Here is a 57,339-nt window from a genome sequence, read left to right as displayed (position 1 = left end):
CTTCGCACGACATGCCCGGGGGATGACGCTCACCGAAGCGGGCCATCGCCTCCTCGCCCACGCGCGCAGACACGAAGTGGAATCGTCGACTCTGATCGCCGAAATACGCAGCGTCGACGCCACCGAACACGGCAGCGTCACCGTCGCCTGCACCGAAGGATTCTCGCAGTCCGTCGTCCCACGGGCCATGGCGTCGGTCCATCGGACTCACCCGTCGGTCACCTTCACTTTGGACGTGGTGGGACCGGACGAGGCCAGCCGACGGGTGGTCGACGCCCGCGCGGACGTCGCGGTCACCTTCTCGCTCGGTCGACGCACCGACGTGACGGTCGAACATTCCGTCACCGTGCCCATCTGCGCCGTCGTCGCGCTCGGTCACCCGCTCACCGACCGAGCCAGCGTCGATCTGGCCGATATCTGCTCCTATCCCCTCGCGCTGTCGACCACCGGATCGAGTCAACGCGAATTGTTCGACGCCGGAATCCGTCTGGAGGGACTCTCACCCCACGTCGGTCTGCAATGCGAGCGGCTGGCTCCGATACTGGAGTTCGCTCGCTCGAGCGACGGCGTCGCACTCGTCAGCGACCTGGGTGGTGACCGCAAGTCGGGCCTGACGTACATCCCCCTCGTGCATCCGGTGTTCGCCCAGCGCCGGGCCGAAATTCACACCATGCGCGGTAGGCCGCCGTCGGCCCGAATCGTGGCTCTGATCGACGCGTTGACCGACATTCTCGAGGCCGCGGGATAGTGGCGGGACCTCGAACTGGCCTATCCTCGAGGTAACCGAATCGAGTGAGGGATCGCAGTGCGAAGAGCGTCCGGACAGTTGGAGGAGTCGATCCTCGATTTGCTCGGCGAGCACACGGAACTCTCGGTGGCCCAAGCCCGCGAGCATCTGGGCTCGGATCTCGCGCACACCACCGTCATGACCGCATTGGTGCGCTTGCACGGCAAGGGGCTGGTCGATCGCGAGCGTCGAGGACGGTCGTACGTCTACACCCTCAACGCCCCGGTCGACGAGATCCCGGCGCTTCGGGCCGCGATGCGAATGCGCACCGAGCTCGGCACACGAGCCGAGCGAGCCGACGTACTGGCCAGCTTCGTTGCCGCACTCGACCCCGAGGACGAGGCGACGCTGCGAGAGTTGCTCGCCAAATCGGACGCAGCCGAGCACCATCGATGACTCTGCTCCTGATTGTCGCTGTGTTGCCGTGGGCGCTGTCGCTGCTCCTCGGATTCGGAGCCGACCGCATCGACCGTCGTCTCAACCCCTCGACCGCCGTCGTACTGCTGCCCGTTCTGTCTGTGGTCACGGCGTTCTCGGTGCTCGCGTCCCTGACTGCACTCGCCGCGGTCTTTCTGGCGACGAGTCGGGCCGTGTGGGTGACACTCGGAATTGTGATCTGCGCGTGGATGATCTGGCGGTCGGTCGAGGTGGCCCGCCATGTTCGACGCGTCGTCGCCAGTACGTCCATCGCATCCGAATTCGGTGACGAGGCGCGGGCGACGGGCGGCATCGTCGTCGTCGACTCCGACGTTCCCGACGCTTTTGCTGTCCCGTCCGGCGGAGGTGCGGTCGTGATCACCACCGGCCTCGCGGAAGCGTTGTCGAACAACGAATTACGAGCAGTGATCGAACACGAGCGCGCCCATCTGAGGCACCGTCACAGCGTGTGGATCCAGATGTGCGAAATCGCGGCCCGCGTCGATCCGGTTCTCGAACCGTTGACCGCGAAGGTACGGCACGCGGCGGAGCGTCAGGCAGACGAGAGTGCGGCAAGGCTGGGGCGGCGAGAGACGTTGTCTGCCATTGCCAGAACCTCTCTGCTTCGGAAGCATCTCGACCGTGGAACTCGCACTCTCGCCAGTACCGGCGGCGACGTCGTGCGCCGCGTGCAGGCCCTCAGCGAACCACCACGGCACCGTCACGATCGCGGAATCCTTGCGGCCGGCTTGGTTCTCGTCCTCGCCTTCACCGTCATCTCGGTGGCGTTGTTCGACGTCGTCCAAGATGTGGTGGCACCCGAAACCGGAGAAGTCGCCACTTCGATCTTCCGCTGATCTCAGATACCCGCGACGCCCGCGAGTTGGCCGATCGCGTACGTAACGGCCATCGCGATCGCACCGCCGATCACGATTCGAGTCATCGCCGGCCGACCGGGCGCACCACCGAGACGCGCGCTGATACTGCCGGTCAAGGCCAGAGCCACCAGCACCACGACGAACGTCACCGGGATGCGCAGCGACGCAGGCAACAACAGGATGGACAACAGCGGCAGCAGTGCGCCGCTGACGAACGAGACCGCCGACGATCCGGCGGCCTGCCACGGATTGGTCAACGCATCCGGGTCGATTCCCAGCTCGATGTCCACGTGGGCGGCAAACGGATCGTGTTCGGTCAGTTCGCGAGCGACGGTCTGTGCGGTGTCGGCCGACAGGCCCTTTGCCTCGTACAGTGCCGCGAGCTCCGCCAATTCCTGCTCGGGTTGCTCGTCGAGTTCTCGGCGTTCCTTGATCAACAGAGAACGCTCGGCGTCACGTTGCGTGCTCACCGAGACGTACTCCCCCAGCGCCATGGACACCGCTCCGGCGACGAGCCCCGCGACACCAGCGGTGAGCAGCGACCCCCTGTCCGTGGTGGCGGCCGCGACGCCGACGACCAGGCCGGCGGTGGAGACGATGCCATCGTTGGCACCCAACACCCCGGCCCGCAGCCAGTTCAGCCGAGCGGACAGATCACCGTGCGGTTCGTGCTCGTGCAGGCTCGGCTCGGGCTCTGTCATTCTTCCGCCGTTGCCGATACGTCGTTCCACGCGGCGCGCGCGCCGGACTCTCCGATTCTGTACACCTGGACGATTGTGGTCGCTCCGATCACCACTGCCAAGACCACCACGACAATCGACTGCCACCGCACGGGCGCGTTACCGCGACGCTCACGCAGATGCAGGAACACGAGCAGTGCAGCGACGATCACCAAGCCGACGGAGAAGTAGATCATCCAGTCACCGATCTCGGTGTGCTGTTCCACCGCCGCGGTCTCGGGTACGCGCTTCTCGAGCCACTCGCCTGCCTCGGTGGTCAGCGGAGTCAGCACCAGCGTGAACACCGCCAGGGCTGCGATGAGCCACACCAGCCGGCTGCGCACACCGGACCAGATACTGGCCGCGATGGCGAGCAGCGCGGTCAGCGGTGCCAGCACCACGATGAAGTGAACGAGCAGAATATGGGCCGGAAGGCCGTTGAAGGTGGACATGCGTTCTCCCGCTGGATTCGAAGTCGCGTGCACCTCACGCAGCGTTGATACTACACATCGTGTAGTACCTAGGTAGTCGGGTTTCGCCACGCTGAGTCCGGTTCTGCGACGCCTGCAGCCAGGATCTGCTCGAATCGCCGACCGAGCTCCATCACGGTGTTCTCGTCGAACAATGCTGTGGGATAGACGATATCGACCGTAGTCTCGATAGCCTTCCCTTCGTCGTCCCGCAGTTCGGTGACGTGAAAGTGGAGATCGCACTTGGCGATGTCGATCGGCTGCGGCGTGATCTCGACGTGCACGTCCCCCGTAGTGAGGGTCTGGGTCGCAAAGACATCCAACGACAGCGCAACCTGAAAGATGGGATGCCGCGCTTCCGACGACTCCGCAGCGAGATCGGCGACGACATCTTCGAACGGCACCGTCGCATGGTCGAAAGCCCGCAGTTCACTGGCCCGAGCCGCCTTCACGACGTCCTCGACGGTTGTCGCCGCTGCGATCTCGGTCCGGATGGCAACGGTGGTGGTGAACGTTCCGACGACCTGCTCGAGGTCCGGGTCGTCGCGACCGGCAACCGGGGTTCCGACGACGAGATCGGTGGACGCTGTCGTCTCGGCGAGCAGAATCAACAGCGCTGCACGCAGCACGGTGAATCGTCCTGTCCCGCAGCGTTGTGCGAGACCGGACATTCTCTGCGTGGCGTGTGCATCGAACCGTAGCGTTGTGCGTGCGCCGGAGAAGTCCCAGTCCTGTGCTCGCGGGCGGTCCAGTGGCAAGTCCCTCGACCTGGGTATGTCCGCCAGCTCTGCGCGCCAGAAGTCCAGATCGGCCGATACGTCTCGTGTGCAGGCCCAGACGCTGTAATCGGCGTAGTACAAGGATAATTCGGGCCACGACGGCGTGGTGCCGGTCATCCTGGCGTGATACGCGACGACGAAATCCGACGCCAACAGCCCCAGTGACCACCCGTCCGCGGCGATGTGGTGAATGGCGCACGCAAGCACGTGGCGATCGGGCGCTACTGCGAACAGGCGCGCTCGGATCGGAAACTGGGTGCGCACGTCGAAGGCTTGCTCGAGGATCTGCGTCACCGCGGCATCCTCGAAGTGGTGGACATCGAGATTCGCTGCGACGCCGGCAGAATCCGGTTCGACCACTTGAACCGGGACCCCGTCGACATCCGGGTAGCGCGTACGCAACGTGCTGTGTCGATCGATCAGGTCGGCCCAGGCCTGCGCTGCTGCTGCTGCGCGGAACTCCCCGGAAATCATGACTGTGAACGGCAGGTTGTACAGCGGAAGCCGTGCGCTTCGATCGATGTGGCGTTGCTGCGGCGCGACCGGAATTGCCGAAACCCTTTCCGACATACCGCGTTCAGGACGCGACAGCTGCTGACCGACACGTCGACGTGCGTCGATCCGTCTTGCCAAAGCCGCGACGGACGGGGCCTCGGCGAGGTCTCGCACACCGATGTCCGCCGATGTCTCGGCCCGCACCGACGCAACGACTCTGGTCGCCGCCAGCGAGTCGCCTCCGAGGTCGAAGAACGACGCGGTGCAATCGACACCGTCCCTGCCGAGTACGCGCGCGAACGCGGCCGCCACGGTCTCCTCGGTGGCACCGGACGGTTCGTTTCGGACGCCGGCTGGCGACGTGGTCGGATCCGGAGCGGGAAGCGCACCGCGATCGACCTTCCGATTGATGGTCAACGGAATCTCGTCGAGAACCGACAGGGTCGACGGCACCATGTGGGCAGGCAGTCTCTGTGCGAGATCCCGACGAATGGCCTCGGTGTCGAGCACGTGCCCGGCGCGCGCGGCCACGACGTATCCGTCGATACGCAGATCACCAGTGTGGCTGCGACGCAACGCAGACGATGCCGATACGACCTCCGGATGCGCCCGTAGCGCTGCGTCGACCTCACCCAGTTCGACGCGATTTCCCCGAATCTTGATCTGATCGTCGATGCGGCCGAGGAACTCCAGCGTGCCATCTTCGCGCCGGCGGGCCCGGTCTCCGCTGCGAAACATCCGAATCCCATTGCTACTGAACGGGTTCGCGACGAACCGCGCCGATGTGTCCCCGGTGCGACCGAGATATCCCCGCGCGATACCGGACGTCTCGATGTAGATCTCACCGACCGCACCCGATGGAACCGGCCGTAGGGTGCGATCGAGGAGGTGAATCACCGCACCCACCATGGCTCGCCCGATTCCGTCGGTGCTGCCCGGACGCAGCGGCGCGGTCATCGTCACACTGCAGGTCGTCTCGGTGGGGCCGTAGGCGTTGAGCAGTCGTCGACCCGTCGACCAGCGGTCGACCGTATCCTGCGGGGCTGCTTCACCGCCGATGATGATCGTCCCGACACCCACCAGCGCTGCGGGCTCCATCGTCGCCAGAACCGAGGGCGTGATCAAGAGATGAGTAATAGCCTGTTGGGCAACCACATCGGACAGTTCCGAGCCACCGTAACTACTTGTCGGTGCGATCACCACTGCCGCGCCTGCAGTTGCTGCGGCCAGCATTTCGACTAGGGCGGTGTCGAATCCGGGTGAGGCGAGATGACAGACCCGCGACCTGGCATCGAGGTCGTAGCTACGCCGGATCTGTTGCACCAGAGCGGAGATTCCATCGTGGGTGACGACGACACCCTTGGGCGTGCCGGTGGATCCCGAGGTGTAGATGACGTAGGCCGCCTGGTGCGGTGCGGTCGACGCCGTCCTATCGTTCGAGCTTCCCTCCGCGACAACGTTCTCGATGTTCAGCCACTCGACCTCGCCCAATTCGTTGCCGGCCGTGCACAGACCCAACACTGCTGCGCTGTCGTGCACCACGAACTGCGCCCGCTCGCGGGGGTGATTCGGGTCGACCGGAACGTACACCGCGCCCACTCGCGCGATTGCCCAGAACGCGACGACTCCCTCCACCGACCGGCCGATGCGCACCGCCACCCGGTCCTCGATGCCGATTCCTCGGGCAGTCAGAACAGATGCGAGGGCAGCAACTCTCGTGGCCAACTCTGCGTAGGTGACCGACACATGCGCATCTTGAATCGCAATTCGATTGCTGTAGTTCATGATTGCCTCGGTCAACGTCTCGTTCAGAGAACCGTGCTCGGTCACGGCCGCGCCGGCCGAAGCGGGCACCGCACCACGCTCGTCGGGAAGGAACAGGTCGAGGTCGGCCACTGCCGTGTCGCCGTAGCCGGATGCGGCGAATCGGTCGAGGAAGTGCAGGAACCGTTCGTGGTAGCGAGCGAGGTCGCTCGGGGTGTACGCGGCAGGGTTGGCCTCGAAGTCGATGCGCGGACGAGATCCGCCTCGACCGGGATAGATGTTGACCGCAAGGTCCGGCACCGGACCCGTGGCCAGAATGTTGATCTCGCCGTCGACATCGCCGAGGGACACCGTGTTCGCGAACATCATCACGTTGATCGTCGGCCCGAAACGGCCGGCGCGCAGGGCACGTCCACTCTCCGACGCCGGGGGCCTGCTGCGTTGATGTCGCAGCACGGCTGCGATTGCGACCTCGGTCGATTTGACCACGCTGTTCACTGTCGCCGACCCGATGCCCGGCAGCCGCAACGGAACCACATTCGACAACGACGATCCGGCTCGGCGCAGAAGTGCTGTGGGCCGTGCAGATACGGGCAAGGACAGATCGACGTCGTCGGTGTCGTTCATGCGCGCGAGATAGGCGGCGAATGCTGCGATGACCACCGTCGACGTGGGTTGACCGCAGTCGGCCCGAGAAATGGTTCGATCTTCGCCCACGACGATGGGCACGAATGCAGGCGTGGCGGCCGGGCTTAGGGGCGCGGTGTACCCCATCTCGGTGGATTCCCAGTACTCCCGATCCCGCCGAGCGCGAGTGGATGCGTGATAGCGCTCGTCCTCGGTGAGAAGTGCCGCAGGAGTCGTCGGCTCGATCAGCGGTGGCTCCACTCCGTCCTGTACTGCGGCATATAGAGCCGCCGCCCGCTCGAGAACCTTCATCGAGGCATAGCCGTCGAGCGCGATGTGGTGGGCTCTGGTGTACCAGAACACGCGATCGTCCCCGACGCGGAGGACACGCAACCGTACGAGCTGACCGTCCGTCGACAGCGGTGTTCGACAATCGTCGTTCATCCACTGTCGGGCCGCGTCTGCCGGAGAGTCGTGCTCACGGAAGTCGAGGATCTGCACTGCGTCGGTCTCCGCCGCCTCGAACCGCTGCGTCGGGAGGCCGTCGATCTCGACGATGCGCATCGTCGACGACGAGTACTCTCGATGCGCCGCGCTACCGCTGTTAACCAGGGTATCCAGGTCCACAGCACCGACGAGATCGACGTAGTACGCGATGGCGAAGGGCGCGTCCGGCATGAATTGCTGAGCCATCCAGATATCGGCCTGCGCCGAAGTCAGAGGCAAGGCGTCGAACATTGTGGTCCCCCCACGGCGGTTCCAGCTACTACATGATCTGTAGTAACAATGTACGCCGCTGCCAGAGTCGAACACTGGCGAGATCTCGACAGCCGTGCTGGCCTGGGGTGTCGTATGGTCGGTGCGTGCCACCGAACAACCACTATCACCACTTGATGTTCGGCCCTGCCGCGATTGCGCGGCAGCAGGTCGACGGCAGTTACACCGCTTACGGCTCGCAGACCGAGCGACCCGACGACGGCCCGATGCCGCTCGACGATCGCGAGAAGGCGATGATCCGAGCCCTGGATCAGTTCCAGATCGCCACCGTCACCGAGTCCGGGTGGCCCTACATTCAGTACCGCAGTGGGCCGAAGGGGTTCCTGCAGGTCCTCGACGATCACACACTGGGTTTCGCCGATTTCGCCGGCAACCATCAGTACGTGACGGCAGCCAATCTCGACCATGACGATCGCGTCGCGATCTTCCTCGTGAATTATCCTCTGCGGCAACGACTCAAGCTCTACGGACGGGCACGTACGATCGAGGTCGCGGACGATCCCGAACTACTGGACAGACTGAGGAAGATCGGCGACCTGACCGTCGCCGCCACCTGCGAACGCAGCGTCGTCATCGATGTCGAGGCATTCGACTGGAACTGCACGCGCAGCATCATCCCGCGCTACGACGCGGCATACCTCGCGGACCTGTCCGAGGTGTACCAGCGCAAAGCTGCCGAGCGGGAAACCGAACTACTGCAGCGCATTTCGGAGCTGGAGGATCAGCTCAGGCAGTCTTCGACGCATAGAACCGGCCCAGATACTCCGTCTTGAACTCGGTGAATCGCTGCCGCTCGATCGAAGCACGGATGTCGTCGACCAGCTTGACCGTGAATCGCTCGTTATGAATCGTGCACAGCGTCGAGGCGAGCATCTCCTTGGCCTTGAACAGGTGATGGATGTAGGCCTTGGTGTAGTGCGCGCAGGTGTAGCAGTCGCAGTTCTCGTCGATCGGGGTGAAGTCGCGTCGATGCTTCGCGGTGTTGATGTTGAAGCGGCCCGTGGGCACGTAGATCGCCGCATTGCGCGCCACCCGTGAAGGATTGACGCAGTCGAAGGTGTCGGCACCGTTCTCGATTGCGACGAAGAAGTCGTCCGGCTCGCTGATCCCGAGCATGTGGCGCGGCTTGTGTTCGGGCAGTTCCTCGTTCACCCACCGAGTGATGGTGCCGAGGTTCTGCTTCTCGAGTGCGCCGCCAATTCCGTAGCCGTCGAACCCACGGCCCGTGTCCCCCGTGATGGTCTCGAGGTCGTGCGCGGCCTTGCGTCGCAGGTCTTCGTACTGCGCTCCCTGCACCACTCCGAACAGCGCCTGGTACGGCTTGTCGGCGCGCTCGACGGTGAGGCGTTCGTGTTCGAGGACGCATCGCTCCGCCCATGCCTGGGTGCGGTCGACCGACTTCTCCTGATACCCGCGGGTATTCATCAGCGTGGTCAGCTCGTCGAACGCGAACATGATGTCGGCGCCGAGCCGATGCTGAATCTGCATCGACACCTCGGGAGTGAATCGATGCTTCGAGCCGTCGAGATGGGACTTGAATGTGACTCCGTCGTCGTCGACGTGGGCCAATCGTTCCTTGCCCTCGGCGATGACGTCGTCGGACTCCACCCGTGAGGCGTCCATCGAGATGACCTTCTTGAACCCGACACCGAGGGACATCACCTGGAAGCCGCCGCTGTCGGTGAACGTGGGCCCGTCCCAGTTCATAAATTTGCCCAGGCCGCCGGCCTCGTCGACGATGTCCGAGCCCGGCTGCAGGTACAGGTGATACGCGTTGGCGAGTACCGCCTGAGCGCCGAGTTCCTTCATCGCCTCCGGCAGCACTGCTTTGACGGTCGCCTTCGTCCCCACCGCAATGAACGCCGGGGTGGCGATGTCGCCGTGCGGGGTGTGGATGGTCCCGGTGCGGCCGAGCTCACCGTCGAGCCGGGTGCCGATATCGAAGCCGAAATTGGAAGAACTCACCGCGTCAGTATGCGGCTTCGCCGCCTAACTGCTGTAGAGCCGGTAATACGCACCCTTGGCCTCGAGCAATTCCTCGTGATTGCCCTGCTCGACGATGCTGCCGTTTTCCATCACGACGATGGTGTCGGCGTCACGGATGGTCGAGAGACGATGCGCGATAACAAAACTGGTGCGGTCGTTACGCAGCGCTGCCGTGGCCTTCTGCACCAGCAGTTCGGTGCGGGTGTCCACCGAGCTGGTGGCCTCGTCGAGGATCAGGATCAGCGGCTTGGCCAGGAAGGCACGGGCGATGGTGATGAGCTGCTTCTCACCGGCGCTGACGTTGTTGCCCTCCTCGTCGATGATCGTGTCGTATCCGTCGGGCAGCGAATGCACGAACTTGTCGACGTAGCTCACCCGAGCCGCCTCGAGGATCTCTTCCTCGCTGGCGGTCGGGTCACCGTAGGCGATGTTGTCGCGGATGGTGCCGCCGAACAACCAGGTGTCCTGCAACACCATGCCGGTTCGTGAACGCAACTCGTCGCGCGTCATCTTGCGGGTGTCGACGCCATCGAGTGTGATTCGGCCGGAATCGATCTCGTAGAACCGCATGATCAGGTTGACCAGTGTGGTCTTGCCGGCACCCGTGGGTCCGACGATCGCCACGAGATGTCCCGGATCCGCTGTGAGCGAGAGGTTCTGGATGAGCGGCTGCTCCGGCGAGTAGCTGAACGAGACGTCGTCGAACACGACGCGTCCGCGGCGCTCCGTGGGGCTGGACGCAGGCACGACGTCGGGGTCTTCCTCGTCGGCGTCGAGCACCTCGAAGATGCGTTCGGCGGACGCGACTCCGGACTGGATCAGGTTGATCATCGCGCCGACCTGCGACAGCGGCTGAGTGAACTGCCGCGAATACTGAATGAACGCCTGCACTTCGCCCAGGCTCAGTGTTCCCGACGCCACACGAAGGCCGCCCACGACGGCGACGACGACGTAGTTGATGTTTCCGAGGAACATGATGATCGGCATGATCAGACCGGAGATGAATTGCGCTCGGAAGCCTGCTTGGAAGAGCTTCTCGTTGCGGTCACCGAACTCGCGTTCCACCTCCGCCTGGCGACCGAACGCCTTGACGATCTCGTGGCCGGTGTAGGTCTCTTCGATCTGCGCGTTGAGCTTGCCGGTGTGCTTCCACTGCGCCACGAAGTGCGGCTGCGACCTCTTGGCGATCAGCGCGGTCACCAGGAACGAGGCCGGGATCGTCAGCAGCGCAACCAGAGCGAGCAACGGCGAGATCCAGATCATCACGCCGAGGATGCCGAGCACGGTCAGGATGCCGGTGATGAGCTGGCTCAGTGTCTGCTGCAGGCTGGTCGAGACGTTGTCGATGTCGTTGGTGACGCGGCTGAGCGTCTCGCCTCGGGCATTGTTGTCGAAGTACTGCAGCGGCAGGCGATGCACCTTGGCCTCGACGCTGCCGCGCAGCAACAGAATTCGACGCTGCAGCGCGATGTTGAGGATGTAGCCCTGAGCCCATGCCAGCAGTGCAGACACTACGTACAGTGCGAGAACCCAGAGCAATACCGTTCCGACGGCACCGAAATCGATTCCCGCACCGGGCGTCACGTCCATGCCCGAGACGAGGTCGGCGACGGTGTCGTTACCGGCGGCCCGAAGGCCGTCGACCGCTTGCTCTTTCGTCTGCCCCGGTTCGAGATCTCCGCCGACGACTCCGTTGAAGATGAGGTTGGTGGCGTGCCCGAGGACGGTCGGCGCAGCCACGCTGAGCACCACGCTGACGATTCCCAGCACGAGCATCAGGCTCAGCAGGAATCGTTCCGGAGCAAGCAAACCGATGACGCGTTTGAACGAGCCCTTGAAGTTCTTGGCTTTCGTGGCCGGCAGTGCCTTCGCGACGCGACTGCCCTTCTTCTTCTCCAAAGAGGGCTTGGCTGCGGAATCCTTGGTGGTGTCGGTGTCGGTCACAGTGCACCTGCAACTTGCCGCTGCGAGTCGACGATCTCGGCGTAGGTGGGGCAGGTGGCCATCAGTTGCTCGTGGTTACCCACGCCCACCGGCTTTCCGTCGTCGAGCACGAGTATCTGGTCGGCGTCGACGATGGTCGACACCCGTTGAGCCACAACGATCATGCATGCATCTCGCGTCACCGGCCGCAGCGCCGCACGCAGTTTCGCGTCGGTGGTGAGGTCGAGAGCGGAGAACGAGTCGTCGAACAGGTAGATCTTGGGCTTGCGTACCAGCGCCCGGGCAATGGCCAGTCGTTGACGCTGACCTCCCGACACCGTGGTGCCGCCCTGCGCGACGGCGGTTTCCAGGCCGCCGGGCATAGCGCGCACGAAGTCGGCTCCCTGGGCGATCTCGAGCGCCTCCCACAGTTCCGCGTCGGTGGCGTCGGCCTTGCCGTACCGCAGATTGCTGGCGATGGTGCCGGAGAACAGGTACGGCTTCTGCGGCACGAATCCGATCTCGGATCGCAGCAGGTCCAGATCGAGTTCGCGAATGTCGACACCGCCGACCCGCACCTGGCCGCCGGTGACGTCCATCAGCCGTGGAATCAGATTGACGAGAGTCGATTTACCCGATCCGGTACCACCGATGATGGCGGTGACCTTGCCTGCCTCGGCAGTCAGATTCACCCCGCACAGCACCGGGTATTCGGCTCCGGGATAGGAGAATTCGGCCCCGACGAGCTCGACCGTGCCCGGTGAGGACACGAACGTCCGGGGATTCTCGGGCAGCACCACCGAAGATTCGGTGGCCAGAACCTCGCTGATGCGATCGGCGCACACCGATGCGCGCGGCACCATCATCGCGATGAACGACGCCATCATCACCGACATCAGGATGAGCATGATGTAGCTCAGAAGCGCAGTGAGCGAACCGATCTGCATCGTGCCGTTGTCGATGGCGTGACCGCCGAACCAGATGACGGCGACACTGGTGACGTTGCTGATGAGCATGACGGTCGGAAACATCAGGGCCATCAGCCGGCCGACCTTGAGTGCCGTCTCGGTCAACGAGGTGTTGGCTGCGCCGAAACGGTCGACCTCGAACTGTTCGCGAACGAACGCCCGCACGACGCGAATACCGGTGATCTGTTCGCGTAGTACGCGATTGACCGCGTCGATGCGCTTCTGCATGGAGCGAAAGGCCGGCACCATACGAACGATGATCAGGCCCATCGCGAGCGCGAGGCCGGGCACGGCGATGAGCAGAATCCACGACAGGCCGATGTCCTCGCGTAGCGACATCACGATTCCGCCGATGCACATGATGGGAGCCATCACCACGATGGTGAATCCCATGATGATCACCAACTGCACCTGCTGCACGTCGTTGGTGTTGCGGGTGATCAGTGACGGAGCACCGAATTTTCCGACCTCGCGGGCGGAGAACGTGCCGACGCGTTCGAGGATTGCTCCGCGAAGGTCGCGTCCGACACTCATGGCCGTGCGTGCACCGAGGAACACCGCTGCGGCAGAGCTGATGATCTGTACTGCCGAGATCAACAGCATGACGCCGCCGGCGGACAGGATGTAGCCGGTGTCGCCGACGGTCACACCGTTGTCGATGATGTCCGCGTTGAGGCTCGGGAGGAACAACGCGGCGAGGGTGGCGATCAGCTGCAGCAGCACCAAGCAGAGAATCGGCAGCTTGTACGGGGCGAGAAACCTACGCAGAAGGGGGATCAGCATGATGACCGAAGATTACTCGTACACATGGATAACAGTCTCTCCGTTTCGAGTATTACGAGCAATCTTCGGCCACTCAGCTGCGACGCGAGTACTACGCGCGCTTCTCCGGGGCCGTCTTCAGCTTGGCCCCTTCGATGTCGACGTTGGGCAGGATCTTGTCCAGCCACTTCGGCAACCACCAGGCTTTGTCGCCCAGTAGCGCCATCACCGACGGAATCAGCACCATACGGACGACGAACGCGTCGAAGAAGACGGCGGCGGCCAATGCGAAGCCGATGGACTTGATGAACGAGTCCGGCTCGGCGATGAAGGCGGCGAACACCGAGATCATGATGACCGCTGCCGAGGTGACCACGCGTGCGCCGTACTTGAAGCCGTTGACGACGGCGTCCTTGGCGGCCGCGCCGTGCACGAACTCCTCACGCATGCGCGAGACGAGGAACACCTGGTAGTCCATCGCGAGGCCGAACACCACACCGATGAGGAAGATCGGCATGAAGCTGACGATCGGCTGCGGGTTGGAAATGATGCCGAGCCCACCCTCTTGGAAGATGAACACCGTCGCGCCGAAGGTGGCGAGCACACTGAGCAGGAACCCGACCGTTGCCGTCAGCGGCACCAGAATCGAGCGGAACACCAGCATCAGCAGCACGAACGCCAGTCCGACGACCACGGCCAGGTACGGAATCAGCGCGCTCTGCAGCCGCTCCGAGATGTCGATCCCGATCGCGGTTTCGCCCGTCACTCCGTAGGAGACGCCCGAGCTTTCCTGCAATCCGCTCTCGGCATCGCGCAGGTTGGTCACGAGCGCCTTCGTCTGGTCACTGTTGGGTGTGCTCGACGGGGTGACGAGTATCTGCGCGGTGTCACCCGCCGGATTGACGGCGACGATCTGTGCGTTCGTGACGTCCGATTGCGCGGTGATCGTCTCGATGACCTTGCCGAAGGACGCGGTGCGGTCTGCCTCGGCGACATCGGACGCGTCGGCGATGACGAGCAGCGGGCCGTTACGTCCCGGCCCGAATGCCTCTTCGGTGATGTCGTAGGCCTGACGGGCAGGAGTCGACGGGTCCGAGGTGGCGATCGACGGGAGAGCCAGCGACAACCCGGTGGTCGGGCCCGCGATGACGCCGAGGAGCACGATGCCTCCGACGAGGCCGAGGATCGGCTTCTTGACCAGGAACCGTGCCCACCGAAGACCGTTGGTGGGGGTTGCGTTCGGGTCCTCCGGGTCGGTGGTGTTGACGAACTTGAGCTTGCCCGCGAAGGCCTTGCCCTTGTAGACGCCCAGCATGGCGGGCAGGAACGTCAGGGCGATGAGTACCGCGACGAACACTGCGAAGCCTGCTGCCAGACCCATCTGCGACAGGAACGGGATGCCGACGACGCGCAGGGCGACGAGGGCGATGAGCACGGTCGCGCCGGCGAACACGACGGCTGATCCGGCGGTACCGACCGCTCGACCGACTGCTTCTTCGCGGTTGTCGGTGAGCGTGAGCTCGTGCCGGTACCGCGCGAGGATGAAGAGCGAGTAGTCGATCGCGACGGCAAGACCGATCATGATCGCGAGAATCGGCGTGAACGAGGACAGGCTCGCGAACCCGGAGGCCGTCGTGATGGCCAGACTCGAAATACCGATACCGACGATCGCGGTGATCAGCGGCAGGCTGGCAGCGGCGGCCGAGCCGAACATGATGAGAAGGACGATGGCGGCGACGGCCAGACCGACGATCTCCGAACTTCCGCCGGGCGACGGGTTCTCTTGGGCGACGGTGCCACCGAGGATGACGGTCAGTCCTGCGTCACGCGCGGGTTGCGCCGCGGCATCGAGATCGCTGCGAATCGCGTCGGTGACGTCGGCCAGCTCGACGTTGATCGGAACCGTGACGGTGCCGACGTTGCCGTTGGGGCTCAACGGCGACGTGGCTGCCGCGTCGGCTGCCACCTTGTCGGCCGGCGTTCCTGCCTCGGTGGCTGCGTCGGTGTACTGCTGCACGATGGCCTTGTTGGCCTCGACCGGATCGGCAAGCGGCGGAGCGCCTTCCGCCGGCTTGGCCGCATCGACCTTCTCGATCTCGGCGATCGTGGCGTCGATGGCCGAGGTGTACTGCGGGGTATCGAGCGACTGACCGTCGGGTGCCTGGAACACGTACTCGGCGTTGACGGCCTGAAGGGGATCCTCGGCTCCGCCGAATCGTTCCTTCTGCAGATCCAAAGCGGCCTGAGCAGGCGTTCCGGGGATGCTGAACGAGTTGACGGTAGGCGCGGACAGCGTGGCTGCGCCCACTCCGGCCAGGATCAGAATGACGAGCCAGAGGCCGAGGACGACCCCCTTGCGGCGGTAGGCGAATCTGCCGATTCGGTACAGATAGGTGGCCACTGTCAGGCTCCTCGGTTGTTATCGGATACGTGCTGGCGAGATTCGGGCTCGGGAGTGGAGCCTGCGGAATGACCCACAGGCTCGGGGATTCCGGCGCGGAGTTGTTGGAATGCGTTCTCCACGAGTGCTTTCGGAGTGTTCTCTCCGCCGGGGTCGTTGATCCATAGGTTCAGTGCGGCGGTCACGGCGCCGCCGACTGCCATTTGCAGCAGGTTGGGGTAGAGGTCGGAATCGATGTCGGTTCCGGTGCGCTCAGCGATTGCCTCGCCGAGTTTGCGGGTGAGCGAGTGGTGCATTTCGAGCTTGCGTGCCATCAGCGCCGGGTTGGCCTCGATGAGTCGTGCTGCGGCGAATGTGTCGTCGAGGTCGCGGCCGGGGTCGGCGACCAGGTTGACGGCGATGTGCTGCAACGAATCCCAGATGGGTTCGGCCTCGGGTCTGGCGCGAAGCAGCTCGAACCATTCCAGAGCCGAGGCCTCGATGTTGTGGAGTACCGCTTCTTCCTTGTTGGAGAAGTAGTTGTGGAACGTTCGGGTCGACACGCCGGCTTCGTGTGCGATGGCGTCGGCCGTCACGGCATCGAGTCCGTGCTCTTTTCCCAGACGGACTGCGGCGATGCCGAGGGCGTCGCGGGTGGCTGCCTTCTTCTGATCGCGAAGGCCGGTCGGGGTGGTCACCCTGTCCAACATACGGAAGTTGCACAGCTCGGCAAGTTTGCAGAGCTGTGCAATATTGACGACCGCGCCACATCGGCGTCCGACTGTGACTCAGGTCATCGACGGGACCATGCGGTCGGCTCGCTGATCAGCTCTCTGACAAAATCCGGGAGGTCGTCGTCGACGATGTCGGCCAGCGATACCGATTCGAGAACCGCACGCAGATTGACGCGGACGGCCAGCCACACCCGCGTCAACGGCTCGGCGGGACCGGCATACTGCGCATCCTCGGGCCGTTGCCCGCGCACCGATGCGAGCGGTCCCTCGACGGCACGCATCACGTCCGCGACGGAAATGTTCGACGCCTCCCGCGCGAGCCAGTATCCGCCGTCGGGTCCCCTTCTACTTCGCACCAACTCGGCGCGACGCAGGTCGGAGAGCACCGACTCGAGAAATTTGTGCGGTATCCCTTGAGCGGCGGCAAGCGCCTCGGCCTTGGCGGGTGCTCGGCCGCCGACCGCGGCGAGCTCGACGAGAGTCCGCACCGCGTAGTCCGCTTTCGCCGTGATGTGCACGATTCAATTCCTATCATTTCGATAGGAAATTAGCGACCGGGTACGTACCGATGTTGGACGGCTCTGCGCCCGTCGGGCAACACCCAGTCCGCGGGCGCGGTACCGGTCCGGATCCAACCTGACTTCTCGTAGAACGCAATCGCCGCAGCCGAGCCCAGCTCCACGTGCAGTTCGATAGCAACGGACCGTTCTGCCGCATACGCCACTGCGGCGTCCAACAAGGCCGCGGCTGCGCCCGTGCCCCGGCACTCGGGACGAACGAACAATCGCGAGACCATCAGCCCGTCGTCGACCAGGTCGAGTGCCAGGTGGCCGACGATCCGGTCATTCGACTCCGCTACCCATGCGGCGACCTGCGTTGCCGAGTGCAACCAGGCGGCCGGATCCTCGGGCCACAGTGCGGGATACCCGTCGGCCTCGTGCACCGTCGCCAGCGCGGTCACACAGAACGCCATATCCCCGGAACGGCGGCTACGAATTTTCACGCGTCGAGACTACGATCACCATACTGTCGTTACACTTCGAACAGCAGTGTCACGCACGGGAGGGCCGTACACATGAGGGACCAACTCGCATCGGCGTGGAACGCGCTACCCGAACCGCTGCGGGATCCGGTCGCCCTGGCCGTCCCCGCGTTCGCGCTGCTGCTGGCGATCGAGTGGATCGCGGCGAAGAAACTCGAAGACGGAACCCCCGGCGCGTATTCGGCCCGGGACGCACGGGCGAGCCTGAGCATGGGTTTGGTTTCGATCGCAACCACGACGGTGTGGAAAGCGCTGGCCCTGATCGGCTACACGGCCATCTACGTCTACATCGCGCCGTGGCATCTACCCGCCGAAGCCTGGTACACGTGGGTCATCCTGATTCTGGGCGTCGATCTGCTGTTCTACGGCTACCACCGCATCGCGCACCGAACCCGACTGATCTGGGCGACCCATCAGGCTCACCATTCGAGCGAGTACTTCAACTTCGCCGCGGCGCTGCGGCAGAAGTGGAACAACAGCGGCGAGATCATCATGTGGCTGCCCCTGCCGCTGCTGGGGATGCCGCCGTGGATGGTGTTCGTGGGCTTTTCGATCAATCTCGTCTACCAGTTCTGGGTACACACCGAGCGGATCGACAAGTTGCCGCGACCGTTCGAGTTCGTCTTCAACACGCCTTCTCACCACCGCGTTCATCACGGTCGCGATCCGCAGTACCTCGACAAGAACTACGGCGGCATCCTCATCGTCTGGGACCGCCTGTTCGGCAGCTACGCCGACGAAGTGCAGCGACCGAATTACGGACTGACCAAGCCCGTCGACACGTTCAACATCTGGACGCTCCAAACACACGAATACCGCAACATCGCACGGGATGTCGCGGCATCGAGGTCATGGAAGGAACGCGTCGGATACGTCGTCGGACCGCCGGGATGGACACCGGCGGCCCCACGAGAACGGGCTACTGCCGACTCAGATTGATCAGGAAGTCGACGGTTCCCGAGCCCTCGACGGTCACGAAACCGAGCGACGGCGGCTCGATGCCGTAGTCCGACCACGTCGTCGGAATTGCACCCGACGCGATGAGCGTGTCACCGGACTGCAGCACCTCCATCTCGACCGACACCGGACGCGTCTGATCCTTGAGCGTCAATGTGCCTTCCGCCGTGACGGTTTGGGTGGTGCCGTCCTTGGGCAACGACGAGAGGTCGACGGGCTGGTCGATGGTGAACGTCGCCGTCGGATATGTCGCGGTGTCGAAGATGTTGCCGCGGAACTGACCGTCTCGACGGTCACTGTCGGTGGTGATCGAATTGGTCTGCACCACAACCTCACCGGCGGTCAACGAATTATCCGCCACGGTCACCGAGCCGCTGACCTCGGGCGTCGACCCGACGACGGTCACGTCCGATCCGTTGAGCACCTCGTCGACGGTGTAGCCGGCCGCGGTCTTGTTCGACGCATCGCCTGCCGTCACCGTCCAGGTGCCGTTCAGATCGTCGGTGGTGGCGGCCTGCGCACCGGAGGTGTCGACGGTCGCCGCCGGAGCGTCGTCCTCCTGGAAGGACGCGTAGATCTTGGGGCCGAAATACAGCCCGAGGGCCACGAGCACTACGACAACGACGCCGACTGTCCACCATTTCTTGGTCATGACCGACGATGATAGTTGCAGCTTCAAGCCCATGGGGAGTGAGCGACCTGGCAACTCCCTGAGAATTTTGTCCGATTACCCCGTGCGCAGGTGTCGGTGGTGCCAGGCACAATGGAACCCATGGATCCGGTGGAGGCACTTCGTGAGATCGGCTTCTGGCTCGAGCGTTCGCGCTCGGACACCCATCGCGTCAAGGCCTACCGCCGAGCCGCGGATGTCGTCGAATCACTCTCTCCTGCACAACGATCCGAGCACGAGAAGGCGGACAGCTGGTCGTCGTTGGCCGGAATCGGTGCCAAGACCTCGCTGATCATCCGGCAGGCGCTGACCCAGGACGTTCCGGACTACCTGGCCGAACAACGCGACGCCGCAGAACCCATCGGCAACAACGCACTACGGGCCGCACTCAAAGGCGACCTGCACACCCACTCCAATTGGTCCGACGGCGGCAGCCCCATCGACGAGATGATGCGCACCGCCAAGAACCTTGGGCACGAGTACTGCGCGCTGACCGATCATTCACCGCGACTCAAGGTCGCCAACGGACTCAGCGCCGAACGTCTACGAAAACAACTCGACATCATCGCCGAGCTCAACGAGCAACTCGCGCCGTTCCGCATCCTCACCGGAATCGAAGTGGACATCCTCGACGACGGTTCGCTGGATCAGGACGAGGGATTGCTCGCCGAACTCGACGTGGTGGTGGCCAGCGTGCACTCGAACCTGCGGGCCGATTCTGTGGCGATGACGAAACGCATGGTCACCGCCATCGCGAATCCGCACGTCGACGTACTCGGTCACTGCACCGGCCGACTGGTCGAGGGCGGCCGGGGAAAGCGGCCCGAGTCGACGTTCGACGCCCCGGTGGTATTCGAGGGATGCCGACAGTTCGGCACCGCGGTGGAGATCAACGCCAGGCCCGAACGCCAGGACCCGCCCGAGCGCCTGATCGACATCGCCCTCGAACGCGACTGCCTCTTCTCCATCGATACCGACGCACACGCACCGGGCCAGCTCGACTGGCAGGGCTACGGCTGTGTCCGCGCCGAAGCCCAGGGCGTTCCCGCCGATCGCGTCATCAACACCTGGTCGCTGTCCGAGCTGCTCGATTGGACGGCTCAGGGCACGTGAATCGTCGCCACTTCCTGTCCGGCCTGCTCGCTGTCACGCTGGTCGGCTGCAGTTCCACGGACACCGCATCCTCACCGAGCACAGCAGAGACGTATTCGGCTGCACTGCAACCTGTTTCGGGACCGACCGGAGATCCGATCCGGCTGAAGTACGGGTACCAACCCGACAACATCGGAGACCTGTATCTCCCTGCCAACACGGCGACGTCACTGCCTGTGGTGGTGATGATCCACGGCGGTGGATGGCAGGAGAACCTCGATCTGTCGTACTTCCAGCAGATGTCCAAAGCCATCGCAGACCAGGGCATCGCCGTGTGGAACGTCGAGTATCGGCGCGGACCGAACAATTGGGCCAACACCCTCACCGACGTCGACGACGCCACCGAGGCACTGGCAACCGTCGTACAGAACGCCGCCGACGGGCGGCTCGACCTCGATCGAGTGCACGTCGCCGGACATTCGGCCGGCGGACAGCTGGCCGCGTGGGTCGCTGCGCGTCATCTGATGCCGATCGACGCACCGGGAGCGGACCCCAGAATCCGACCGCGCAGTGCCACCATCATGGCCGGGGTGTTCGACATGAAACGAGCGGCGAACATCGGCAACGACAAGTTCGTGCCCGCATTCCTCGGCGGCATGCCCAACGACGTTCCCGGTCGATACAAGATCGCCTCCCCCATCGAATACCTCCCGCTCGACGTCCCGTTGACCGCGCTGCACGGTGATGCGGACCAGACCGTGTCGGTGAACCAGAGCCGCGTGTACGTCGACGCCGCGACCCGCGCAGGTAGCACGGACCCCGAGCTGGTCGTACTGCCCGGAGCCGGACACGGAGCGTTCCTGGACCCCAAGCACATCGCATGGTCCACCGCACTGAGCACCATCACCGGGCGCGCGCAGACACTGCTCTGAGCCGCAGGTGGTACACAGTGGCGATGAAACGAAAGATCGCGACCGGATTGCTCGGGCTGATCGTGGCCACCTCGGTAGCCGGATGCGGCGACGACGCGTCGACCGAGAACGCGTCGACCACGTCCGTTCAGGCCAGCACGACGACGTCTGCCGCGGCTTCCACAACAGTCCCCGCCAGCACCACACTCGACGCACCGGCACCCGCTCCTGCCGACACTCCGATCCCCGAGGCTCCGCCTGCCGCTGAACCCGATGCCCCAACCTCGGGCGTCACCGGCGAAGCGCTGTACCAGCAGACCTGCACCCAGTTTCTGCCGTCCATCGATGCACTCGAACAAACCGGGATCTCCGATCGCGCGAAGTCGGTCGAGGGTCTGCGCAGCGAAATGACCACCGCGCCGAGTTGGTCCACGGTGCCCGAGGCCGATCAAGGCGAAATTCTGCGGGGACTCGACGCCGCGGGCGCGGGGCAATGCTGAGCGTCTGAGCCCTGGGGATTCGATGCCCGGGCCCTGGTGATCTCGCCCGAGCCCTGCTGATGTTGGGCCCTGGTGATCCCGCAAACGCGCGCGCGTTTGCTAGGTGCGCGCGAAATAGACCCCGAATCGGTGGCGAATCTGAACGCGTCTGACGAATGCGCGCGCGTTTGCCGAGCAACACCCAGCCACCCCACCCCGCCCGGGCCCTGGTGATCCCGCAAACGCGCGCGCGTTTTCCAGGTGCGCGCGAAATAGACCCCGAATCGGTGGCGAATGTGAACGCATCTGACGAATGCGCGCGCGTTTGCCGGGCAACACCCAGCCACCCCACCCCGCGCACAAAAAACTCCCCACCCGACGGATCGGGTGGGGAGTTCTTGGCGGTGGCGGAGGGATTTGAACCCTCGGAGGGGGTGAACCCTCACACGCTTTCGAGGCGTGCTCCTTAGGCCGCTCGGACACGCCACCGCAGAAGACTGTACCGGAATGAGCGCCTGAGGCTAAATCGCCTGCTCAGAGCGCAAAGTTACTTACCGGTGAGCTTGTCCTTGATGTTCGAGGCCGCGTCCTTGACCTTCTCGGCACCGTCTTTGAATGCGGCGGAGGTCTGATCGCCCTTGCCCTCTGCTTCGAGGTCCCTGTCTCCGGTTGCCGAACCTGCGGCTTCTTTTGCCTTGCCGCCGAGGTCTTCGGTCTTGTTCGAGATCTTGTCGTCGAGTCCCATGAGTGTCTCCTTCGCAAGTTCGGAGCGCAGCGTTGCGCCCTGCCCTCCACCCTCCCCAATGTTGGACATTCCGGCCACCCCGTGACGAGATCGTTATCTCTGGCGGGCGAAGAACTGCGTCAGCACTTCGGCGCATTCGGCTTCCAACACTCCCCCGCGCACCTGTGGGCGGTGGGTGAGTCGACGGTCTCGGACGACGTCCCACAGCGAGCCGACGGCCCCGGTTTTCGGTTCCCAGGCTCCGAACACCACGGTGCCGACGCGGGCCGCAACGAGGGCACCGGCGCACATCGTGCAGGGTTCCAAAGTGACTGCCACAGTGCAGTTTTCGAGTCGCCAACCATCTCCGTGAACGGCGGCTGCTCGACGTAATGCGAGCACTTCGGCGTGCGCAGTGGGGTCGCCCGACGCCTCCCGCGCATTGCAGGCTCGCGCGATCTCACGTCCCGACGCGTCGTACACGACGGCTCCGACGGGGACGTCGGCGTCCGAGGCCTCGGCTGCGGCCGACAGCGCTGCGCGGATCATGTCCGCGTCGGGCAGCGGCATCGGTTACCGCCGCAGCTTGTTCACCGCTGCGGCGAATTCGTCCTCGAAGCCCAGCCGCTCGGCGATCGATTGCAGTTGTTCGTCCGGGTAGTCGTCGGTCTCGGCGACGATGATGCCCAGGACTGCCTCGGGCAGGCCCAGGTCGGCGAGGAGAGCGAGGTCGCCTTCCTCGTAGGGTTCGATGTCGTCGAGTTCGTCGGGGTCGACGTCGGGGATCTCGATGTTGAGTGCGTCGAGGACATCGGCGGCGATTTCGTAGTCGACGGCGGCGACCGCGTCGGACAGCAGTAGGCGGGTGCCGTTGGGTGCGGGACGCAGGATGACGAAGAATTCCTCGTCCACGTCGAGCAGTCCGAACACCGCTCCCGAGCTGCGTAGTTCACGCAATTCGGTCTCTGCTGCCGACAGGCTGGTCAGTGCGTCGTCGGACAGTGGCGTCACGGTCCACTTGCCGTCCTCTCGGACAACTGCAACGCCGAATCCTTCGAGGTCGTCGTACTCCGATGCGGAGGCACGGTTGTTGTTCGCGCGCTGTGCGGCCATGTGCGCAACGGTAGTCCGGTAGGTGCCGGTATTCGAAGTCCACCTCCCTTGGAAGTCACCCACCTGTGCCAATCTGATCGGGTGACTTCTTCTTCGGTGTGCGTTCTCGGTCTGGGACTGATCGGTGGGTCGATTCTGCGGGCGGCGCACGACGCCGGTCGCCGGGTGTGGGGCTGGAACCGATCAGCCGACGCGATCGCCGGGGCTGCGGACGATGGCTATGACGTCCGCACCGATCTGACAGCTGCTCTGACCAGGGCTGCAGAAGAGGATGCGCTGATCGTCATCGCCGTTCCGATGCCTGCCGTCGACTCCGTTCTGCAGGCCATCGCCGAGCACGCACCCGCCGCCCCGATCACCGACGTGGTGAGCGTCAAGGCCGAGGTTGCCGCGGCCGTCGCTGCTCGCGGACTACAGGCCCGCTATGTCGGCGGCCATCCGATGGCGGGTACCAATCATTCGGGCTGGTCGGCGACGGACCCGGCACTGTTCATCGATGCGGTGTGGGTGGTGTCCACGGACCCCGGTGTCGATGCGGACGTGTGGGTGCGGGTGGCTCAGCTGGCCCTGGACTGCGGTTCGGTGGTCGTTCCGGCCGGCAGCGTCGAGCACGACAGCGCCGTCGCCCGCATCTCGCACCTACCGCATCTGCTGGCCGAGGCGTTGGCGATCGTGGGGGCCGCGGGTGGGCCGTTGGCGCTCGGGCTCGCCGCGGGGTCGTTTCGCGACGGCACCCGGGTGGCGTCCTCGGCCCCGACTCTCGTCCGTGCGATGACCGAGGGCAACGCGACCGCGCTACGAAACGCGCTCGACGAGGCGCTGCGTGCGCTCACCACAGCGCGCGAAAAATTGAACGAGAACTCGACCGAAACGCTGGTCGACGCTGGACACGCGGCGCGACTGCAGTACGAGCAGCATCAGCGATTCGACATCACCGACGTCACCCCGGGCGAGCCGGGGTGGCGAGAGAACCTGCAGGACGCGGGGCGACGCGGCGGCGTCGTGCGTCAGATCCGCTCGGCGAGTCCCGGGTAGTCGACGACGAACCCGTCGGCGTCGACCGTCACCGACGATGTCGAGACCGGCGAGATGACGTGGATGCCGTGCGCGCCGCTGCTGTAGGTCAGCGTCGCTTCCTGGATGCTCAGGTCGAGAAGGTTGACGTAGACCGTCGGCACCTCGAGGTCCTGGACCTGGGTGTGCAGACCGAATCGTCGGATCGGCAGGGTGTTGAAGAACGGGCTGAGCACCATGTCGACGTCGAGGGCACCGCTGTAGGTCGAGCGCTGGTGGTTGGCGGAGTTCTCCACCATCCAGTAGCCCTCGTCGTCGCGGCTGACCGAGGCCTGCCGGTCGCCCGACGCGAGCGAGGTGCGCACCGAGAGCCTCTTGGTGACGCCGTATTCGTCGGTCACCAGGTCGTACGACGCACTGAACGCGGGATGATCACTGCAGGCGGCACCGATGATGCGTCCGGCAGCTTTGATGCGGTTGCCGGAAAGCTGGACGCGCACGGACTCCATGCGGGGAACGTCGTGCGCTCGCCACGTCAGGATCGAGGGCCAGGATTTCGCGTCGGTGGTGGCGGTTGCGGGAACGGAGACGTGCTCTGCACCCGATGCTTGAGTGATCACAAGTCCTACGGTATGCGACAGGGCCCCCTGTAGAACAAGCGGACGCGACTTTTCTTTGCACCGACCCGGCCGTTCATGCTGCGCTCGACCCCGGCCGACCCCCGTCGACGTCGACTTCTGGCCCGCTACCGTGTGCGACGCCTTACAGCGGCCGGGCCCTGTCGATTTCGCTCACGATTACTAAGGTGATGGCCGTGACGACAGGGAACCCAGGCGGCGGCCAGTTCGATTTCGCGCATTCCGAGCAGGCCGCGAAGAGCCGACAGGACAAGGCGACCGCTCTGGCGCGCTACGTCTGGGAGCGCGGCATCAGCGGCGCGGAACTGCTCGATCTTCCCGACGCCACCCGTCGAAAACTGGCCCGCACAGCGGACCTGCATCCACCGAGCACGATGGAAACGTGGACCATCGTGGCCGAGTTGCTCGACCGCAAATCCGCCTGGGCGGCCGAGCACCCGGGTCACGACGGGGCGACGCCCCAGCACGCCGACGAGAAGATCATGTGGGTCAAGCCGCCGATCACCCCCTGGACCTAGACGAGCGAGTCCTCCCACGCCTCGTGCAGGTGTGCGAAGCGGCCCTCTCCCGCAATGAGGTCCGCCGGGGTTCCGTCCTCGACGATGTTGCCGTCCGCCATGACGAGGACGCGGTCCGCGATGGCCACCGTCGACAAGCGGTGCGCGATGATCAACGCCGTCCGGCCCTGCAGAATCGTTTCGAGTGCGCGCTGCACCAACCGCTCGCTCGGGATGTCGAGACTCGACGTCGCCTCGTCGAGCACGATCACCGACGGCGCAGCGAGGAACACCCTCGCAAAGGCCACCAATTGCCTTTGGCCCGAGGACAATCGGCCTCCGCGCTTACGCACGTCGGTATCGATCCCTTCGGGGAGCGAGGCGATGAACTCGGTCAGTCCGACGGCCTCGGCGGCAGCGCGGACATCGGCGTCCGTCGCGTCGGGACGTCCGAGGCGGATGTTGTCGGCCACCGAGCCGGAGAACAGGAACGATTCCTGTGTCACCATGACGACGTTGCGGCGCAGGTCCTCGTCGGAGATGTCGCGCATGTCGATGCCGTCGAGTCGCACGGATCCGGCGGTCGGATCGTAGAAGCGCGCCAACAGCTTTGCCAACGTCGACTTTCCGGCTCCGGTCGCACCGACCATGGCAACCACCTGACCCGCCGGCACGTGCAGCGAGAACTCCGGCAGCACGACGCGCTCGGTGCCGTAGGAGAAGTGCACGTCGTCGAACGTGATGTCTCCCTTCACCGTTCCGATCGACACCGGGTTCTTCGGGGCAACCACCGACGGCTCTTCCTCGAGTACGCCGGAGATCTTCTCCAGCGCAGCCGCGGCCGACTGGTAGGCGTTGAACACCATCGCCAGCTCGTCGAGTGGGCCGTAGAACCGGCGAAGGTACAGCACGTACGCGGCGAGCACGCCGACGTCCATGTGGCCGTTGATCACTCGCCAGCTACCGAACACCAGGATGATCGCCAGAGTGACGTTGCCGATCCACCGGACGATTCCGGTGTAGCTCGCCATGCCGCGCAGGGCCGCGGTGGTGGCGTCTCGGTACTCCGAGTCCTCGGTCTCGAGGATCGCGTCGTTGCGACCTTCACGCCGAAAGACCTGTACGGCACGGATTCCGCCCATCGACTCCACGAAATGAACCACCACACGTGCGATCGCCACCCGTGTTCGACGGTATCCCTGGCGTTGGCGTCGTTGTGACCACCGGGTGACGAGCACCAGCGGTACGAAGCCGGCGAGCACGATCATCGCCATCGGAACATCGAGATACACGAGGATGACGGCGATCGAGACCATCGACAGGATGGCCGTCAACGCGTCGTTGAGCGCACTTTCGAGCAGTGTCTGCAACGACTCCACGTCACTGGTCAACCGCGAGATCAACCGTCCCGACGTGTATTTCTCGTGGAACGACAGACTGAGTTTCTGCGCGTGGTCGAACACGCGTCCACGCAGGTCGTAAAGAATGTTCTGACTGAGTCGGCCCGAGACGGTGAGAAACGCGTAGGTGGTGAACATTCCGAGCAGGCCGAAGCCGGTGTATCCGCCCACGGCCCACAGCAGCGGACCCCAATCACCTTGTCCGGCAGCACCGACGCCGTTGTCGAGGGCGTAGGCGACGAACAGCGGGCCGGCCACATAGGTGATGTTGTCGATCAGGATGATGACGAAAGACAGCAGGGCCTGCTTCTTGTACGGGCGCACCAGCGAGGCGAGCAACCGCCGAGAACGTCCGGCCAACACCAGGTTTCCGGTGGCGTCCACCTCCGAGTCCTCGCCGCCCACTCCCCGCCAGTCCGCGGTTGCGGTCTGCTCAGCCATGGATCGACCCCATCACGTCGCGGTACCGCGGCGACGACGCCAGCAGTCCCTCGTGCGTTCCCTGCTCCACAATTCTTCCGTTCTCCAGATACAGCACCCGGTCGGCCAACGCCGCCGTCGACGGCCGGTGTGCCACCAGCAACGTCGTCGAATGGGCCAGCACGCGCCGCAATTCCTTCTGCACCTTCGCTTCGGTGTCCACGTCGAGTGCCGAGAGCGGGTCGTCGAGCACCAGCACCCGGGGCTTGCCCAGCACTGCACGGGCCAGTGCGAGTCGCTGCCGCTGCCCGCCCGACAAACTCATGCCCTGCTCACCGATGCGCGTGGCCAGGCCCCACGGCAGCCGGTCGACGAATTCCGTTGCGTGAGCAATCTCCAACGCCTCGGTGATCTCGGCATCGGACGCGCCAGGAGAGCCGAGCGCGATGTTCTCCCGCGCACTGGCCGAGAACAGCACCGGGTCCTCGAACGCTACCGACACGATCGAGCGCAGATCGGCCAGCCGCATCGACGCCACGTCGATACCGTCGATCGAAATGGTGCCCTCGGTAGCGTCGAACAAACGAGGAACGAGGTTCGTCAGTGCCGTCTTTCCGCTGCCGGTGTTGCCGACGAGCGCAACGGTCTCCCCCGGCTCGACGACGAAACTGACATCGGTGAGCAGCGGCGAGGACGCGTCCGGAAAGGTGAATCCGACGCGGTCGAACTGCACTCGGCCACGGATCGTGTCGGGCAATTCGACGGGGTTGTCCGGATCCGTCACGGTCTCCGGGGTGTCGATGATCTCCCAGTAACGATCCGCCGCAGTCCGCGCATTGTTCAACTCCGCCAGCAGGTATCCGAAGGATTCGATCGGCCACAGCAGGAACGTGACGATGGCGATGGCAGCGACGAGCGTGCCGACCGTCATCGTGCCCTGCACGATCGAGTAGGTTCCCACGGCCAGAATCGCGCCGATGGTGATCGGCTGCAGTCCGACGATCACCGCCCAGATGATCGCGAGATAGCGCACCTTCTTCAGCTCGGTGCCGCGAAGAGTGTAGGCCTGACGCAGAAACTGCTTGCCCAGGTGCGCACTTCGCCCGAACGCCTTCAGAACACGGATGCCCTGAATGGACTCCTCGACCGTTGTCGTCACATCACCGGCTTGGTCTTGAGCATCACGCGCGACGACGCGGTACAGCGTCTCGAACCTGGTGCAGGCGATCACCAGCGGAACCGATGTCACCAGCATGATCAGACCCAATTGCCATGCCTGAACGAGCAATACACCGATACCCACGACGAGCGTGACGGCGTTGATGATGATGAACGGGCCGATGAACGCCATGAACCGGCGCAGCGACCCGAGATCGGCGATGGCACGGGAGAGCAGCTGACCCGATTCCCAGCTCTCGTGCGCCGCGACCGACAGCCGTTGCAGCTTGTCGAATACCGTTGCCCGAGCGCTGATCTCGAACTGGCTCGACGGTCGTGACACCAGGTATCGACGCACCCAGATGCCGGCCGCGTCGATGGTGCCGAGCAGCAGGATCAGCGCCGCGGGCCACCACACCGCGGAAAAGTTGCGGTCGGCGATGGGCCCGTCGATGACGCGTTGCATCACCAGCGGAATGACGAGGCCGGTGAGGGTCGCGATGAGCGAGACCACGATGGAGCCGATGTAGAACCACTTGTACGGGGCCAGGAACGGCGCGAAACGCTGCAGCGACGTGGGTGTCCGCGAAGCATTCGGGTTCGACTCAACGACGGTTGGGGCTTCGGGGTCGAGCACACCCGTGGACACGTGTTGTTCTCCTTATTGCGGTGCCCGAATGATTTCATTGCTCAGGCTCAGTTTCCAACCGATTTTCGGCGGCCTGCATTCCAGTGTGGAACCTCGAGCACGGTCGAGGTCAAGTTCGACCGACGCTCAGCACACCGAGTCTCGAGTAACGTGAACCCGTCGGGCGAGAGAAGGGCACACGTGAGCACACGGTCGATGGTCGGGTTGTTCGCCGGTATCGGCGGGCTCGAGCTGGGGTTGGCCGAGGCAGGGTGGACGACGCAGCTGTTGTGCGAGATCGATCCGGGTGCCGGCGCGGTGCTGTCGGCGCGCATGCCGAACGTTCCGCTGCACACCGACGTCACCACGCTGCGCAGCCTGCCCACCGGCACCGAGCTCGTTGCTGCCGGCTTCCCCTGCCAGGACCTCTCCCAGGCCGGACGGACCGCAGGCATCACCGGGGCTCGCTCCGGGCTGGTCGACGAGGTGTTCCGGCTGGTCTCACGTCGCCGCGGCCCGCGGTGGCTGTTGATGGAGAACGTGCCGTTCATGCTGCAACTCGGACGTGGCGCAGCGATGCGACACATCACCGACGCGCTAGAGGACCTCGGCTACATGTGGGCCTACCGCGTCGTCGACGCCCGTGCGTTCGGGTTGCCGCAGCGTCGACAGCGCGTGGTGATGCTGGCCTCGCGCACCGACGATCCGCGTGAGGTGCTGTTCTCGCAGGATGCCGGGCCGTTGCCCGACGGCGATCCGAGTACTGCGCCCTGCGGCTTCTACTGGACCGAGGGCACCCGCGGACTGGGCTGGGCCGTCAACGCCGTCCCCACCCTCAAGGGCGGTTCCTCCCTCGGCATCGCCAGTCCGCCGGCCGTGCGGTTGCCGTCCGGGGAGATCGTCACGCCCGGCATCATCGGGGCCGAGCGGCTGCAGGGGTTCGATCCGGACTGGACGCTGCCTGCGGTCGAGCGCGCCGGAGTGCGTACCGGGCATCGTTGGAAGCTCGTCGGCAATGCCGTCAGTGTGCGGATGGCGTCGTGGGTCGCCGCCGCACTCGACGACCCGAAGCCCTACGACGTCGCAGGCGACACCGCGTTGCTGCCCGGTCAGGCCTGGCCGACGGCCGCGTGGGGCCGAGACCGCGCGAGCTTCAAGGTGACCGTGTCGACCATGCCGGTGCACGAACCGCCCGAGGACCTGATCGACTTTCTGGACGACTCCACCCTGCTGTCGGCGCGAGCCACGGCCGGGTTCCTCAAGCGCGCACGAGCCGGCAACCTCCGCTTCGCCGACGGCTTTCTCGACGACCTCGACGCCCACCTCGAGCGCATGGGTGGGTACGCGAAACGAGTGTCGGTGTGAGCGTGACACGCCCCGTCACCGACGCGAAAACCAGTGCACGGCTCAGTAAGCAGCGTCGCCGCGACACCAAACCGGAAGTGGCGCTGCGGCGAGAGTTGCACCGACGAGGACTGCGCTACTTCGTCGACCGCGCTCCGCTGAAGGGCATGCGGCGTCGAGCAGATCTGGTGTTTCCCCGTCGCAAGGTGGCGGTCTACGTCGACGGCTGCTTCTGGCACAGTTGCCCCGTCCACGCGACGAAACCCCGCAACAACGCCCAGTGGTGGGCCGACAAGCTGGCTGCCAACGTGGCCCGCGACCGCGACACCGACACCCGCCTGATCGAGGAAGGCTGGCGCGTCGTGCGGATCTGGGAACACGAGGACCCGGTCGTCGCCGCCCAACGCGTCGTCGGTGATCTTGCTGCAGATCCGATAGTGACCGACTGAAACCCACAGCACTCCCCGCGCGTCCAACCTGATGATCGGTCGATTCGAGTCGGGGGATGAGGACAGTGCGTAAAAGTTGGGTGCTTGCGGCGATGGCAGCGGCGATGTCGGTATCGACCAGTGGATGCGCGGTGGTGTTGCTCGGCAGCGCATTCCCCGCCGGCAGTGCGTCGCCTGCGGGGCAGAACCGGTACGGATTCGAGATGTCGGAGGCAGACCGCTATCTGGCCGACTCGGCGGCCTTCGTCCGCAGCCTCGATCCCTGCGGCTTCCTCACCGAGGACGACCTCACCGCCCTCGGTACCGTGGTGCAGCTCCGACCGGACGGCGAACTGAGTAGCTGCTCGGCAGAAGTCAACCCTGGGCGATCGGACGTCACGGACTCCGTGTCGATCAAGCTGAACGGATACCAGCCGACGCCGGCCGACCCGAACTTCGAGCAAGTCACGATCGACGGCGAACAGGTGTACCTCGACGACGCCTCCCGAGGGACGTGTCGCGTCAGCTTCCCGCTTCGCGACGAGTTCGACGGCACCACCTCCGGGCCCATGGACGATGTTCTCACCGAATCCGGTCGTAGTTTCGCCACGATCGACGTCTATCTTGCTGACGGGGACGCCTGCAGTGCAGCGAAATCCGTTACCGAGACCGCACTCGGCCTCGTGAGCGATCCCCCACTACGTGCCGATTCCAGGTACAACCTTCCGTTGGCCACGAAGGATCCGTGCAGCGTTCTGGAGCATCTGCCCGAGACCTGGACGGTCGACCGGTGGAACCCTGCCGCGGATCCGTACGGCTGCCACTTCGAGGCGTCGTCTGCGACGTTCGAGGACAACCTGGTACTGCTCGACGTCGCGCTCACCTACGACGACAGCGACTTGCGTTCGACAGATCGCGAGAAGATCCGGCAGGGCGGTTACACCGTCGAGACTCGCGACTCGGATTCGGTGTGTTCGGCCGACATCGTGTTGGGCAACCCCGTTCTCGGCCTGCCCGGTAACGACGACTCAGCCGCGCGTTACGCCCGCACGGTTCCCGAGCTGTCCGTCATGGCGGACGACTGCGACTCCGCCGTCGCGCTGGCGGTGGCAGCTGCCGACGAGCTCACTGGTTAGCCTTGGTCGGTGCGCTCGAAAACCGAAGGTGTGGATATCCGCCGAGTAATCGCGGTGGTGTTTCTGATCCTCGCCGGGTTGCTGTACTCCGCGTGGGTGGCCGAATTCTTCCTCGATACCGGGCTCGACCCGGCTCGATCCTTCCTCAGCGAACTCGATGCCCGCGATCAGCCGTACCGCGAATTCTTCTCCACTGCAGACGTGGTCACGGGTTCGCTGATGATCCTCGCCGCCGTGCTCGGTTTCCTCGTCAGCCCTCGCCGACGGCTCGTCGTCACCGGCTGGGTGGCGTCGGGCATCTTCGGTATCGCCACCATCGCCGACGCGAAACTGCCACTCGAGTGTGTGGCCGCCGACGATCCGAGCTGTCCGATCGAGCCCAGCGGGTTGTTCCCCCAGCTTCATCATCTTCATGCCCTGACGAGCACCATCGCGGTGTTCGCGATTTTCACGTTCATGATCGCGTTCACGCTCGCCGCACTCCGTTATGGGGCCTATCCCCTGCTTCGGACGCTCGGTGTCGCGGTACTGGCCATCACGGCCCTGGCCACGGCGTGGCTGTTGATCGCCGACAACCTTCCCGGCGATCACGGCCTCGGTATCGCTCAGCGGGTGCAGGTGGGTGGGATGTCGGCGTATCTGGTGGTGCTGGGGTGTGCGCTTAGACTCGGCGCATGTCCTTCACCGCGACAGCACTGAACGGGTCCAAGGTCGAGCAGTACCAGCAGCTCGCCGAGCAGGCCAGGGGCCTCGTCTACGAGGAATCCAACCTGATCGCCAACGCCGCCAATCTTTCTGCGTTGGTCTATCACGCTCTGCCCGAGGTCAATTGGGTCGGCTTCTACCTGTTCGACGGCACCGAACTGGTGGTCGGCCCGTTCCAGGGCCAGCCTGCCTGCGTTCGCATCGCGCTGAGCAAAGGGGTCTGCGGCGCTGCCGCGACCACCCGCGAGACACAGCGAGTGGCCGACGTTCATGCCTTCCCCGGCCACATCGCGTGCGATGCCAACACTCGCTCCGAGGTCGTCGTTCCGCTGTACCAGGGCGAGAAACTGATCGGTGTATTCGATCTGGACAGCCCGATACCCGATCGCTTCGACGCCGACGATCAGGCCGGCCTCGAAGCGATCGCGGCGGTGTTCCTCAGCTCGCTGGAGTAGAGCCTGCGGAACGACCCGGGTTTGCTGGAGTAGAGCCTGCTGCCGCCTCGAAGAACCAGGCCATGACCAACGCACCGGGGTCGACGACGCCTCGCGCGGCCTCACCGACATAGCTGGCGCGGCCGCGGTTGGCGGTGATGTCCTTGGTCGATTCGGCTCCGGTCTTCGCGGCGTCGGCGGCATCCTGCAGGGTGCCGCTGTCTTTCTCGAGCGCGTCGACAGCCGGGGCAATGGCGTCGATCATCGTCTTGTCGCCCACGCGGGCTCCACCGAGTTCGGTGATGCTGTCCAGTCCGGCCCGCGCGGCCGCTGCGACAGCCGCGGCAGATGGCTCGGATTCGAGCATCGTTCGGTAGAACTGGCGGAACCAGATGCCGAACAGTGCACCGGACGTACCGCCTGCATGGCCGAGGTAGGCCTCGCTCACGGCTTCGAATACCGTTGCTGCCGAATAGGTTTCCTTGATCGCGTCGAGGTCGAGTTGTTCCAGTGCGGCCACCATGTTGGTACCGAAGTCGCCGTCGCCCGCCTTACGATCCAATTCGGTCAGAGCGGGCTCCTCGTCGAGTACCCGCTGGGCCCACGACCCGATCCACTCCGAGACGAATGCCGACTTCTCTCCGGTGTCGGACGGCGAGAACGTCGGCCCGAATGCGCCGCGCTCGCCCACCGGTTTCGCACCTTGGCTCTGCGCGTTGGGCCAACCGGGCGCATCGGTGGGGGCGTCCCAGAGTTCGAGCATCTCGTCGTCGGCGCGCACCAGAGTGATGGACGCTCCGCCCATGTTGAGCGCGGTGACAAAACTTCCGACGAGTGAGCGGGTTATCTCGATGCCCTTACCCGCGAGGTACTCCGAGAGTTCCCCGAACAGCAGATGCAGTTCGAGCGGGTGCGTTGCGCCGAGCCCGTTGACGATGGCGATCACCGATTCGCCCGAGTTCAATCCGAGCGAGCTCACGATGGGCTCGGTCAGCTTCTCGACGACCGCCTGAGCAGGCAGCCGGGACACCCGGTCGGTGCCGCGCTCACCGTGGATACCGATGCCGAGTTCGATTTCCTCCTTGGGCAGTTCGAACGACGGCCCGTCGGCACCCGGTAGCGTCGGCGGGTTCAATGCGACCGCCATACTGCGCGCGTTCTCCGCTGTTCGACGCCCCAGCGCGACCACCGCCTGCAGGCTGTCGCCACGTTCTGCCGCTGCGCCGCACACCTTTTCGACGACGATGGTCGCGGCAGTGCCACGGCGACCCGGGCCGTCCTCGCTCTCGCTGGCCACGTCGTCGTCGACGAGAACGACATCGGCCGCAATACCGTCTTCCTGCAACAACTCTCGGGCGATCTTGAAGTTCATCACGTCGCCGGTGTAGTTCTTCACGATGTGCACCACTCCGCCGCCGGAGTCCACGGCCTTGGATGCCTCGTGTACTTGGAGGGCGTTCGGTGACGTGAACACCAGGCCGGGGCACGCGCCGGTGAGCATGCCGCGACCGATGAATCCGGCATGCATCGGCTCGTGGCCCGATCCGCCACCGGACAGCAGCGCGACTTGACCGTCGGAGATGCGATAGCGACGGGTGAGAAATCCGGGATCGGCGTGCCAGGTGACGTCGTCGGTGGCGGCCACGAAGCCGCGGAGGGCGTCGGCGACGAATGTTCGAGGAGAATTGGAGAACATTCCTTCACACTAAGCCTCCATTGTCGGCTTCGGTGAGCTGCCGGGCCGCCGCGCGTCTACAGTCGCGAAGATGACCACCGAGACCTGGGCTTTCGACGCATCGGACGGCGGGCAGCTGGCTGTTCGGACGGATGTCACCGGGAGGGCATCCAAGATGGGGCATCGACTCACGATTGCGGTGACCTCCTGGACCGCGACGGTCGAGTGGTCCGGGGACGCCCCCACCGCGGTGTCACTGACCGCCGAGGTCGGCTCACTCGAGGTGATCCACGGCGAGGGCGGACTGACACCGCTGGTCGGGCCGGAGAGGATCGTCGCAAAAGCCAACGCACTCAAGACCTTCGATGCCAACCGGTACCCGACAATTCGATTTCGTTCGGAGGAGATCACTGCCATTGCCTCCGGATTTCGCTTGGCGGGTACCGCCGAGATACACGGGGTCTCGAAGGAGATCACCGTGGACGTGGACGTCACCGACTCCGGCGACAGATGGCAGATCGGTTCCGAAACTACTGTGCGTCAAACGGATTACAAGATCACGCCGTATTCGCAGATGTTCGGAGCCATGAAGGTGGCAGACGAAGTGACCGTGACATTCAACGCCGAGTATCTCAAGCCCTGAGCCTTCCCAATTCACCTGCAATGGTGGACACTACGGCGGTGAACCGAAATCGATGGACGATCGGATCGTGCGCATCGGCCCTGGTGTTGGCCGTGGCCCTGACCGCGGGCTGCAGCAGTCCGGCGACCACGTCCCCGGACGGACCTCCCGGAGTGAACGTCAACGGAGTGGGCGAAGTCCAGGGCGCACCGGACACGTTGACGACTCAGATCGGCGTTCAGGCCACAGCCGAGGACGTCACTGCCGCCATCGAACAGGCCAATGCTGCGGTTACCGAGGTGACCGACGCAGTGATTGCTGCCGGCGTCGCGCGCGAGGACATTCAGACGCAGCAGGTGTCGATCGATCCGCAGTACTCCGGAGCACTGCCGGGCGGCACCTCGGCCATCTCCGGATATCAGGCCACCAACACCTTGCAGGTCACGGTGCGCGACCTGTCGAAGGCGTCTGCAGTCCTGGGCGACGCCACCTCCGCCGGTGGCAACGCGACCCGAATCTCCGGGGTCTCGTTCAAGATCGACGACGATTCCGAGCTGATCACCGATGCCCGGTCCAGGGCGTTCGCCGACGCCCGCGATCGCGCCGAGCAGTATGCGTCGCTCGCAGGCGGCGAACTCGGTGACGTTCTGTCGATCACCGAGTCGATCACCGGTCAGGAGCAGCCGACGAGCTTTCGCGACTCCGCTTCGTTCGACACGGCAGTGCCCATCGAACCGGGACAGCAAACCGTCAGCGTGTCCGTGTCGGTGAAGTGGGCGCTGAACTAGCGCAGCGAGTTACTGCCGCTGCAACTATTGCTCCACTGAAGAGGTTGCATACCGGGGATTCGCCGACTCGAGCCCGGGAGTGGAGCACAAGTTGCAGGACCACCACGCGCGGGCTCAGCCGGCCGGCGGAGGTGGCAGCCGGTAGTTCACCGGGGTCGCCGAGAAATCCACCGGATTTCGGACGCCCTCGGCCACTGCCCCTGGAACCCCGATGCGTGGTTCGAGACCCAACGATTCCGCGAACGCGAATGCCTCCTCGATGGAATTGACCGGCCCGGCGGGAACGTGCCGCGCCATCAGTTCTCGATACCAGTCGTCCGCAGTACGCGTCTGCAACGCCGTGTTGAGCAGGTCGACCAACTGATCTCGATGTTCGACGCGAGCAGAATTGGACGAGAAGCGTTGATCCGCAGCCAGATCCGGGGTACCCAGCACGTCGACCAGCGCCTGAAATTGCCGATCGTTGCCCACGGCCAACGCGAGCGGTCGATCGGCGGTCTCGAACACCTCGTACGGCACCAACGACGGATGCTTGTTGCCCATGGGAACCGGTACGACCCCGGCCCCGAGGTATGCCGCCGACTGGTTGCTGAGTGCGGACAGTACCGACGCCATCAGCGAGGTGTGCACCCGCTGACCCGCACCGGTGTTCGATCGATGATGCAGTGCGGCAAGGATTCCGCTCAGCGCGTGCAGACCGGTGACGATATCGACCATCGCCACGCCCACTTTCGTCGGCGTGGATGCGTCGGGGCCGGTGACGCTCATCAGCCCGCCGACGGCTTGGACCACCAGATCGTATCCAGGAAGAGCAGCACCGCCGCCGGTACCGAAACCGGTGATCGAGCAGTAGATCAGGCCAGGGTTCGTCTGCGCGACAGCCGAATAGCCGAGACCGAGCCGGTCCATCGTTCCGGCGCGGAAGTTCTCGATCACGATGTCTGCGCCCGCGACGATCTCACGGGCCTCGGCCACACCGCTCTCGGACTGCAGGTCGATGAACCGAGACGTCTTGTTCCGATTGACCGAGTTGAAATACGTTGCGGTACCGGCAGAATCGTACGGCGGACCCCACAATCGGGTGTCGTCGCCGCTGCCGGGCCGCTCGATCTTGATCACGTCTGCGCCCATGTCGCCGAGCATCATCGTCGCGTACGGTCCGGCGAGCACACGAGAGAAGTCCGCGACCACGAGGCCTGCGAGCGGACCGGTGGCGTCTGTCATCGGTCCACTGTATTGCGCGGCCGGCTGCAGTTCAGTTCAGGTCCGGAACGAACGCTGCCAGGACGGCAACCATCGTGTCCACGATCTGCTCGATAGGTGGACGAGGCGGAGCAGTGCGGGACCAGTCGGAGACGATCTCGGTGAGCGCACCGAGGAATGCCGTTGCGGCCAAGCGGTATCCACCCGGGGGAACGAAATCGGAACCGACTTCCGAGCGCAGGGTGTTCTCGAAGAACTCCACCCACTGCGCACGACGGCGCGTCCGATGCTGTTCGACGGCATCGCTGACACCCAGCATCTCCAGATAAGAGATGCGCGCCCGACGTGGGTCACCACCGATCGATCCGACCAGGGCCGTCATCGCTGCGACGACCAGAGAGCGACGGTCGCGGTCGACCTGCTCGTCGAGTGCGGCGACGACGGCGGCCAGCGCGTCGTCTTGGATCAGGTCGTAGACGTCCACGAGCAGCGCCTCACGGTTGGCGAACTCACTGTAGAACTGACTGCGCGCGAGGCCGGCCGCGGCGCAGATGTCCGCCACCGAGGTGGCGGCGTACCCGCGTCCCCCGATGACCTCGATAGCCGCGTGCAAGAACCGAGCTCGTCGATCGGCTTTCCGAACAGCGGAGGATCGTCCGGCGTAGATGCGGCCCTGATCATCGGCGACAGTCACCGAGGGAGTCTACAGGCGACGCACCGCTCGCAGCCCCGCTGATCGGTTCCATCACGACCCGATCGGCTTCCCGAACAATCCGGCGATTATCTCGCCGACGGCCGCGACGAACGTCGGGTGTGCACGCGTGTCGAGCGCCATCGAGCCGACATCGTTCGTCCGGCAACCCGGTTCCACCGGAACACCGGCAAATCGGTCGCGCATCCACAACACCGCACTCGGAAAAGCGATCAGCTCCAAGCTGATGTGCTCACTGAAATGATCGCGGGTGTACGTGACGTCGGCACCCAGACGGCTGCAGTACGACTCGACCATCGCGTTGACCGGCCCGATCGGCACCAGCCAGTCCGGGTTGGAATGGTAGACGTAGAGCGGCATGTTCGGAGTGGTGCGGCCGAGCTGCATCGCGGACAGGGCCTTCTTCACCACCGGTTGCTGGATCGGGTCGCCGTCGGTGTGCAGCAAGCCTTTCAGGTTGACGAACGGCAGCAGCGCCGACGAGTAGCCGACACAAAGGTTGTCCTTGGCCGCGAACAACGTTCTACCGAACGGGTCGACGTGTTCGTCGATGAAGGCGGCCAACTCGGGACTCTCGCGGCTGGCACCGATGATGCCGGCGGCGACGATGCCCGATCCCAGGGTGTTGTTCGCGTTGTCGACCAATGCCCCGAGTTCGGCCGGGGTGCCGCCCTCGGTGACTCCGACGATATCGAGCTCAGGGGCGTAGTTTTCGGCCAGTTCTGCTGCATGCCCGGTGGCGATCGCGCCACCGGAGTAGCCGCTCATCCCCACCTTGGTGGCCTCCCCGGCCAACTGCATCGGCGCGAAATTCTCGGCAGCTCGGATGCCGTCGAGTGTGATCCGACCGGCGACCGGCCCGGCGGCGAACGAATTGTTCGGGCCTTGATGATCGGGTACCGACACCGCCCATCCTTGCGCCAACGCCGCCTGCACTTCGAGGAATTGAGCGCCCGACGTCACCGCGCCGGTCACCGGCCAGGGGATGGCACCCGCTCGCATCGCGTACGACGGAGCGCAGTAGGCCGCGAGAGAATCCTCGGCTACCTGGATGGAGATCAACGGACGCGGTGCCGCAGGCACTCCCCGCGGCTTGATGACCGTGGTCACGGCGGCAATCGGCTCGTCGCGCCCGTTGTTGGACCGGAACGACAATTGCCAGGCGTCGACCTGCGTGGGAATCACGTTGAGAGTAGCCAGCTCGACGGGCCGTGCGGCGATGATCTGGCCCGGCGCGGCCGCTGCCACCACGTCGGCGGAAGGAAGGTAGAAGTCGGTGTCGAACTCGGGAATCTTCGGCCACGTGAGCGGCGGCAGAGGCGGCTGAACCTCCACACCGGCCGGACCGCTGGAATCGGGTGCAGCGGAAGCGGGGCTGGTCGTAGCGGCAACGGCGGCGGCTACGGTCGCCACACCGATCGCTACCCGCAGCGTCCAAGATCGGGCAGAAGACACGGCTGTACTCCTTCGCGCCGGACAACGGGGTCCACAGGACGCGCGCCCGGCGACATTTCGTACAGCGCATCCGACAATCTTGGACACCGATGTCCGAGATGGTGCTCAGAACTGTAGAGCGAAGTGGCGTGGATAACAATCCCCGAACCGAAAAAGATTCAGAACTGAATCGAGCCCAATTGCACGGAGTAGTTCCCGTTCGTCACGCGACGGCGAAAGATCGCTTCGCCAAACCGAACTGGAAGCCGGTGATGGCCGTCGTCACCGGAGCTTCCGGATTCTCGGCGGCACCGAGGGTGACGAACAACGGCGTGAAATGTTCGACAGTGGGGTGCGCGTACGGCATTCCCGGTGCGGCACTGCGGAAGTCGGCGAGAGTCCCGACGTCACCGCGAGACAAGGCGTCGGCAGCCCAGAGGTCGAAGTCCTCGGACCACGTCGGCACGGTGTTCGTAGCGAAATTCTCCCGGGACAGGAACGGCAGTCCGTGGGTCATGAACCCGGAACCGATGACCAACACACCCTCGGCCCGAAGTTCCTTCAGCGCAGCGCCTATCGCCATCAGCCGATCGGGGGCGTGCGTCGGCAGGCTCAATTGCAGAACCGGGACATCGGCGTAGGGATACATGACCTTCAGCGGCACCCAGGCACCGTGATCGAGTCCGCGCGCGGTGTGCCGATGCAGGTTCTCCGACGCCGGAATGGCCGCGGCCACCCGTGCAGCCAGCGCCTGAGCGTCGGGAGTCCGGTATTCCATCGAGTAGTAACGCTGGGCAAATCCACCGAAGTCGTAGACGAGTGGTGTCGCCGCAGCCGTCGCGGACAGGCTCAACGGGGCCTCTTCCCAGTGTGCGCTGACGATCAGGATCGCCTTCGGCTTGGGCATCGACTGCGACCAGGTGAAGAGTTCGTTCATCCAGAGCGCGTCGTCGAACACCGGGGGTGCACCGTGGCTGATGTAGAGGGCAGGCATCGGACCGTCGTTCGGGGTCCACATCTGCTGGGATCGGCTCGCGGGTGCGGTATCGGCGAGAAATGCGTCGAACGCTGCGCCCGCGATCGGCGGGTTGACGACAGATGTCATGATCGGTCCTTCGAGTGCTCAAGTTGAACCTTCAACTTACCACTCGAGTCCAATCACGACAACATCGGACCAGCCGGTCTGGACCGAACCACACTGTGGGTGACCTCAGCGCCCACTATTAGTGCTGAAATACCTTTTCCCGTTTGTGAGAGCGAATTGTGGACGCTCACGTCAGTGCTCCACGCCGAGGACACGGCTACTCCACGACGACGCGGCCACCACCGGGAAGGTTGGGCGTGTCCGTCGTGATCGTGAGATCGACACGGCCCGCACCGGTAGCGAGAGTGATCGGCTCGGTCGATATCCCACCCGCCGAACCGGATCGGCCGTTGTCGATGTTCGTCCACACCACGGCCACCGGAACCGGCAGCAGGCCGACCGCTGACGAGCCCATGTCACCCGCACCAGAAATCTTGCTCACTGTCGTCACCGTGACCTCCCCTGCCTCGATCACCGTCGCCGTTGCCTCGACCGGCCCCGACCCGAAACTGACGCCGTGTTGCAAGAAGACGAATGCCTGTACCGGCCTGAGCTCCGTGGTGGTTGCGGCCGACGCGATGCCCGCCGACCCCAGCGTCAGGGCTCCCGCCACCAATGGTGCCGCCACGAGGCGAAGGACTCTATTTCTCGAAAACGCGATGCTCCCCATTTCGTCGAATTCGTCCGCTGTTCGAGAACATCCTGCAACGGACCAAGCGGTATGTAGACCCCTCGGGTCCTAGGCTCGGCTGTATGCCGGATGTCTACCGCGCCCCGATGCCGAATGGCGTCGAGCGTGCCCTCACCTACGGACTCTGCGGCATGTCGGCCGACGACGAACGCTCGCTACGACGGGTCGAGCGTTTCGAGCAGGTCGCGGACGGATCTTTCGTCTGGACGCGAACCGAGCACGGCGAGTACTTCCTCGGCCGAATCTCCGGCCCACTGCGGGAAGATCACAGCGCCGACGCGGTGGCGTCGAACATGACCTTCGTGCGGGACTGCGCGTGGATCGGCGAGCCCGTTCCAGAACTCGAGGTACCCGCCGCGACGCTACGCACATTCGCCCGCGGAGGGCGAAACTTTCAGCAGACACACGACCCTCGGGTCGCCGCGGAGTCGGCTAGCGTGTGGCGAGCGCGAGGTCGCTGACCTGCGGATCGACCTGCACGACGGAGTAGCCCTGGATCTCGAACTTGTTCTCGCCCTCGGGCGGTCCGAGCACGGCGCGCACGATCAGTGTCGCGGCGGCAGCGACGAGTGCGATCACGATGACCACTGCTGCCACGATCAGCAGGGTGCGAGGGCCACCGAACAGGTTCTTCGAGCTCATGAGTCCATCATGGCCCCTCCTCGGTGGGACACGAATCTCGCTGCGTGAGTAGTAAAGGTGTTGATCAGATGAGTTCGTGGCTACAGTGAATCCGTGACCGACGCACCCGAGCCCGATTTCTGGTCGTTCATCGACACCGCCAACACCACACTGGCCCGGGAGTACGGGTTCGAGCATCAGCTGGCCACCGAGGTTCTGCTGACACTGAACCGAGCGTCGAACATTGTCACGTACGACCTCGAGTCGACGGTTCATCGCCCGCGAGGCTGGTCGTGGTCGTCGTTTCGGCTGATGTTCGTCACGTGGCTCGCCGGCCCGATCGAGCCGCGACGAGCAGCCGAATTGACCGGCATGAGCCGCGCCGCCGTGTCGAACCTGTCCAAGACACTCATCTCCGGCGGCCTGCTCGCCAGCACGCCCGACGAGAAGGACGGACGTTCGGTGCGCCTCGCCCTGACCGCGCTGGGGCACGACGAGATGGTCGCGGCGTTCGCCGAACAGAACGAACGGGAGAACGCATGGGCCAGCGCGCTCACCGAACCCGAACAGCGAATCCTGGTGATGCTGTTGACCAAACTGATCACCAACCGCAGCCAGTTCGACGTACGGGGGCGCAACTGAAGGTTGCGTAGATCACGTGAAAGTAGTTAATGTCTTTACTACAAGCGGTGACAGAACTCAGGAGAGAGCACGTGGCCTACTACCGGCAGCTCGGATCGGTTCCGCCGAAGCGGCACACCCAGCACCGAACTCCCGACGGCAACCTCTATTACGAGGAGCTGATGGGCGAAGAGGGCTTCTCCTCGGACTCGTCTCTGCTGTACCACCGCCACATACCGTCGGCCATCGTCGATGCCACGGTGTGGGACCTGCCCGATCAATCGACGACGCCCAACCATCCGCTCGTGCCGCGGCACCTGAAGTTGCACGAGCTGTTTCCCGAATCCACGATGGCGGACACCGACGTGGTCACCGGACGACGCCTCGTTCTGGGCAACGCCGACGTCAGACTGTCCTACGTCGTCGCATCGAAAACTTCACCGCTGTATCGCAATTCGATCGGTGACGAGATGGTCTACGTCGAATCCGGTTCTGCCACCGTCGAAACGGTGTTCGGTACTCTCCAGGCGCAGCAGGGTGACTACGTGCTCATTCCGCGTGCGACGACGCACCGTTGGATTCCCGACGGCCCCCTGCGCGCCTACGCCATCGAGGCCAACAGTCACATCGCTCCACCGAAGCGGTTCCTGTCGAAGTACGGCCAGTTGCTCGAGAACGCTCCCTACTGCGAACGCGATCTGCACGGCCCCACCGAGCCTCTACTCGCCGACGGCGAAGACATCGAAGTACTTGTCAAGCACCGTGGTTCGACGGGCATCGTCGGAACCCGCTACGTCTACCCGCAACACCCGTTCGACGTGGTGGGGTGGGACGGCTGCCTGTATCCGTACACGTTCAACATCTCCGACTACGAACCGATCACCGGCCGTGTGCATCAACCGCCGCCTGCGCATCAGGCATTCGAGGGGGCCAACTTCGTGATCTGTAATTTCGTTCCGCGCAAGGTCGACTACCACCCGCTCGCAATTCCGGTGCCGTACTACCACTCCAACGTCGACTCCGACGAGATCATGTTCTACGTCGGCGGCGACTACGAGGCCCGCAAGGGTTCCGGAATCGGCCAGGGATCGATCTCGGTGCATCCGGGCGGTCATGCTCACGGTCCGCAACCCGGTGCATACGAACGCAGTATCGGCGCCGAGTTCTTCGACGAACTGGCCGTCATGGTCGATACTTTCCGCCCCCTCGAACTCGGTGAAGGAGCGCTCGCGTGCGAGGACACCGGGTATGCGTGGACGTGGGCAGGCCGGGGGCCGAACCGATGATCCCGAAGTTCTTCCACCGCCTGTGCGACGACGCCGCTGCCTTCCCTCCCGGCAATGCACCACTCGATGTTGCTGCAGCACAACATCTCGAGTACCGGGCGAGTTCTTTCGCAGACCTCGTCGGCCCGTTGGTCGTTCCGATGGACCGGGTGCACGAACTCGTCCTGGGCGCCCGGATGGAGGTCGCGTTGACCGCACCTGCCGGTCCGGGCAGCGTGGAGGCAGGCCTACGCGCCGCCGACCGGACCGCCGGCGTGACGGTCGTTGCCGTCGAAGTGGCCGTACCCGACGGCACGAACATCGACGCCTTGCGCAACATCACTCAGGACATCGACATCTATGTCGAAATCCCCCGAGACTCCCGACGAGACGACATCTTCGACGCAGTCGACGAGTTCGGGTATCGCGCCAAATTCAGGACCGGCGGCGTCACGGCCGACGAGTACCCGGACGAGCGAGAGCTTGCCGGGTCCATCTACGAGGCGGCACAGCGCGAGGTCCACTTCAAAGCCACCGCGGGTCTGCACCACGCCGCCCGTAACACCGATCCCCACAACGGTTTCGAACAACACGGTTTCCTCAACGTGATCCTCGCGGCGCAGGCCGCACACAGCGGCGCACGCGTCGGCGAGCTCGAGAAGATCCTGGCGATCCGGGACGCCGACGTCCTCGCCGGTCTCGTCGCCGGGATCGAGGGTCAACGCGCCTTCGCCTCGTTCGGCACCTGCAGCATCCGCGAACCGCTGGACGACCTGGTCCGCCTCGGACTCGTCCCACCTCAGTGAACCAAGGAGCGCGCCGTTCATGACGCACATCGACATCCCCGCCGACTCCGAGTTCGGAATCGACAACCTTCCTTACGGCATTTTCAGTACTCCTGGTTCGGACGCTCGGGTCGGAGTCCGCTACGGCGACAATGTAATCGATCTGTTTGTCGCTCTGAACGATTCGGATCTCGCCTCGCCCAGCCTCAATGCTTTCATGGCGCGCGGCCGCAGTCGGTGGGTCGAGGTTCGCGAGTCCGTCACCGCCATGATCGTCAGTGGCACGACCCCCACGGAAGCGATCGTCTCGGTTTCCGATGTCACGATGCATCTGCCGTTCGAAGTTGCGGACTACGTGGACTTCTACGCGTCCGAGCACCACGCGTCCAATCTCGGCCGACTCTTTCGTCCCGATGCCGAACCGCTGCTACCGAATTGGAAGCACCTGCCCGTGGCGTATCACGGCCGGGCAGGGACGGTTGTCGTGTCCGGTACAGATGTCAAGCGTCCGAACGGTCAACGCAAGGCACCCGACGAGGCGTCACCCACGTTCGGCCCATCTCGTCGACTGGACATCGAGGCAGAGATGGGCTTCGTCGTCGGCGTTCCGGCGGATGGCCCCATCTCGCCGGATCAGTTCTCCGAGCACGTGTTCGGTGCCGTCATCGTCAACGACTGGTCTGCTCGCGACATCCAAGCCTGGGAGTACGTGCCGCTGGGGCCGAACCTCGGCAAGAGTTTCGCGACGTCCATCTCGCCCTGGGTGGTCCCCTTGCTCGCGTTGGATCAGGCGCGGGTGTCGACACCGGCGCAGGAGCCCGCGCCGCTCGAACACCTCCGCGAATCCCGTTCCTGGGCAATCGATATCGATCTGTCCGTCACGTGGAACGGCCACGTCGTCTCCCGTCCGCCGTACAGTTCGATGTATTGGTCGCCGGCCCAGATGCTGGCTCACGAGACCAGCAACGGCGCGACATCCCGAACCGGTGACCTGTTCGCGTCGGGCACCATCTCGGGACCCGAGAAGAATCAGCGCGGCGCATTCATCGAACTCACCTGGGGCGGAACGGAACCGATGTCACTCGGCGCGGAGACCCGGACGTTCCTCGAAGACGGCGACGAGGTCGTCATCGCCGCCAGCGCCCCGGGACCGAACGGATCGCGCATCGGGTTCGGCGACGTCCATGGCCGGATCGTTCCGGCCTGAGGCCCATCACTCGCGCGTCCGTCGGTATGCGGGGGCTCTGGGGGTTCGATCGGACTCGGCGCTGTTGAGCAACGGCAGTGCCCGGAACTCGACCAATTGCGAGAGTACGACAACACTGGTCGACCGCGCGATCGTGCGAGATTGATTGAGCGCGATCAACGTCCGCTGCAGATCGTCATGAGACGCCGCGGCGACCCGGCACAACACATCGCCGACACCGGTTGTCGCGAATGCCTCCAACACTCCGGGTATCTGCTCCAGGACGGCGACGACGTCACCGAGCGCACCCTGGGCAATCTCCAATGTGACGAACGCCTGCACGCCGTAACCGGCTGCTGCCAAACCGATTCGAGGCTGATAGCCGGTGATGACACCGCTGTCCTCCAATCGCTGCAGGCGGGCCGACACAGTCGCACGTGCAACACCGAGCGTTCGCGACAGCTCGAGCACGCCGATCCGCGAATTGTCATGCAGCGCAGCGAGCATCGCGCGGTCCAATTCGTCCAACGTCGATTCCATGACGCACCTCCACTTTGCTATGCGAATCGTATAGCAAACTGCGGAAGAAGCTGCCCTATCTGCACAGCACGAACAGCTATTCAGGCGTCGATTGACTCCCCTGCACCGCGATGTTGGGCTGGGCGGAACAGTGTGCCTCACTCGGACCAACCAGGAGCTTTCATGAGCCTCGACAACATCCTCAACGACGACGAGAAGCTCGCCGATCTCGACGCCGATCAGCTGCGGCAGCTAGTCGGACTCGTGGAGTACGACGACAAGCGCGACCCCTTCCCGGTCAGTGGCTGGGACGCGATCGTGTGGGTGGTCGGGAATGCGACGCAGACCGCACACTTCTTCCAGTCCGCGTTCGGCATGGAGCTCGTTGCCTACTCGGGCCCGACGACCGGCCAACGCGACCACCACGCGTACGTGCTCAAGTCCGGCGCAGTGCGTTTCGTCATCAAGGGAGCCGTCGACCCCGACAGCGAACTGGTGGCACACCACACGCGCCACGGCGACGGCGTCATCGACATCGCGCTGGCCGTACCCGATGTCGACCGATGCATCGAGCATGCGCGAGCCCAGGGCGCGCGCGTACTACAAGAGCCGACCGACATGTCCGACGAGCACGGCACGGTCCGCACCGCGGCCATCGCGACCTACGGCGACACCCGACACACGTTGGTCGACCGCTCCCGCTATACCGGCACCTACCTACCCGGTTATGTACCGCGGACGTCGACGTTGCAGCGACCGGAAGGCGCTCCCAAGCGCATCTTCCAGGCTCTCGATCACGTGGTCGGCAATGTCGAGCTCGGCAAGATGGATGAATGGGTCGACTTCTACCACCGCGTCATGGGCTTCACGAACATGGCCGAGTTCGTCGGGGCCGACATCGCCACCGATTACTCGGCCTTGATGAGCAAGGTCGTCTCCAACGGCAACCACCGAGTGAAGTTCCCGCTGAACGAGCCGGCCATCGCGAAGAAGCGCTCACAGATCGACGAGTACCTGGATTTCTACCGCGGCCCGGGCGCACAGCATCTGGCGCTGGCGACCAACGACATCCTGTCTTCGGTCGATGCGCTCCGCGCGGCGGGCGTCGAATTTCTCGCCACTCCTGATTCGTACTACGAGGATCCCGCACTGCGAGCCCGTATCGGTAAGGTCCGAGTGCCGATCGAAGAGTTGCAGAAGCGCGGAATTCTCGTCGACCGAGACGAGGACGGGTACCTACTGCAGATCTTCACCAAGCCGCTGGTCGATCGCCCGACGGTGTTCTTCGAGATGATCGAACGCCACGGCTCGCTCGGCTTCGGCATCGGCAACTTCAAGGCACTGTTCGAGGCCATCGAACGTGAGCAGGACGCTCGCGGCAACTTCTGACCCGTACCCCGAACGACGCCGCCCACTGTCAGCGTTCGGTGGGCGGCGCAGTTCGTCCCAGACCACCTCGGTCCTCGTCGAAGATCAACCACGTGCGCGTCGCCCGGACGCCGTCGAGCGATTGCAGGCCCTCCAGCACGACTTGCCGCAGACTCTCGTTGTCGGGAGTCCTGATGAGTACCAGCACGTCGAAATCCCCTCCGAGCAAACTGAAGTGGTCGACGAATTCCATGGACCGCAACCCCTCGGACACGGTCCGCCACGAATCCTGACGGATGGACAGCGCAATGAACGCCGATGTCCCGAGTCCGGATGCTGCGTGGTCGACCTGCACGGTGAACCGTTCGATGACACCCGCATCCTTCAACCGGTCGACGCGCGTATAGGTATGTGCACGAGAGAGATTCAAACGATCGGCCAGCACCCGCATGGACACGCGGCCGTCGGCAGTCAGCTCGGCGAGGATGCGACGATCCGTGTCGTCCAATTCCACACGTCTCGAGACGCCGTCCATTCGTCCGCTCCTACCTGGTGGTTCGCTACGCCGATCCGACAGATAGTCAGTTCGTACCTGAAATGTCGGCAATATGTCTGCAATCCTACGACCATAGGACTTCTTCCTCACCGATTCGGCCAGAATCACCGTACAAGCCGATCTCAGGAGAATGCCCCATGACGACCGTCGAGAAGGTTCCGGCAACGTCCTACCAACAGTTCATGCCTGCCGACCGTCCCGTGCAGTACCTCGCACCCGATGGGACGGGCGTCGACAGCGCCGCCCGCTACGCACACCCGTCGAACGACCGCCTGCTCGAGATGTACCGCTCGATGGTGCACGGCCGCCGATTCGACCAGCAGGCAACAGCATTGACAAAACAGGGTCGGCTTGCGGTCTACCCGTCCTCCCGCGGCCAGGAGGCCTGCCAGATCGCCGCGGCACTCTGCCTGGGTGAGCAGGACTGGATGTTTCCGACGTACCGAGACTCGATGGCTCTCGCGGCGCGAGGCGTCGACCAGGTGGAGCTGCTCGGCATGCTCGCCGGCTACTGGCACTGCGGCTACGACCCGACCGCCTACAAGGTCGCCCCCCAATGCACACCTCTGGCAACACAATTGCTGCACGCCACCGGTTTCGCCTACGCCGAGGCCAAGCAGGGGCGAGACACCATCGCTCTCGCGTTCTGCGGTGACGGCGCGACCAGTGAAGGCGACTTCCACGAGGCCCTCAACTTCGCCGCGGTGTTCCGCGCACCGGTGATTTTCTTGGTGCAGAACAACGGATTCGCCATCAGCGTTCCCCTCGCGCGTCAGACTGCAGCTCCGTCGTTGTCGCACAAGGGCGTCGGCTACGGCATCGGCAGCGAGCAGGTCGACGGCAACGACCCGATCGCGATGATGGCCGTGATGGACGAGGCCGTGAAGTACGTCCGAGCAGGCAAGGGACCGGTGGTCGTCGAGGCGCACACCTACCGCATGGACGCACACACGAACGCCGACGACGCCACTCGCTACCGCAAGGCAGACGAGGTGCAAGGGTGGTTGGCCCGAGATCCGCTCTCGCGCCTCGATTCCTACCTCGAAGCCCAGGGTCTGCTCACCGACGAGCTGCGCGAACAGATGACGGTATCCGCCGACGCCGATGCCGCGGCACTTCGCGCGGGCATGAACGTCGAGCAGGACGTCGACCCCGAGGATCTGTTCCGGTTCGTCTACTCCTCCCCCACCCCCGGCCTGATCGAACAGCGAAATCAGGTCGCCGCCGAGATCGCAGCAGGAGAACTGTCATGACCACGATGACCATGGCCGGAGCCCTCAACGCCGCCCTGCGCGACGCGTTGACCGAGGACGAGAAGGTCGTTGTCTTCGGCGAGGATGTCGGCACGCTCGGCGGAGTCTTTCGCGTCACCGACGGACTGACCCGAGACTTCGGTGACGATCGTTGCTTCGACACCCCGCTCGCGGAGTCCGGCATCGTCGGATTCGCGATCGGCATGGCGATGTCGGGCTACAAGCCCGTCGTCGAGATGCAGTTCGACGCCTTTGCCTACCCGGCTTTCGAGCAGATCGTGTCCCATGTTGCAAAGCTGCGCAACAGAACTCGCGGATCACTCACCGCGCCGATGGTCATCCGCATTCCATTCGCGGGCGGCATCGGCGGCGTCGAACATCACTGCGACTCGTCCGAGGCCTACTACGCGCACACCCCGGGCCTGAAAGTCGTCTCCCCGTCCACCGTCGCCGACGCGTACTCGCTGATGCGTGACGCCATCGCAGATCCCGATCCGGTGATCTTCCTCGAACCGAAGCGGCTGTACTTCTCCAAGGACGACATCGAGCTGGCGAAGACCGAGCCGATCGGCACCGCCGTCGTGCGTCGTGCCGGTACCGACGTCACTCTGCTCGCGTACGGCCCCACCGTCTCGGTTGCCATGCAGGCAGCAGAGTTCGCGTCCGAGGACGGCCGGAGCGTCGAGGTGATCGATCTGCGGTCGATCAATCCGTTCGACGACGAAAGCGTCGCAGCCTCGGTACGGAAGACCGGACGCTGCATCGTGATTCAGGAAGCGCAGGGCTTCTCCGGCGTCGCGGCGGAGATCGCCTCGCGCGTCTCCGAGCGCTGCTTCCACCACCTGCACGCGCCGGTGCTGCGGGTGACCGGACTCGACATTCCCTACCCGGCACCGAAACTCGAACACTTCCACCTACCGTCCGCCGACCGTGTGCTCGATGCCATCGACCGACTGCAGTGGAACGACGCGCCCGACCTCAGCAAGGCGGTCACGGTATGAGCATGCAGGTCTTCCTGCTCCCCGATCTCGGTGAAGGACTGACCGAGGCCGAGATCGTCGAGTGGAAGGTCAAGCCCGGCGACACCGTCACCATCGATCAGGTCGTCGTCGAAGTGGAAACCGCGAAAGCCTCCGTCGAGGTGCCCTGCCCATTCGAGGGTGTTGTCGGCGAGCTGCATGCGGCCGAGGGCACCTCACTCGCCGTCGGCGCTCCCCTGATCAGCATCACCGGCGGTGCCGTCGCCGATACGCCTGCAGCCCACGAGCGATACCGCGAAGAAGAACGCGCCGGCTCAGGAAATGTGCTGATCGGCTATGGCACGGGACACGGCCCCACCGGCCGCCGAAAAAGAGCTTCGCATGTGAGTGGAAACTCGACCCAGGCTACGAATTTCCACTCACATGCACCGAAGGTGCTCTCCCCCATTGTTCGGAGCATGGCACTGCAGGGTGGGTTGGATCTGGCGTCTATCGAGACAGCCGGCGGCCACGGCGTGATCACCCGCGCGGACGTGGAACGCGCCTTGGCCGGTTCGGCCGATGCTTCCTCGCCGGAGGGCGTCACGCGAATTCCCATCACCGGGATTCGTAAGACCATCGCCGACAAACTCTCTCGCAGTCGTACGGAGATTCCCGAGGCGACCGTCTGGGTCGACGTCGACGCGACGGCTGTGCTGCAAGCCCGACGTGACCTCGACGCCTCCGTCGACGGCGTGAAGGTGACGCTGCTAGCGGTGCTGGCAAAGCTGACGATGATCGCGCTGTCCAAGTTCCCCGAGCTCAACAGCACGGTCGATACTGCGGCGGGCGAGATCCTGCGGTACGAGAACGTCGGACTCGGCATTGCCGCGCAGACCGATCGTGGACTCATGGTTCCCGTTGTGCCGCAGGCAGACAAGGCCGACCTGAAGGAACTCTCCGAGCGGCTGGCCGAGCTGACCGAACTCGCGCGAACCGGCTCCCTCCCCGCAGCTCGACTGAGCGGCGGAACGTTCACCCTCAACAACTACGGAGTTTTCGGGGTCGACGGCTCGGCCGCGATCATCAACCATCCCGAAGCCGCGATCCTGGGCATCGGACGCATCATCGACCGCCCGTGGGTGGTCGACGGCCAATTGGCCGTCCGCAAGGTTGCGCAGCTGTCATTGGCGTTCGATCACCGCGTGTGCGACGGCGGAGTGGCCGGCGGTTTCTTGCGCACCGTGGCTGATTTCGTCGAGAACCCCGTCGTGGCATTGGGATCCGTCCGATGAGTGACGTCGACGTTCTCATCCTCGGTGGCGGATCAGGTGGGTACTCCTGCGCCCTGCGCGCCGAGCAACTCGGCCTGACGGTCGCATTGGTCGAGGAGGACAAGCTCGGCGGCACCTGCCTGCATCGCGGATGCATCCCCACCAAGGCGCTGCTGCACACCGCCGAGGTCGCCGACGCGGTGCGCGGTTCGGCGCATGTCGGCGTCACCGCATCGTTTGCTGGCGTGGATATGCCTGCGGCACTGGGCTATCAGCGCAGTGTGGTCGCAGGCTTGTATTCCGGACTGCAAGGCTTGTTGAAACGTCCGGGAATCGAGATCGTCTCGGGCCGTGGTCAGGTGGTCGGTCCTCGCACCGTCGAAGTCGATGGGCGACGCATCACCGGGGCTTCACTGGTTCTCGCCACCGGGTCGTATTCGCGCACCATCCCCGGTATGGAACTGGGCCCACGTGTGCTCACCAGTGACAGCGCACTGTCGCTCGACCGTATCCCCGAGCCTGTCGTCGTGCTCGGCGGCGGTGTCATCGGTATCGAATTCGCCAGTATCTGGGCCTCTTTCGGTGCCAAGGTCACCGTCGTCGAGGCCCTCGATCGCATCGTTCCGGGTGAGGACGAATGGTCCTCGAAGCAGCTGACCAAGGCATTGCGCAAACGCGGCATCGACATTCGTACCGGCACCAAGGTCGAGACCGTGACCGAATCTTCCGACGACGTCGCAGTGGCACTGTCCTCCGGAGACACCCTCGCCGCAGATCTTGTGCTCGTGTCCGTCGGTCGTGGACCCCGTACCGATGGCCTTGGTCTGGCCGAGCAGGGCATTGTCACCGAACGGGGCTTCGTCACTGTCGACGACGATCTGCTCACCACCGCGGACGGCGTCTATGCCGTCGGCGACATCGTGGCGGGGTATCAGTTGGCTCATCGCGGTTTTCAGCACGGCATGTTCGTCGCCGAGCACATCGCCGGCCTCGCACCGGCACGCATCGACGGTGATCTCGTTCCGCGCGTGACCTATTCGCATCCGGAGGTCGCATCGGTCGGACTCACCGAGAAGGCCGCGGAGCAGAAGTACGGCACCGTGACCTCGGTAGTCTACGACCTCGGCGGCAACGGCAAGAGCCGCATCCTCGCCACCGCGGGCGGAGTCAAGGTTATTCGCGCACGTGAGGACGGCCCCGTCGTCGGGGTTCACCTCGTCGGTGACCGCGTGGGCGAGCTGATCGGCGAGGCGCAACTCGCGGTGGCATGGGAAGCACTGCCATCGGAGGTCGGTAGCTTCGTGCACGCCCACCCCACTCAGAACGAAGCATTCGGTGAGGCAATGATGGCGCTCTCGGGTAGGCCGTTGCACGCGCATAGCTGAGCATTGGTGGTCGATGTCTTTCCATCCGGCGGACGAGCAGGACACAATGGATACTGATCGGTAGGTTCTATGAACGCGGGGTCCGAGCAGGGGGCGATTTCGACATGGAGATCAAGCAGCTCAGATACTTTCTAGTGGTCGCCGAGGAACTGCATTTCGCCCGTTCGGCGGAACGATTGCACGTGGTCCAGGCCGTGGTCAGTCAACAGATTCGAAGACTCGAACACGAGCTGGGTCAGCCGTTGTTCGACCGGTCCAAACGTCAGGTGACACTCACCCCCGCCGGGTGCAGGCTGGTCCCGGAGGCTCATGCAGTGCTCGACGCGGTGGCACACGCCGCGGCGACTGTGCAATCTCGCTCCGATGAGCCGGACGGGCCACCACACCTGCGACTGGGGATAGCTGGAGGCTCGGGCACTCGCGTCGATCTGGTGCTGGACCACCTTGGAACTCAGTTTCCCGATCTGCTCGTCACACTGGAAATCGGGCAGGTGTGGGAGCAACTCGACGCTGTTCGTTCGGGAGCACTCGACGCCGCACTTGTTCGCCTGCCCAGGAACGATCACGATCTGGAGATGACTCCGGCGTGGTTCGACCGGATCGTCGTTGCGATTCCCACGCGCCACCCACTGGCTTCCAAACCCGATCTCACGCTATCTGATCTGGCGGACCTTCCGCTGCGTCTGATTCCGTCCGAGCAGAACCCCGCCTTCGCCGCCACCGTGCTCCGTGCTTGTGCGGACGCCGGGTTCGAGCCGGCCACGGGAGTTCCATTCCGAGATCTACAAGCGACAGTGCTCGAACTCGGCTCGGGACCACCATCGTGGACAGCGATGTACGAGGGCTCAGCACAAGCGCTGTCGACCGAACGCGTCACCTTCCGGCCCGTGACCGATCCTGGCATGGCCGTGCAGATGTGGTTGGCGGTACGAGAACGGACCACACTCGTCGACGCCCTGGCCGAAGCGTGCGCCCGCATCTGACCTCCGATTGTTTTTCGTGAACGCTGAGTGCACGAATTGATTCTGGTTCACACCGACGGATCGGCGTTGACTCGTCGTCGTACAGATTCACACCCTCGCGGTGTGACCACACGACGAGATCGGATACGCCGATGTACACGACGATCAACACCCCTGACTCTGATACTCCCATCCAACGCCTCGAAGCCGAAGATCCGAAGCCGGCCGCCGATGAGGCTCTCGTGCAGATCCATTCGTTCTCTGTCAACCGCGGGGAACTCTCCCTCATGGCCGCGAGGGGCCACGGCTGGCGACCCGGCCAGGACATCAGTGGCGTCGTGATCGATGCGGCCGCAGACGGGAGCGGACCCAAAGCAGGCACACCCATTGTCGGAATGGTCGACGGAGCCGGATGGTCCGAACTCGCAGCCGTGCGCACCGACCGAATGGCAGTCCTCCCGGATACGTTGGGCACCAACATCGCTGCCGCTCTACCAATGGCGGGGCTGACCGCGCTACGCACTGTGCGTATGGGTGGCGACCTCCTGGGACGCAAGGTCCTGATCACCGGCGCCAACGGCGGCGTGGGTCGATTTCAGATCCAATTGGCAAGTGCCGCAGGTGCGTCGGTCACAGCGACCACGACAGCCGGCGAGAACGAAGCCAGCGAACTGATCGAACTCGGAGCAACCGAGGTCACTACTACACCGTCGGATGCATCAGGTCCCTTCGATCTGATTATCGAATCAGTTGGCGGCGCAGTACTCGAAGCGGCACTGTCCGTGCTGGCACCCCGTGGCACGCTGGTAATGATCGGCAACAGTTCTGGTAGCAAGGCCGAGCTCGATGTGTTCTCGTTCATGGGTCACGAGGGCGCAACGATCACCAACTACATGTCGTATGCAGTCGCGTACCCCGAACGCGAGGACCTCGAATTGCTCGTGGGCTTGGCCGCCGACGGCCGCCTCGATCCGACACCCGGGTACTGCGTCGACTGGTCGGAACTCATTCATGTCATCGAACTGATGAAACGACGCGAATTGCCCGGCGGAAAAGCTGTACTCACGATCTCCCACTGACCTGCACCACTCGGTACTGACGAACAGGAACGGTGCGCGATGCGGAAACGACCGACAGATAGCGACAGCAATGTCGAGGGCGGCATAGCCATCGTAGGTATGGCGTGCAGGGCACCCGGAGTTCACGGAGTGGACGAGTACTGGAACCTTCTGGTGGAAGGCGTCGACGCGATCTGCGACGTTCCTGCCAACAGGTTTCGGGTCGATGAGACCGACGACCCGCGGATGCGTCGCGGTGGATTCGTCGACAATGTTGCTGGTTTCGACGCTGAGTTCTTTTCCATTTCACCCCGGGAAGCCGAGTCGATGGACCCGCAGCAACGTCTTCTTCTCGAATGTGTGTGGGAGGCGTTCGAGGACGCGGGCCACCCACGACAGAAGTGGCAGGGAACCAATACCGGGGTATTCGTCGGTACCGACACCTCGAACTACTGGGAGCGCCGACACCGCTCCGATCCCAACGTGTACGGCGTTATGGGCGGCGGCGCACGTTCGTCCATGGCAGGTCGCGTGTCGTACGTCTTCGACCTCAATGGCCCTGCACTGTCCATAGATTCGGCATGCGCTTCGTCGCTCAGCGCGGTCCACCTGGCCAGTCGCAGCCTCAGGGACGGCGAGTGTACCGCCGCGATCGCGGCCGGTGTGCACCTGATACTCGGGCCATGGGAGAGCCGGGCGTTCTCCGACGCGGGCATGCTCTCCCCCGACAACCGCTGCAAGTTCGGTGACGCCGACGCTGACGGATTTGTCCGAAGCGAAGGGATCGGTGTCCTGCTTCTGCGGCCTCTTGCCGACGCTCTCGCAGACGGCGACCCGATCCATGCCGTGATCGCAGGCAGTGGAAGCAGCAACGACGGATCGGGCAGTGACCTGTTCATGGCACCGGCTCGCTCGGGCCAACGACTGATGCTCGAACGTGCCTACGCCGATGCCCGGATCGACCCACGCACCGTCGCCTTCGTCGAGGCCCACGGAACTGGGACCCAAGCCGGGGACCCGGTCGAACTCGGTGCCCTCCACGACGTGCTGGGCCGCGACAGGTCGAAGTCGAACCCGCTCTACGTCGGATCCGTCAAGACGAACATCGGACACGCCGAAGCAGCCGCTGGAATCCTGGGAACGATCAAAGCGGTGCTGGCGAGCAAGCACCGAGTCATCCCCGCCAACCTCAATTTCGTCCAGCCCAATCCCGAGATCGATTGGGACGCAATGTCGATACGAATTCCAACGGAAGCCACGCCACTCGGCGACCACGAGGTCGTCGGCGTCAACGCATTTGGCGTCTCGGGCACCAACGTCCACGTCGTCCTCGCCCCAGCACCGGCACCGGCACCGAACCCGACGCCTCGCACCGACGCTTCACGCATCGAGTCCGGCAACGCCCACTTGCTGACCCTGTCCGCCGGCACCGAAGAAGCACTGCGCGACACCATTCGCTTCCACCTCGCCTACTTCGGTGCGGGTGGCTCGGGTGCCGATGTCGCCCTGGCAGATATCTGCCACACGGCGGCCATGCGCCGCACACATCACGTTGCGCGCGCCGCGGTAGTGGGCGAGACCCACGGCGAGATCAGCGAGGCGTTGCGCGCAATCCTGCACGATCCACCGGAACGGCTCCCACGCATTCCGCGTCGAGTTGTCTTCGTCTTCCCCGGGCAGGGATCTCAATGGTTCGGTATGGGGAGAGATCTCCTGGCGACCTCGCCTGCGTTCCGATCTGCCGTACTCGAATGCGAGCAAGCGATCTTCGACGCCGCCGGGTGGTCCTTGATCGACGCGTTGACCGACGATACGCAGCAGTGGGACCGTATCGACGTCGTGCAACCGAGCCTGTGGGCAATGCAGGTGGCGCTTGCGCGAACCTGGCAGCGTTTCGGGGTCGATCCAAGCATCGTCGTCGGCCACAGTATGGGAGAAGTTGCGGCAGCATGTATTTCGGGCGCTCTGAGCGTCGCTGACGGCGCACGTATCATGTGTCTTCGATCGTCCGCGATGAGCACGGTGTCCGGTGAAGGAGCAATGCTCGTGGTCGGTGCTCCGG

Annotated in this window: 56 protein-coding genes and 1 tRNA gene (2 of these 57 running past the window's edge); 30 read left to right on the top strand and 27 right to left on the bottom strand. The window is 64.4% G+C overall.

Going from position 1 to position 57,339, the window contains the following annotated elements; all coding sequences use genetic code 11:
* The 3 genes in view from CH285_RS11880 to CH285_RS11870 are tightly spaced (at most 57 nt apart) and all read left to right on the top strand, a layout consistent with a single transcriptional unit that may run on beyond the window.
* Positions 1-748: the 3' portion of a LysR family transcriptional regulator gene (locus tag CH285_RS11880; protein ID WP_217900692.1), read on the top strand. It extends 152 nt beyond the left edge of the window; 748 of the gene's 900 nt are visible here — the last part of the coding sequence; its start codon lies beyond the left edge, outside the window; its stop codon occupies positions 746-748.
* A 57-nt stretch (positions 749-805) separates the two neighbouring features.
* Positions 806-1,183, top strand: a complete 378-nt coding sequence (locus CH285_RS11875) for a BlaI/MecI/CopY family transcriptional regulator (RefSeq protein ID WP_032367790.1) — start codon at positions 806-808, stop codon at positions 1,181-1,183.
* Positions 1,180-2,061: a M56 family metallopeptidase gene (locus CH285_RS11870; RefSeq protein ID WP_027494594.1), complete on the top strand. Its 882-nt coding sequence runs from the start codon at positions 1,180-1,182 to the stop codon at positions 2,059-2,061. The genes CH285_RS11875 and CH285_RS11870 overlap by 4 nt, the downstream gene beginning before the upstream one ends.
* A 2-nt stretch (positions 2,062-2,063) precedes the next feature.
* Here CH285_RS11870 and CH285_RS11865 read toward each other — a convergent pair whose 3' ends face one another.
* From CH285_RS11865 to CH285_RS11855, 3 genes are all read right to left on the bottom strand, one after another.
* A complete protein-coding gene (locus CH285_RS11865; protein ID WP_027494595.1) occupies positions 2,064-2,783 on the bottom strand; it encodes a VIT1/CCC1 transporter family protein in 720 nt (239 codons plus the stop codon).
* The gene (locus CH285_RS11860; protein WP_027494596.1) at positions 2,780-3,253 is read right to left on the bottom strand and encodes a DUF2231 domain-containing protein; all 474 of its coding nucleotides are present in this window, start codon (positions 3,251-3,253) and stop codon (positions 2,780-2,782) included. The genes CH285_RS11865 and CH285_RS11860 overlap by 4 nt, the downstream gene beginning before the upstream one ends.
* Before the next feature lie 68 nt (positions 3,254-3,321).
* Positions 3,322-7,662 carry an amino acid adenylation domain-containing protein gene (locus CH285_RS11855; RefSeq protein ID WP_255165052.1) on the bottom strand — a complete coding sequence of 1,447 codons (4,341 nt, stop codon included), beginning with the start codon at positions 7,660-7,662 and terminating at the stop codon, positions 3,322-3,324.
* 167 nt (positions 7,663-7,829) lie between these two features.
* Here CH285_RS11855 and CH285_RS11850 point away from each other — a divergent pair, with 167 nt between their 5' ends.
* The gene (locus CH285_RS11850; RefSeq protein WP_373454730.1) at positions 7,830-8,486 is read left to right on the top strand and encodes a pyridoxamine 5'-phosphate oxidase family protein; all 657 of its coding nucleotides are present in this window, start codon (positions 7,830-7,832) and stop codon (positions 8,484-8,486) included.
* Here CH285_RS11850 and tgt read toward each other — a convergent pair.
* The 7 genes from tgt to CH285_RS11815 all read right to left on the bottom strand — a co-directional run bounded on the left by tgt (position 8,440) and on the right by CH285_RS11815 (position 17,469).
* Positions 8,440-9,678 carry a tRNA guanosine(34) transglycosylase Tgt gene (tgt, locus tag CH285_RS11845; RefSeq protein ID WP_094644203.1) on the bottom strand — a complete coding sequence of 413 codons (1,239 nt, stop codon included), beginning with the start codon at positions 9,676-9,678 and terminating at the stop codon, positions 8,440-8,442. The genes CH285_RS11850 and tgt overlap by 47 nt on opposite strands.
* Positions 9,679-9,702: 24 nt before the next feature.
* Positions 9,703-11,598 carry an ABC transporter ATP-binding protein gene (locus tag CH285_RS11840; RefSeq protein WP_032368030.1) on the bottom strand — a complete coding sequence of 632 codons (1,896 nt, stop codon included), beginning with the start codon at positions 11,596-11,598 and terminating at the stop codon, positions 9,703-9,705.
* A 41-nt stretch (positions 11,599-11,639) separates the two neighbouring features.
* Positions 11,640-13,373 (bottom strand): ABC transporter ATP-binding protein, encoded by a 1,734-nt coding sequence (locus tag CH285_RS11835; protein WP_094644202.1) that lies wholly within the window; start codon positions 13,371-13,373, stop codon positions 11,640-11,642.
* Positions 13,374-13,464: 91 nt separating this feature from the next.
* The gene (locus CH285_RS11830) at positions 13,465-15,753 is read right to left on the bottom strand and encodes an MMPL family transporter (protein WP_094644201.1); all 2,289 of its coding nucleotides are present in this window, start codon (positions 15,751-15,753) and stop codon (positions 13,465-13,467) included.
* Between the two features lie 2 nt (positions 15,754-15,755).
* Complete coding sequence (locus CH285_RS11825; protein WP_032384132.1) at positions 15,756-16,442, bottom strand: TetR/AcrR family transcriptional regulator; 687 nt, start codon at positions 16,440-16,442, stop codon at positions 15,756-15,758.
* 83 nt (positions 16,443-16,525) lie between these two features.
* Positions 16,526-16,984, bottom strand: coding sequence for an RrF2 family transcriptional regulator (locus CH285_RS11820; RefSeq protein ID WP_094644200.1), 459 nt, complete (start codon positions 16,982-16,984; stop codon positions 16,526-16,528).
* 29 nt (positions 16,985-17,013) lie between these two features.
* Entirely contained in the window at positions 17,014-17,469 is a 456-nt protein-coding gene (locus CH285_RS11815) for a GNAT family N-acetyltransferase (RefSeq protein WP_217900693.1), read from the bottom strand.
* Positions 17,470-17,541: 72 nt separating this feature from the next.
* Between CH285_RS11815 and CH285_RS11810 the strand changes: the two genes are divergently transcribed.
* Positions 17,542-18,447: a sterol desaturase family protein gene (locus tag CH285_RS11810; RefSeq protein ID WP_094644198.1), complete on the top strand. Its 906-nt coding sequence runs from the start codon at positions 17,542-17,544 to the stop codon at positions 18,445-18,447.
* Here the strand turns inward: CH285_RS11810 and CH285_RS11805 are convergent.
* Positions 18,428-19,117, bottom strand: coding sequence for a YceI family protein (locus CH285_RS11805; RefSeq protein ID WP_032368648.1), 690 nt, complete (start codon positions 19,115-19,117; stop codon positions 18,428-18,430). The genes CH285_RS11810 and CH285_RS11805 overlap by 20 nt on opposite strands.
* Before the next feature lie 120 nt (positions 19,118-19,237).
* On the opposite strand from CH285_RS11805, the gene CH285_RS11800 reads away from it, so the two are divergent.
* Genes CH285_RS11800 through CH285_RS11790 form a run of 3 tightly spaced genes read left to right on the top strand, consistent with a single transcriptional unit; the run spans position 19,238 to position 21,638 of the window.
* Positions 19,238-20,248: a PHP domain-containing protein gene (locus CH285_RS11800; protein WP_032367806.1), complete on the top strand. Its 1,011-nt coding sequence runs from the start codon at positions 19,238-19,240 to the stop codon at positions 20,246-20,248.
* Positions 20,245-21,159, top strand: a complete 915-nt coding sequence (locus CH285_RS11795) for an alpha/beta hydrolase family protein (RefSeq protein WP_032367807.1) — start codon at positions 20,245-20,247, stop codon at positions 21,157-21,159. Before CH285_RS11800 ends, CH285_RS11795 begins: the two co-directional genes overlap by 4 nt.
* A gap of 23 nt (positions 21,160-21,182) precedes the next feature.
* The gene (locus CH285_RS11790; RefSeq protein WP_052060923.1) at positions 21,183-21,638 is read left to right on the top strand and encodes a hypothetical protein; all 456 of its coding nucleotides are present in this window, start codon (positions 21,183-21,185) and stop codon (positions 21,636-21,638) included.
* A gap of 378 nt (positions 21,639-22,016) precedes the next feature.
* Here the strand turns inward: CH285_RS11790 and CH285_RS11785 are convergent.
* The 4 genes from CH285_RS11785 to CH285_RS11770 form a co-directional block, all read right to left on the bottom strand.
* Positions 22,017-22,106 (bottom strand) — tRNA-Ser (locus CH285_RS11785).
* A gap of 58 nt (positions 22,107-22,164) precedes the next feature.
* On the bottom strand, positions 22,165-22,362 hold the full coding sequence (locus CH285_RS11780; RefSeq protein WP_027494609.1) for a CsbD family protein: 198 nt from the start codon (positions 22,360-22,362) through the stop codon (positions 22,165-22,167).
* 93 nt (positions 22,363-22,455) lie between these two features.
* Positions 22,456-22,911 (bottom strand): nucleoside deaminase, encoded by a 456-nt coding sequence (locus CH285_RS11775; RefSeq protein ID WP_094623070.1) that lies wholly within the window; start codon positions 22,909-22,911, stop codon positions 22,456-22,458.
* A gap of 3 nt (positions 22,912-22,914) precedes the next feature.
* Positions 22,915-23,454 (bottom strand): tRNA adenosine deaminase-associated protein, encoded by a 540-nt coding sequence (locus tag CH285_RS11770; protein WP_027494611.1) that lies wholly within the window; start codon positions 23,452-23,454, stop codon positions 22,915-22,917.
* A 63-nt stretch (positions 23,455-23,517) separates the two neighbouring features.
* Here CH285_RS11770 and CH285_RS11765 point away from each other — a divergent pair, with 63 nt between their 5' ends.
* Positions 23,518-24,489 carry a prephenate dehydrogenase gene (locus CH285_RS11765; RefSeq protein ID WP_373454729.1) on the top strand — a complete coding sequence of 324 codons (972 nt, stop codon included), beginning with the start codon at positions 23,518-23,520 and terminating at the stop codon, positions 24,487-24,489.
* Here CH285_RS11765 and CH285_RS11760 read toward each other — a convergent pair.
* Positions 24,462-24,977, bottom strand: a complete 516-nt coding sequence (locus CH285_RS11760) for a putative glycolipid-binding domain-containing protein (protein WP_027494613.1) — start codon at positions 24,975-24,977, stop codon at positions 24,462-24,464. The genes CH285_RS11765 and CH285_RS11760 overlap by 28 nt on opposite strands.
* 305 nt (positions 24,978-25,282) lie before the next feature.
* Between CH285_RS11760 and CH285_RS11755 the strand changes: the two genes are divergently transcribed.
* Positions 25,283-25,624, top strand: coding sequence for a hypothetical protein (locus CH285_RS11755; RefSeq protein ID WP_230072857.1), 342 nt, complete (start codon positions 25,283-25,285; stop codon positions 25,622-25,624).
* Here the strand turns inward: CH285_RS11755 and CH285_RS11750 are convergent.
* Both CH285_RS11750 and CH285_RS11745 read right to left on the bottom strand, forming a co-directional pair.
* Positions 25,621-27,444 carry an ABC transporter ATP-binding protein gene (locus CH285_RS11750; protein WP_094644196.1) on the bottom strand — a complete coding sequence of 608 codons (1,824 nt, stop codon included), beginning with the start codon at positions 27,442-27,444 and terminating at the stop codon, positions 25,621-25,623. The two genes, CH285_RS11755 and CH285_RS11750, sit on opposite strands and share 4 nt — an antisense overlap.
* On the bottom strand, positions 27,437-29,230 hold the full coding sequence (locus CH285_RS11745) for an ABC transporter ATP-binding protein (protein WP_094644195.1): 1,794 nt from the start codon (positions 29,228-29,230) through the stop codon (positions 27,437-27,439). The genes CH285_RS11750 and CH285_RS11745 overlap by 8 nt, the downstream gene beginning before the upstream one ends.
* Before the next feature lie 195 nt (positions 29,231-29,425).
* Between CH285_RS11745 and CH285_RS11740 the strand changes: the two genes are divergently transcribed.
* From CH285_RS11740 to CH285_RS11720, 5 genes are read left to right on the top strand one after another with little or no spacing between them, the layout of a single operon-like run.
* Positions 29,426-30,574 (top strand): DNA cytosine methyltransferase, encoded by a 1,149-nt coding sequence (locus tag CH285_RS11740; protein ID WP_176458581.1) that lies wholly within the window; start codon positions 29,426-29,428, stop codon positions 30,572-30,574.
* A gap of 2 nt (positions 30,575-30,576) precedes the next feature.
* Positions 30,577-31,002, top strand: coding sequence for a very short patch repair endonuclease (locus CH285_RS11735; protein ID WP_094644236.1), 426 nt, complete (start codon positions 30,577-30,579; stop codon positions 31,000-31,002).
* Positions 31,003-31,058: 56 nt separating this feature from the next.
* Entirely contained in the window at positions 31,059-32,117 is a 1,059-nt protein-coding gene (locus tag CH285_RS11730) for a hypothetical protein (RefSeq protein WP_141214998.1), read from the top strand.
* 9 nt (positions 32,118-32,126) lie between these two features.
* The gene (locus tag CH285_RS11725; RefSeq protein ID WP_230592851.1) at positions 32,127-32,816 is read left to right on the top strand and encodes a DUF998 domain-containing protein; all 690 of its coding nucleotides are present in this window, start codon (positions 32,127-32,129) and stop codon (positions 32,814-32,816) included.
* The gene (locus CH285_RS11720) at positions 32,792-33,277 is read left to right on the top strand and encodes a GAF domain-containing protein (protein ID WP_032368658.1); all 486 of its coding nucleotides are present in this window, start codon (positions 32,792-32,794) and stop codon (positions 33,275-33,277) included. The genes CH285_RS11725 and CH285_RS11720 overlap by 25 nt, the downstream gene beginning before the upstream one ends.
* Here the strand turns inward: CH285_RS11720 and dhaL are convergent.
* The gene (dhaL, locus tag CH285_RS11715; protein ID WP_052068600.1) at positions 33,261-34,952 is read right to left on the bottom strand and encodes a dihydroxyacetone kinase subunit DhaL; all 1,692 of its coding nucleotides are present in this window, start codon (positions 34,950-34,952) and stop codon (positions 33,261-33,263) included. The two genes, CH285_RS11720 and dhaL, sit on opposite strands and share 17 nt — an antisense overlap.
* Positions 34,953-35,022: 70 nt before the next feature.
* Between dhaL and CH285_RS11710 the strand changes: the two genes are divergently transcribed.
* Both CH285_RS11710 and CH285_RS11705 read left to right on the top strand, forming a co-directional pair.
* Entirely contained in the window at positions 35,023-35,574 is a 552-nt protein-coding gene (locus CH285_RS11710) for a YceI family protein (protein WP_032368659.1), read from the top strand.
* A gap of 38 nt (positions 35,575-35,612) precedes the next feature.
* A complete protein-coding gene (locus CH285_RS11705; protein WP_230592852.1) occupies positions 35,613-36,341 on the top strand; it encodes an SIMPL domain-containing protein in 729 nt (242 codons plus the stop codon).
* Between the two features lie 114 nt (positions 36,342-36,455).
* On the opposite strand, the gene CH285_RS11700 is transcribed toward CH285_RS11705, so the two are convergent.
* From CH285_RS11700 to CH285_RS11680, 5 genes are all read right to left on the bottom strand, one after another.
* Positions 36,456-37,565 carry a CaiB/BaiF CoA transferase family protein gene (locus tag CH285_RS11700; RefSeq protein ID WP_032368660.1) on the bottom strand — a complete coding sequence of 370 codons (1,110 nt, stop codon included), beginning with the start codon at positions 37,563-37,565 and terminating at the stop codon, positions 36,456-36,458.
* Positions 37,566-37,596: 31 nt separating this feature from the next.
* Positions 37,597-38,238, bottom strand: coding sequence for a TetR/AcrR family transcriptional regulator (locus CH285_RS11695; RefSeq protein ID WP_032368661.1), 642 nt, complete (start codon positions 38,236-38,238; stop codon positions 37,597-37,599).
* Between the two features lie 51 nt (positions 38,239-38,289).
* The gene (locus CH285_RS11690) at positions 38,290-39,711 is read right to left on the bottom strand and encodes a lipase family protein (RefSeq protein WP_032368662.1); all 1,422 of its coding nucleotides are present in this window, start codon (positions 39,709-39,711) and stop codon (positions 38,290-38,292) included.
* A 202-nt stretch (positions 39,712-39,913) separates the two neighbouring features.
* Positions 39,914-40,795, bottom strand: coding sequence for a dioxygenase family protein (locus tag CH285_RS11685; RefSeq protein WP_032368663.1), 882 nt, complete (start codon positions 40,793-40,795; stop codon positions 39,914-39,916).
* Between the two features lie 196 nt (positions 40,796-40,991).
* Positions 40,992-41,402: a hypothetical protein gene (locus tag CH285_RS11680; protein ID WP_032368664.1), complete on the bottom strand. Its 411-nt coding sequence runs from the start codon at positions 41,400-41,402 to the stop codon at positions 40,992-40,994.
* Positions 41,403-41,527: 125 nt separating this feature from the next.
* On the opposite strand from CH285_RS11680, the gene CH285_RS11675 reads away from it, so the two are divergent.
* Complete coding sequence (locus CH285_RS11675; RefSeq protein WP_032368665.1) at positions 41,528-41,926, top strand: hypothetical protein; 399 nt, start codon at positions 41,528-41,530, stop codon at positions 41,924-41,926.
* Here CH285_RS11675 and CH285_RS11670 read toward each other — a convergent pair.
* Positions 41,898-42,107 (bottom strand): hypothetical protein, encoded by a 210-nt coding sequence (locus CH285_RS11670; RefSeq protein WP_032368666.1) that lies wholly within the window; start codon positions 42,105-42,107, stop codon positions 41,898-41,900. The two genes, CH285_RS11675 and CH285_RS11670, sit on opposite strands and share 29 nt — an antisense overlap.
* 93 nt (positions 42,108-42,200) lie before the next feature.
* Between CH285_RS11670 and CH285_RS11665 the strand changes: the two genes are divergently transcribed.
* From CH285_RS11665 to fahA, 4 genes are all read left to right on the top strand, one after another.
* Positions 42,201-42,728 (top strand): MarR family winged helix-turn-helix transcriptional regulator, encoded by a 528-nt coding sequence (locus CH285_RS11665; protein WP_027494630.1) that lies wholly within the window; start codon positions 42,201-42,203, stop codon positions 42,726-42,728.
* Between the two features lie 71 nt (positions 42,729-42,799).
* Positions 42,800-43,993, top strand: a complete 1,194-nt coding sequence (locus CH285_RS11660) for a homogentisate 1,2-dioxygenase (RefSeq protein WP_094644193.1) — start codon at positions 42,800-42,802, stop codon at positions 43,991-43,993.
* Positions 43,990-44,778, top strand: a complete 789-nt coding sequence (locus tag CH285_RS11655; RefSeq protein WP_032373331.1) for a hypothetical protein — start codon at positions 43,990-43,992, stop codon at positions 44,776-44,778. Before CH285_RS11660 ends, CH285_RS11655 begins: the two co-directional genes overlap by 4 nt.
* Before the next feature lie 19 nt (positions 44,779-44,797).
* Positions 44,798-45,964, top strand: a complete 1,167-nt coding sequence (fahA, locus tag CH285_RS11650) for a fumarylacetoacetase (RefSeq protein ID WP_094644192.1) — start codon at positions 44,798-44,800, stop codon at positions 45,962-45,964.
* 6 nt (positions 45,965-45,970) lie between these two features.
* Here the strand turns inward: fahA and CH285_RS11645 are convergent, their stop codons facing one another.
* Positions 45,971-46,483, bottom strand: coding sequence for an Lrp/AsnC family transcriptional regulator (locus CH285_RS11645; RefSeq protein ID WP_057472508.1), 513 nt, complete (start codon positions 46,481-46,483; stop codon positions 45,971-45,973).
* A 162-nt stretch (positions 46,484-46,645) separates the two neighbouring features.
* Between CH285_RS11645 and hppD the strand changes: the two genes are divergently transcribed.
* Positions 46,646-47,851 (top strand): 4-hydroxyphenylpyruvate dioxygenase, encoded by a 1,206-nt coding sequence (gene hppD, locus CH285_RS11640; RefSeq protein ID WP_027494635.1) that lies wholly within the window; start codon positions 46,646-46,648, stop codon positions 47,849-47,851.
* A gap of 28 nt (positions 47,852-47,879) precedes the next feature.
* Here the strand turns inward: hppD and CH285_RS11635 are convergent, their stop codons facing one another.
* Positions 47,880-48,365, bottom strand: coding sequence for an Lrp/AsnC family transcriptional regulator (locus CH285_RS11635; RefSeq protein WP_094644191.1), 486 nt, complete (start codon positions 48,363-48,365; stop codon positions 47,880-47,882).
* A gap of 158 nt (positions 48,366-48,523) precedes the next feature.
* Here CH285_RS11635 and pdhA point away from each other — a divergent pair, with 158 nt between their 5' ends.
* The 7 genes from pdhA to CH285_RS11600 form a co-directional block, all read left to right on the top strand.
* Positions 48,524-49,639, top strand: a complete 1,116-nt coding sequence (pdhA, locus tag CH285_RS11630) for a pyruvate dehydrogenase (acetyl-transferring) E1 component subunit alpha (protein WP_094644190.1) — start codon at positions 48,524-48,526, stop codon at positions 49,637-49,639.
* Complete coding sequence (locus CH285_RS11625) at positions 49,636-50,640, top strand: alpha-ketoacid dehydrogenase subunit beta (RefSeq protein WP_027494638.1); 1,005 nt, start codon at positions 49,636-49,638, stop codon at positions 50,638-50,640. Before pdhA ends, CH285_RS11625 begins: the two co-directional genes overlap by 4 nt.
* Positions 50,637-51,893, top strand: coding sequence for a dihydrolipoamide acetyltransferase family protein (locus CH285_RS11620; protein WP_027494639.1), 1,257 nt, complete (start codon positions 50,637-50,639; stop codon positions 51,891-51,893). Before CH285_RS11625 ends, CH285_RS11620 begins: the two co-directional genes overlap by 4 nt.
* A complete protein-coding gene (gene lpdA / locus CH285_RS11615; RefSeq protein WP_027494640.1) occupies positions 51,890-53,257 on the top strand; it encodes a dihydrolipoyl dehydrogenase in 1,368 nt (455 codons plus the stop codon). The genes CH285_RS11620 and lpdA overlap by 4 nt, the downstream gene beginning before the upstream one ends.
* A 104-nt stretch (positions 53,258-53,361) precedes the next feature.
* Positions 53,362-54,240, top strand: a complete 879-nt coding sequence (locus CH285_RS11610; RefSeq protein ID WP_027494641.1) for a LysR family transcriptional regulator — start codon at positions 53,362-53,364, stop codon at positions 54,238-54,240.
* A 131-nt stretch (positions 54,241-54,371) separates the two neighbouring features.
* Positions 54,372-55,298: a zinc-binding dehydrogenase gene (locus tag CH285_RS11605; RefSeq protein ID WP_027494642.1), complete on the top strand. Its 927-nt coding sequence runs from the start codon at positions 54,372-54,374 to the stop codon at positions 55,296-55,298.
* Between the two features lie 39 nt (positions 55,299-55,337).
* Positions 55,338-57,339, top strand: the 5' portion of a protein-coding gene (locus CH285_RS11600) for a type I polyketide synthase (protein ID WP_094644189.1). Its footprint extends 296 nt past the window's final position; the window shows 2,002 of its 2,298 coding nt (coding positions 1-2,002); the start codon lies at positions 55,338-55,340; the stop codon falls past the right edge of the window.

This window comes from Rhodococcus sp. 05-2256-B1 (genome assembly GCF_002258465.1).
GTDB classification, from domain to species: Bacteria; Actinomycetota; Actinomycetes; order Mycobacteriales; family Mycobacteriaceae; genus Rhodococcoides; species Rhodococcoides fascians.
The sequence above is the reverse complement of the archived record's forward strand: the minus strand, read 5'-3'. Positions and strand labels throughout refer to the sequence as shown.

Excerpts from the sequence above, each read along its gene's own strand:
- CH285_RS11870 (WP_027494594.1), top strand. The coding sequence starts at position 1,180 with ATGACTCTGCTCCTGATTGTCGCTGTGTTGCCGTGGGCGCTGTCGCTG.
- CH285_RS11865 (WP_027494595.1), bottom strand. The coding sequence starts at position 2,783 with ATGACAGAGCCCGAGCCGAGCCTGCACGAGCACGAACCGCACGGTGAT.
- CH285_RS11860 (WP_027494596.1), bottom strand. The coding sequence starts at position 3,253 with ATGTCCACCTTCAACGGCCTTCCGGCCCATATTCTGCTCGTTCACTTC.
- CH285_RS11850 (WP_373454730.1), top strand. The coding sequence starts at position 7,830 with ATGTTCGGCCCTGCCGCGATTGCGCGGCAGCAGGTCGACGGCAGTTAC.
- CH285_RS11835 (WP_094644202.1), bottom strand. The coding sequence starts at position 13,373 with ATGCTGATCCCCCTTCTGCGTAGGTTTCTCGCCCCGTACAAGCTGCCG.
- CH285_RS11825 (WP_032384132.1), bottom strand. The coding sequence starts at position 16,442 with ATGTTGGACAGGGTGACCACCCCGACCGGCCTTCGCGATCAGAAGAAG.
- CH285_RS11810 (WP_094644198.1), top strand. The coding sequence starts at position 17,542 with ATGAGGGACCAACTCGCATCGGCGTGGAACGCGCTACCCGAACCGCTG.
- CH285_RS11805 (WP_032368648.1), bottom strand. The coding sequence starts at position 19,117 with ATGACCAAGAAATGGTGGACAGTCGGCGTCGTTGTCGTAGTGCTCGTG.
- CH285_RS11800 (WP_032367806.1), top strand. The coding sequence starts at position 19,238 with ATGGATCCGGTGGAGGCACTTCGTGAGATCGGCTTCTGGCTCGAGCGT.
- CH285_RS11790 (WP_052060923.1), top strand. The coding sequence starts at position 21,183 with ATGAAACGAAAGATCGCGACCGGATTGCTCGGGCTGATCGTGGCCACC.
- CH285_RS11780 (WP_027494609.1), bottom strand. The coding sequence starts at position 22,362 with ATGGGACTCGACGACAAGATCTCGAACAAGACCGAAGACCTCGGCGGC.
- CH285_RS11775 (WP_094623070.1), bottom strand. The coding sequence starts at position 22,911 with ATGCCGCTGCCCGACGCGGACATGATCCGCGCAGCGCTGTCGGCCGCA.
- CH285_RS11770 (WP_027494611.1), bottom strand. The coding sequence starts at position 23,454 with ATGGCCGCACAGCGCGCGAACAACAACCGTGCCTCCGCATCGGAGTAC.
- CH285_RS11760 (WP_027494613.1), bottom strand. The coding sequence starts at position 24,977 with ATGGAGTCCGTGCGCGTCCAGCTTTCCGGCAACCGCATCAAAGCTGCC.
- CH285_RS11750 (WP_094644196.1), bottom strand. The coding sequence starts at position 27,444 with ATGGCTGAGCAGACCGCAACCGCGGACTGGCGGGGAGTGGGCGGCGAG.
- CH285_RS11740 (WP_176458581.1), top strand. The coding sequence starts at position 29,426 with ATGGTCGGGTTGTTCGCCGGTATCGGCGGGCTCGAGCTGGGGTTGGCC.
- CH285_RS11730 (WP_141214998.1), top strand. The coding sequence starts at position 31,059 with ATGAGGACAGTGCGTAAAAGTTGGGTGCTTGCGGCGATGGCAGCGGCG.
- CH285_RS11720 (WP_032368658.1), top strand. The coding sequence starts at position 32,792 with ATGTCCTTCACCGCGACAGCACTGAACGGGTCCAAGGTCGAGCAGTAC.
- dhaL (WP_052068600.1), bottom strand. The coding sequence starts at position 34,952 with ATGTTCTCCAATTCTCCTCGAACATTCGTCGCCGACGCCCTCCGCGGC.
- CH285_RS11710 (WP_032368659.1), top strand. The coding sequence starts at position 35,023 with ATGACCACCGAGACCTGGGCTTTCGACGCATCGGACGGCGGGCAGCTG.
- CH285_RS11700 (WP_032368660.1), bottom strand. The coding sequence starts at position 37,565 with ATGACAGACGCCACCGGTCCGCTCGCAGGCCTCGTGGTCGCGGACTTC.
- CH285_RS11685 (WP_032368663.1), bottom strand. The coding sequence starts at position 40,795 with ATGACATCTGTCGTCAACCCGCCGATCGCGGGCGCAGCGTTCGACGCA.
- CH285_RS11675 (WP_032368665.1), top strand. The coding sequence starts at position 41,528 with ATGCCGGATGTCTACCGCGCCCCGATGCCGAATGGCGTCGAGCGTGCC.
- CH285_RS11670 (WP_032368666.1), bottom strand. The coding sequence starts at position 42,107 with ATGAGCTCGAAGAACCTGTTCGGTGGCCCTCGCACCCTGCTGATCGTG.
- CH285_RS11655 (WP_032373331.1), top strand. The coding sequence starts at position 43,990 with ATGATCCCGAAGTTCTTCCACCGCCTGTGCGACGACGCCGCTGCCTTC.
- fahA (WP_094644192.1), top strand. The coding sequence starts at position 44,798 with ATGACGCACATCGACATCCCCGCCGACTCCGAGTTCGGAATCGACAAC.
- CH285_RS11645 (WP_057472508.1), bottom strand. The coding sequence starts at position 46,483 with ATGGAATCGACGTTGGACGAATTGGACCGCGCGATGCTCGCTGCGCTG.
- hppD (WP_027494635.1), top strand. The coding sequence starts at position 46,646 with ATGAGCCTCGACAACATCCTCAACGACGACGAGAAGCTCGCCGATCTC.
- CH285_RS11635 (WP_094644191.1), bottom strand. The coding sequence starts at position 48,365 with ATGGACGGCGTCTCGAGACGTGTGGAATTGGACGACACGGATCGTCGC.
- pdhA (WP_094644190.1), top strand. The coding sequence starts at position 48,524 with ATGACGACCGTCGAGAAGGTTCCGGCAACGTCCTACCAACAGTTCATG.
- CH285_RS11625 (WP_027494638.1), top strand. The coding sequence starts at position 49,636 with ATGACCACGATGACCATGGCCGGAGCCCTCAACGCCGCCCTGCGCGAC.
- CH285_RS11620 (WP_027494639.1), top strand. The coding sequence starts at position 50,637 with ATGAGCATGCAGGTCTTCCTGCTCCCCGATCTCGGTGAAGGACTGACC.
- lpdA (WP_027494640.1), top strand. The coding sequence starts at position 51,890 with ATGAGTGACGTCGACGTTCTCATCCTCGGTGGCGGATCAGGTGGGTAC.
- CH285_RS11610 (WP_027494641.1), top strand. The coding sequence starts at position 53,362 with ATGGAGATCAAGCAGCTCAGATACTTTCTAGTGGTCGCCGAGGAACTG.
- CH285_RS11605 (WP_027494642.1), top strand. The coding sequence starts at position 54,372 with ATGTACACGACGATCAACACCCCTGACTCTGATACTCCCATCCAACGC.